Consider the following 57671-nt stretch of genomic DNA (forward strand, 5'->3'; position numbering starts at 1 on the left):
ATCGTTGAAAGTATTTCCTTTTCCGGAAAGAACAGTCCATTCTCGGAATGGTATAAGTGCCCCATTTTCATCAACTCCAGGTAGCGTATTTTTACGCCCAGTTCTGTTGCATAATCAAGCAGTGGAATAATCTGCGAATCGTTTTTTCCCCGCATGATAACAGCATTTAGTTTTACATTCAACCCTGCTTTTATGGCTGCTTCAATTCCCTGGAAAACCCGCGAAGTATCCGATCTGCGTATAATTTTGCCAAAGGTATTGTTGTCGATAGCATCCACCGAAATGTTGATTGAATTTACACCCGCATTCACCAGTTTCGCTGCATTTTCTTTTAGAAAAAATGCATTGGTGGTTAAGCGAATATCGTTGATGCCAAGGTTTTTGATGTTTTCAATAAGTGGGTAAAGATTGGAGTAAAGCAAAGGTTCGCCACCGGTTAAGCGAACGCTTTTGAGGCCTGTTAACTGGTGTACTGCCTGTATTAATTGTGTGAATTCTTCAACCGAAATTGGTTTTTCAGCACCGTTTTGATCGAGTTGAAGGTTTGAATTTTCATCAAACTCATTATCAACACAATAAATGCACGAAAAATTACACGAGTTCAGGAGACTTATCCGTAGCTTTTCAAATTTTCTGCCCAGTTTATCTTCAATTTTCAACATGTCTATTTAACTTGAAAATCGCTGATTTGTTCAGTTATTTCAGACTATTAAGTATTTTGATTGAAGCTGTTTCTGCAGAACCGGAATTTATTCGCCGTTGAATGAATTTTATTGAACAGTATTAATCATTTTTTTGTTATAGTGTTGGTTTATAAATATTTGATTTATTTATATTTAGGTGAATTAAATTTGCCGAACGAAACTAACCTTTAATATTTTAGAGATGACGCACGAACTGAAACTACTGTTTGATACGTTAAAATCATGGCAACTACTTGATAAAAAAGCCGTATTTGTGTCGGTAGTCGATTTGGAGGGATCGTCGTACCGTCGGCCCGGAGTCCGGATGCTTATTCGCGAGGATGGTGAGTATGCCGGAGCGGTTAGTGGAGGCTGTGTAGAAAGCGAGATCGAACGACAGGCACAAAGTGTTTTCCGTACCAACAAGCCAAAAGTTATTACTTACGATGGCCGCTACCGGATTGGTTGTGAGGGTGTTATTCATGTTTTGATTGAACCTGTTTTCCTTTCGGTAGCACTTCTGGAAGCTTTTGAAAATCAGCTGGAAAGTAGAAATTCTTTTCAAATGGATTCGTTCTTTTACATCGAAGCTGGTGAGTACGATGATGTAGGTTCGGTGCTTCAAATTAATGGCGCCAACTACTCGTTAAATCCGGATTTTAAGCGAAATGAAACGGATAGCCAAAAGTGTTTCTCACAAACTTTCGAACCTTTATTTCAGCTGTTTATTTTTGGTGCAGAGCACGATGCTGTTCAACTCAGTCAGGCTGGTAAATTACTGGGGTGGGAGGTAACGGTGGTGGCGTCTCCCGAAGAGTCGAAATCTTGCGATTATTTTCCTGGAGCCGCATCGTTAATCACTCCGTCGTTTGAAGATATCGATACTTCAGCCATTGACGAACAAACTGCAGTGGTTTTAATGACGCACAGCTTTAATAAGGATGTCCAATATTTAATGGCTTTAAAAGATATTAATCCGGCTTATATTGGTTTGTTGGGATCGGTAAACCGCAGAGAACGTGTTATTTCGATGTTGTTAGAACAGGTTCCTGATCTTTCGCTGGAATTTATTGAGCAAATCCATGGCCCGGCAGGAATCAATATCGGAGCTGAAAATGCTGCTGAGATTTCGATTTCTATTCTGGCAGAAATTTTAAGTGTGGTGCGTAAACAAAAGCCCGTGGCTTTACGCGAAAAAGTAGGTGCAATTCATGAATGATATTCCAATAGTATTGCTGGCAGCCGGCGCTTCCTCAAGAATGGGGGAGCCAAAACCATTATTGCCCTGGGGTGAACTAACATTGGTCGAACATCAGATAAAAACTTTGTCAGCAACCGGGAATCCGGTGGTAGTGGTTTTAGGAAATCAGGCAGAAAATATCATCCCAATTCTTCAAAACTTACTGGTAAAATTTACGATAAATGAAAGCTGGGAACAGGGCATGGGAACTTCCATTGCAGAAGGAGTTAAATTCTTAGAACAGCAGTTTCCAGCGAGTAAAGGTGTGCTCATTACTTTAATCGACCAACCGCTGATTACAACAGCACATTTAAACGATTTGACATCGAATTTCAAACCGGACAAACAACAAATCATCGTTTCGCAAGCCGATTCAGGTTGGCAGGGAGTTCCAGTATTATTCGATCGTTTTTACTTTGATGAGCTTTCAGCACTGAGTGGAAAACAAGGTGCAAAAGCAATCTTCCGGAATTACACAGAACATGTAAAAACAATACAGTGTGGTGAAATTCTGGAAGATATGGATACTCCGGAGCAATATCAAAAGCTCAAAAAAGTAATTAATCAACAAAAGAACTGTTGACTCCCAATTAACAGATTGCTATTTCACATTTATTGTTTCCTGCAAGCGAATATCGTCTGAGGCGGTACCTACCATCAGTTTAAAATCGCCCGGCTCAACAACTTGTTCGTAATTGACGTCTATTATGCTGAGCTGATCTTTCTCAACCGTAAAACTTACCTGTTTTTGTTCTCCTTTTTTCAGGAAGATCGGTTTAAAATCGATAAGCTGTTTAATCGGACGAACTGTTGATGCATATTCGTCGCGCAGATATAGCTGAACAATCTCAGTTCCATCAAAGTCCCCGGTGTTTTTCAGGTTGAACGAAACGTTGAAATCGTTCTCATCGCTTTCTTCAAGGCTCATATTTTCGTAGCTGAACGAGGTATAACTTTTCCCAAAACCAAAAGCGTAAAGAGGAGCAGAACTTCCTTCTACATAGTTATGCGCTTTCGGATTCTTTTTGTTGTAATAATTGGGCAACTGGCCAACGCTTGCAGCTACTGTTACGGGCAGTCGTCCGCTCGGATTATAGTCGCCAAACAATACATCTGCAATACCATTACCGCCTTGTTCCCCCGGATACCAGGCTGTTAACAATGCATCGGCATTTTCGGCAGCCCAGTTCATATTTAGCGGGCGTCCTTGAATATAGATGACAACCATAGGCTTGCCCGTTTTTTTGATAGCTTCCAGCAGTTTCATCTGGTCGCCCATTAAAGTAAGTGTCGAACGGTCGTTGCCTTCGCCACTTTCCATATCGCTAAGTACTTCACTGTTGGCAATGGCGGCACCTGTTTCTTTGTAATCGGTACTGAAATCGCGGGCACTGGATCCGCCAACCACAACCACAACCACATCCGAATTTTTTGCAGCAGCTACTGCGGCTGGAATATTCGATTGTGTGGTGTCGCGAATGGCACATCCTTTTTCGTACAGTACGTTTTCAGTTCCCAGTTTATTCACAATACCCTCGTAAACGGTAACCACTGATTCGGCCGGTTGAGGTGCAGTGTAGTCGCCCAGCTGATTGTACATCATATCGGCATTGGGACCAACAACGGCCACTTTTATATCGTTTTTGGCAAGAGGTAAAATCCCACCTTTATTTTCGAGTAGCACAGTCGATTGTTGTGCCATTTTTCTTGCCAATTCAATGTGTCTGGAATTATGAACTATTTCTGTAGCTTTTTGCGGATCAACAAACGGATGATCAAAAAGTCCCATTTCAAATTTTAAACGAATTACATGACACACTGCCGAGTCAACAATACTTTCATCAAGAATACCTTGCTCAACAGCGTTTTTAAGTCTTACGTAGGCTTGTCCGCCCAAATCGACATTTGTTCCGGCTTCAATGGCTTTTAATGCAGCTTCTTCGGCCGTTTTTACAATGTAATGCGAGCCGGCAATTCCTTCAATGCTAAACAGATCGGAAACCGTGTAACCTCTGAATTCCCAGTCGTTGCGCAAAATATCCGTCAGGTATTCTTTGTTCATGGTTGACGGAATGCCATCGATAGAATTGTATGATGTCATTACAGACAAAGCTCCGGCGTCGATAGCGGCTTTAAACGGTGGGAAATAGTTCTCCAGCAAATCGCGGCGGCTCACAATCGATGTATTTCCGTTAATTCCTGATTCCGGCACACCATAAGCAACAAAATGCTTTAGTGTTGAAATTACGCTGTTGTCTTGTGAGAGATTACCAGAGCCAAGGCCTTTAACCATGGCACTTCCCATTTGTGCGATCAGGATTGGATCTTCTCCAAAAGTTTCTTCAACTCGCGACCAACGCGGATCGCGAGCCAAATCGAGAATAGGACCGTAGGCGATGTGGGCGCCCTGTGCACGTATTTCAGCACCGATAGCCTGTCCCATTTCTTCCATCAATTTGGTGTTAAAAGTGGCAGCTTGTCCTAAACTGGTTGGAAAAACAGTTGTTCCGATTGCCATATGTCCGTGGGCAGCTTCTTCAGCTAAAAATACCGGGATGCCCAGTCGTGAATTGTCGATAAGGTATTGTTGCAGGGCGTTTGCCGCTTCAGCAGCCTGCACGGGAGAAAGTCCTGTTTTTAGCGTTTTCTGAGTCCATGGATCGGCACGGAAAGTGGCCCAGTACATCCCGGGTTGCTTTTCCTTTTGCATGTTTTTGAAGGTTTCGGAAACATTAACTTCGCTGCCGTTCTTTTCATACATTTCCCAACCCATCGGGCAAAGCAACTGTCCCAATTTTTCATCCAGAGTCATGCGGTTCAGCAGATCCTGTGTTCGTTCTTCAACTGAATATTGATTATTCTTATAAACGGGTTTTGCTGGTTGGGCATTTGCAATACTACCCATCAACAGCAAACAAAAAAGAATCCTGAACCCCATAGCTATCGTTTTATCGTATTAAAATTACGCTGTAAAAATACAGATTACAGTTAGATTTTGAGCGGAATTGAGCAGAACAGTTGTATGATTAAGGAAATATTGACAATTCGGATTTCCGGATCAATCGTTGGCCAGATTTACAATATGGCAGGCAACTACACCGGCTGTTTCTGTGCGTAAACGAGCATTTCCCAACGAGATAGCTTCAAACCCATTTTCCAAGGCAAGTTCCACTTCTTCGGGACTAAAATCGCCTTCAGGACCAATCAGAATAAGCACGTTGTCGCCGGAATTGACCTCGTTTTTTAGGTGCGGTTTTTCGCCCTCGTTACAATGAGCGATGAATTTTTTTGTTTCAGTGGCTTGCTCTAAAAGGTCGGAAAGTTTAGTCAGTTCATTTAATTTTGGTAAATAAGCTTTCACCGATTGTTTCATAGCCGAAACCAGGATTTTCTCCAAACGCTCTGGTTTTATCACTTTACGTTCCGAATGTTCCGAAAGGAGAGGAGTGACCTCATCTATCCCAATTTCGGTGCATTTTTCCAGAAACCACTCCGTGCGGTCGATATTTTTAGTGGGAGCAATGGCAATGTGTAAATGAAAATCTTTTTTGCCGAATTCAGTTTGCGAATCAATAATACTGAGTTGGCATTTTTTGGGATTTGCATTCTGAATTCTTGCTTTGAAGAATCCTCCTTTACCATCTACCAGCTCAATCTCGTCGCCTTCTTTTAAGCGAAGCACACGAACGGCATGTTTCGATTCGGTTTCATCTAAAATAACTTCGGCACCTGAAATAGTCGGGACATAAAATAATTGCATGGATTCAAAACTTTTTCAAGTGCCAAAGTTAGTAAAAATGTTATTCTGATTTTTTCTAATTCAGGAACAAGCATAAAGGTAAATTACGAGTCCGGTTCTTCGCTAAACTTAAACGTTTTGTACAAAAATCCCATTGCCGGGAAAATGATCAACACTCCAACTATCAACGCAATTAGTAAGAACATTTGAACTTGTTCGGGGGCCTTTGCTGCCTGTATGGTAATATCGTGGCCGCTGTTTGTTTTTACCAGTACCGGAAACTGAATGGCAAACCATCCGGTAACGATTAGCGTGGTTTGAAGCCCGGCGGTTAATCGCAGCCAGTTGCCTTTGTTCTTATTCAGAAAATACCAAAATGCCGGCAATGCCAGTGTGGCGATAACAATACAGGCAACGCTGATGGGAGAGTTGATAAAGTCTTTCAACAGCGGATGACCGGCAACTTTGGCCGTTGCAAACACAATTGCTCCCATTACAACCAATGAGATCATCAGACGTTTAGTCATTCGGGTAAAGTAGATGATGTAGTCTTTGTCCTCAATTTCGCTTACGGTAAAAATTCCCGCCAGAAAGGCAAATAACAAAACCATAAACAAACCCATGCTTACCGAAAACCAGTTTAACCACGGGTGGATGTAAACAGCATAAAATCCAAGTTGATAATCCAGTGATATTTCACCCAGAATCAGTCCTCCAACCGTAATTCCTAAAAAGAAAGTTGTGAATACGCTGGAGTAACGAAATATGGCCGAATAAATAGCTTTCGGCGTTTTTTCATCAATATCGTAATGGCGGAATGTAAATGCTGATCCGCGGGCAATAATGCCAAGCAGCACCAAAAGCACAGGAATGTGTAATGCCGTAAGAACCGTGGAATAAACCGATGGAAATCCAACAAACAGGATTACCACTACCAAAATTAGCCACACGTGGTTAGCTTCCCAAACCGGGGCAATGGCACGTGATACGATTTTTGATGCTTTACCTCTCGACAAAAGTTCGAGAATGCCACCGCCAAAATCGGCGCCGCCAAGTAAAACGTAAAGCATTAAACAAATAACCAATATTATGAGATTAGCTTCAGCCATTTTTCAGATATTTTGATTGTAAGAGTTGTATTTGGCGGCTCAACAGCCAGGTAACTACAAAAGTTAGTATGACATAAACCGCTGTAATGGTGTAAAAAGTGTACTGTATGCCCGGCATTGGTGTCAAGGAATCTTTCGTTTTCATAATGCCGTAAATGATCCATGGCTGGCGACCTACTTCTGTAACTATCCAGCCGGCTTCAACAGCGATAAACCCGAGCGGAGTGGCAATGGTGAGCAAACGCAGCCACCATTTCTTTTCAAACCAGTGTTTCCATTTGTAGGTTCCGGCGAAGAACAGGGCAGCAATCAGCATTAAAAACATCCCAATTCCAACCATTAACTGGAATGAATAGTGGGTAATCGGTACCGGTGGCCATTCTTCTTCCGGAAATTCTTCCAGCCCTTTTACTTCGGCATTAAAATCGCCGTGCGCCAGGAAACTCAGGAAGCCCGGCAGTTTGATGGCGTATTTTACTTCGCGGTTTTCAACGTCAGGAATTCCGCCGATTATTAGTGATGCTTTTTCCTCTGTTTTAAAATGCGACTCGAAAGCGGCCAGTTTTGCAGGTTGCAGTTTGGCAACGTTTTTAGCAGCCAGGTCGCCACTTATGGGTTGAATAAAAGCAGCAACTGATGCAAAAGCAAGTGCAATGGTAATAGCTTTGGCGTGAATCTCCAGTTTGTTTTTCATGTATAAAACGGCATGAACTCCGGCCACTGCGAATCCTGTTGCAGAAAAAGCTGCAATCGTCATGTGGTGCGCTTGCGAGAACCATGCTTTGTTGAACATGGCCTTCACCGGATCGATATTAAAAGCTTGTCCGTCAATCCAGTCGAAACCTGCCGGAGCATTCATCCATGCATTGGCCGAAACCACAAAAATTCCTGATAACACACCGGAAATCCCAACTACCATTCCGGTGTAGAGGTGAACCCATTTGTTCAGGCGTTTCCAGCCGTACAGGAACAAGCCGAGCGCGATGGCTTCCACAAAGAAAGCTGTTCCCTCCCACGAAAAGGGCATCCCGAAAATTGGCCCGGCGTGTTTCATAAACGTGGGCCATAACATACCTAACTCAAATGATAATACGGTACCGGAAACGGCACCAACGGCAAAAAATATTGCCACACCTTTTGCCCAGGCTTTTGCCAAATCGAGATAAACCTGATTTTTTGTTCGCAGCCATTTCCACTCGGCAACAAACATAAACCACGGCATTACCATTCCTATGCAGGCAAATACGATGTGAAATCCTAACGAAACGGCCATTTGCATTCTAGCGGCCATAAATTCATCCATGTTTTATTCTATTTTCTGTTTACATTGTATGCCATTCTTAACAACAATTTCCTCTTGTAGTTTGAGTTTTTTTGTCGATTTCTCCATTCTACATAAGCAATTCGATCCAATATGTTGATTGATTGGTATATAGAATCGAGAAACTACGAAACTTTAATGCTAATTTAGAAAATATAAATGAGCAATAACAGGATGTTTCGTTGTTTTTAATAAACTAAAGTTTAAAACTAAAGATTTAGAAGCACCTATTTAAACATTCGTGGAACAAGATGAAATGCCAGTTTCCCGCTTCGTGCTTCCACTTCTTCCCAGCTCTCAACATCGAAATTTATTCCAACGGTTGATGTGGTTGGCATGTCGCTGTAAAACTCTTCGAGTAGATTGCACACGTAGTAGTAAAAGCCCGGATTATGCCCAAAAAAGAATACCGTGTTTGAACTCGGTGGCAGTTTGTGTATTAGGTCCAGAAATTCGTCGGTGCTAAGTCCGTCGTAAATATCTTCAACAGTAATAATGTCCTGGCGTTTGAAGTCGAGGTTTTCGGCAAATATCATTGCCGTTTTAAACGCACGTTTGGCAGGGCTGGAAATAATGGTATCCGGAACAACCCCTTGTTTTTTCAGGTCCTGACTTACCAGTCTCGCGTCGTTTTTACCACGTTCACGCAGGTCGCGCGTAAAATCATCTTCGTACCCGTAAGGTACGGCTTTGCCATGTCGTACGATTACTACTTGTTTCATATATATAAATTAGAGACCGAAGCTAAAACAAAGTGGAGCAGCGGCCTGATTAGCCATTTTTAAACCGGTTCGTAAAGGTCAATGCTAACTTCTGCCAATTCTACAATTTTAGGAACAGTACTTGTAAAATGCGGAGTATTGTTGTGAAGATCGATTGCAGCCTGGTCTTTCCATTTTTCAATCAGACAATACGTTAACGGATCGTCCACTTTTTTATACAAAACATATTCAATGTTTCCATCCTCGGCGCGCGATGCTTCTCCCAATTCTTCAACGAGTTTTAAAAATGCTGATTCCTGTCCTTTGTGTACTATAAATTTGGCTACAATTGTAATCATCCTGTTCGTTTTATTTATATGGATCTTCCCGCTCAAAACGGAATTATGAAAAGGTAAATTCGGTTTTTATTAAGCTGTAGAAGTTGTCTAAAACAAATTTAACTTAATTTGTAGCAATAAGACAAATTTTAATGAGACGAATTGGACTGTTATCCGACACACACGGATTTATTCACGAGCGTATTTATACTTTTTTCGACAAGGTGGATGAGATTTGGCATGCAGGCGATTTTGGAAATATAGAAACTGCAGATCGTTTAGCAGAATTTAAACCTTTGCGTGGTGTTTACGGAAATATTGACGGGCAGGATGTTCGTGTTGTTCATCCGATGCATCAGCGTTTTAAATGCGAGGAGGTGGATGTTTGGATAACGCATATTGGTGGTTACCCGGGGCGTTACGAGCGCTACGTAAAACCGGATATTTATACCAATTCGCCGGATCTTTTTATTAGCGGGCACTCGCATATTTTAAAAGTGATCTTTGATAAAAAACTCAATTTTTTGCACATGAATCCGGGAGCTGCGGGTTACAAAGGTTTTCATAAAGTGTGCACTGCCCTGCGTTTTGTGATTGACGGAAAAGAAATTCGTGATCTTGAAATTTGGGAGTTACCGCGGCATGAAGCGGTACCGAAATTATGATACCTTGAAATCGTATAGCTCTTTCCAGAGGCGGTTAAATTCTTCGTAGTATTGTTCTACAATCTCATACTTTGTAGTAGCCACCAGGTTTTCCTGATTGTGTTTGGTGGCGGTGTAAGTCCAGTTAAAACTGCCAGTAATTGCAATTTTATTATCGATAATGCCAAATTTATTGTGCATGTGATAATGCGAATGATCGATTTTTACAGGAATTCCGGCCTCGGCAAGTTTGGCAATTTCAGAGCCATTATCTTCCATTTTTTCGTCGTCGGTAATTATCCGCACTTTTACACCGCGTTTATGGCACGAAATTATTCTACGTGCCAGGTCGTTATCGGTAATGGTAAAAATGCACAAATCAACGGTGTGAGAAGCATGATCGAGCAGCATTTTAATCTCATTTTTAATATCGTTCCCCGGACTAAAAAATACACGGTTAAAGTGAAACGCATGCTCGTTTATCAGGGTGATGCAGGTTTCTAACCACGAAATAACATGATTATGACCAGATGCCTCCAACTCTTTGCCCTTTTCAATCAGCATCTTTTTAAGTGCTTCTCTGTCTTTACGATTGAGTCTTTTCAGTCTGCCGATGATCGAATTCGGCACTTCGTTTTCAACTAACGAATCACAGCGCTTAACAAAGTAATTAAAAAGGTCTTGCATATATTTTAGTTAAAAGTAGAAAGTAAAAAGGCAAAAGCTGAATTATACAATTTTACAGTTTTGCAATTTCTCAATTTTATTATTCAGGTTTAATAAAAGAATGTGCTACCCAGTTATTTTTTTCCACAAAACCGGCATCTTTCATTCCAAGGCTTTCTGCTTTTGCTTTTATATCCCGAATGTCTTCAGTGTAAAAACCACTCATAATTAACGTCCCGCCATCGTTCAGTACCGCGTTATAAGCTTCCATATCGTTTAGCAATACATTTTTATGAATGTTGGCAAAAATCAAATCGAACTTTTCATTTCCAAGCAGGCTGGCATCGCCCAGTTTGGCATCAATATTTGTGATATTATTCAAGGCGGCATTTTCCCGAGTTCCTTCGTACGACCATTTGTCAATGTCGATGGCCGTAATTTGTTTCGCACCTTTCATCGAAGCCAAAATGCTGAGAATTCCGGTTCCGCACCCCATATCCAGAATCGTTTTTCCAGTGAGATCGTTTTGCAGAATTGATTCGATAATTGTAGCCGTTGTTTCATGGTTTCCGGTGCCAAAAGCCATGTTGGGCTCAATCACAATTTCATATTTTGCTTCGGGGTATTCCGTGTGAAACGGTGCTCGAATCATACATTCGCCACCAATTACCAATGGTTTGAAGTAATTCTTTTCCCACTCTTCATTCCAGTTCTGATCGGCAATAAATTCTGATTCTACTTCAAAGGAAAAATCGCCTGAGAAACCTTCCAGAACCTCATTCAGGCTTTCTCCGAAAAAAGCAGTAGCCGGAATAAATGCTTCGAAACCTGTTTCGGTTTCCACAAAACTATCAAAGCCAATTTCGGCTAGTTGAGCATTTAAAACATCGCGCAACCACTCTTGAAAAGGGGCAATTTGTATACTTATTTTTTGGTAATCCATTTGTGTGATATTTGTGGCGAAGGTATAAAAAAACGACCACTGATGCGTGTTGTCAGAAGTCCGCTTCTACTTTAATCGATAAATTTATTGGGAAAGATATTTACGGCGATAAAACCAAATATTCCGGTAATTCCAATAATCAACAGATCAATAATTTCTGTTCTGAATTTTTTCTTGCGCTGCCGGATAATGAAGTATTGTACAACAATCAGCAACAGACTAGTAAATAGCCAACTATATGATTTGCTAATTTTTAGAAAGAAATTTACATAGCTTGAGTTATCATCCTTCATTTTTAGCTGAGCAGGGAACAGAAACTGTGCAATTTTACCCTCGGGTTGCTGTTCGAAGGTTGGGCGGGTTTCCATATATTCGTCAACCTTGTTATGATCGCGGTTTAAAGCCTGCGTTCTGACAAAATCGTTGCTAATTGTTATCACATTAAAATTAAAATAATCACCGTAGATTCTGATCTCGTATTCATCGGGATTAATATCATCCACATCAAATTTTTCCAGCATGTAATCGTATGGTGTTAACACGTATAGCTCGTTATTTTCGGTAAATAGGTAGGCGTAATAAAGTTTGTCGCTAAAATCAACACACTGGATGGTTTTGAATTTCATTCCTTCAGGAAGATCAACTTTTCGGACAAAAGGCACGCCTTTGGTCATTTTTATATGGAAGAGCTGGTCGGCCGAATCGATTACCAAATATCCTTCGTCGCACGATTTCCGGGTGGTTGGAATGCCGTTGATCGATTTTGCGGGGAACTTAAATCCTCGTTTGTAGAGTACCGCCGAGAACATCCGGCTTTTTTCTTCCAAAATATTGTTGGTTTTGGCATCGATAAATTCCATGCGCCAGGTGATGCGGAAAAAATTGCCGGGCATCTCAAGGTTTGCACGGCCCGATTGCGATTCAAATAAAGGATAAAGCATGGGTTTCGGAGCATGAAGCTCGTCAGGTTTTATCCTGAAGGTTGACCGAAAAGTGCTGGTGTGCTGAACATTAATTTTCTGTCCGTTAATTGAATCGGGCATCGTTTCATTCATAACCAATTGCCGCGTATACATTAGGGGCAGTTTCTTCTCATATACTTCGCGCGTTAGTTTTGTCCCTTTCGAATTCGTCCATTTAACATCGGCATCCGATCGAAATATCATAAAATCATGATCGATACAGCTGTATTGAATAAATGGTGCTCTTGTGGATTTTTCGAACGCCACCCGGTAGAATTGTGGCAACAAAATCGATAAACCAATAATGGCTACAAAAATTAAAATATATCTGCTGAATTTTACCATATTACATTTCTCCTTTTCTAAATCGGTATCCCGAAAACAACAAGGCAACAGATAACAGAACCCCAAACACGATTAACAGCGGAAGAGCAGGAGAGTAGGCTCCGGCGGCAGCTGTTTGAAGGTAAATGGGCACAAAAGTAGCAGCTACTAAAAGGTATAAAAAACGATATTTCCATACCGGTTCCAACACGATTAATGCGGTTAAAAAATAAACTACAAATCCGCACAAAAACCAGGGAACGACTGAAATTAATGCCGATTGAATGATCTCGGCAGGAAAATAAGCCAAACTCAATAAAGTAAAAAGCAGCATGATAACCGCGGCGATCGCTAATAAGCAAAAAGCCCCGAAAAACATCATTACCAACAATGCCTTGTTTTCGTTTAAAGGCAGATGGAAAGTAAGTTTAATTCGTTTGTTTACGGTTTCGGGGAAATACTGTGCCATAGCAATAACCAAGGCTCCAACAAGAGGCAAAAACTTGAATAAACTGTATTCGTAAAACCGATTTCCCTGGAAAAGGATGCTATACCAATAGTTTGCCGCTTGGCTGAATTCAAAATCGTGCTGTACTTTTAGAAAAATATTCCCAACAACTAGAACCCCAAGTGCTGCGTAAATAATTGCAAACCACCTGATTTTTAGCCATTCTTTGTATAGTATCGATTTCCACATTTTGCTAGTATTTCCCGGTTAGTCCAATAAATGCATCCTCCAATCCCATCTCTACTTGTCGAAAGTTTTTATGTGCAATTCCGTTGTTTTTCAAAAAGTTAAGGATTGTATCTTCCGATTCGTAAGTGTAGAGTTCCAGCTTGTTGCTTACCTTCTCGCTATTTACCACAAAATCTTCGTTTGAAATATCGATGGTCGGATTTTCAAGTTCCAGGTAAAACTGTTTAAATTCCTGCATAAACGATTTCACATCGCGTTGCGCCAACACACGGTTAAAATCCATAATCAGCAAATCGTCGATCAAACGTTCCATATCCTGAATAATGTGCGAAGTGGTGAAAATGGTTTTGTTCTTTTCTTTGGCATATTCGCGCAGGTAATCGATAAACAAACGTCGATAGCCGGGATCGAGGCCCATTGAAAAATCGTCGAGAATAAGTAAGTCCGGATCTTGCGCGAGAATCAGACCGAGTGCCACCTGCGAACGTTGTCCACACGACATTGTTGAGATCTTTTGTTTAGGTGAAACCTGCAGTTTTGACAAAAGTTCCCAATAGGGCTCATTATCCCATTTTGGGTAAAATTTTGAATAGAATTTCTCGATTTGATGAATGTTCATAAACGCATACTGAACATGCCCTTCGATAAGAAAACCAATTCGTGCCTTGTTTTGCGGGGATAGTTTTTGAGTATTCTCTCCATAAATCAGGCACTCGCCGTTTTGCGGTTGCAGAAAACCATTTAAAATATTAATGGTAGTGGTTTTGCCAGTACCATTTTTGCCTAAAAGCCCCAGAATACTTCCTTCCTTTACGCTAAAATTCAGGTTTTCGTAAACCAGCTTTTTGTCGTAATAATGGGTGAGGTTTTTACATTCAATTGCATTCATCTGTTTACGTTTATTTCTATTAGAACATAAAGCCCAATTTTGCAGTTAAGATTCCTACGTTTTCATTTGAATCGTTTACTTCCCGGAATTCGTATCTGATTTTTAGAAATAGTTCGTCAATACTTTCCGATTTTGGCAATTTGTATCCACAATAAAATTGCGGAGAAACATTGAAACAATCGGCTGTTTCGTATTCAAAATCATGGATATAAAGTTGTTTGTTTTGCCGGCGGGTAATTGTTTCGTCGCTTGAAAGATTTAGTTCCTGATCTAAGTTGTAACGATAATCAAGTTCGATTCCCGGAGCCAAAAGGAATTTCCCAAAGTAAAAGTCTTTTTCAAAATTTACACCCAGTTCAAGGTTTGAATAGTCGGCATTAAAAATCTCAGGGATGTAATAATACTTTTCCTTTTTTAATTTGTAATGAGCGTAAACTCGGCTTTCCCAGTTTATTTGTTCGTGGTTGTACAACTTTAAATACTTATATTCTAAAGCGGCATCAAACTCTTTCCTATTCAGTTTTAGGTTTTTTGATAATGTAATGTATTCCGTTTGTTTGTCATCATTTAGAATAGCATCCTGTATGTATTCTATCCCATCTCCATCGAAATACGAGGAGCGAAAGGTAATTTTCTGAATGGCCGATTGAGTATGTCTAGTAAACTGCTGATTGAGCGCAATTGTAAAAGTTTTCCAGTCGCCGGCATCAGCTTTTTTTATTGTGGTCGTTCCGTCTTCTGTAATTTCTTTGCTGTATGTTGCTCTGATTTCTGTTAACGAGCTAAATCCATTAAGTTTTGTGTCAAGCTGTGTTCCGGCTGATATGTTATTCTGATTGTAAAATCGCGATTTTGTTTGTCCCGTTTCCGACGAGTAAAAGCCCATTCCTTTAAACATAAAATAAGTAGGATCGGGATCGTCTGTCACCACCTGTAGGTAGTCAATATCTTCTTTTCTGTTACGGTAGGCCAGGTCAAAACCCAAACTTTTGTTTGGAAAATGGATGATAATTGATGGTCGAAGTGAAAAGTCAGTAATCACGGTTCGTGGTCGCGGATCTTTTTGTTTTGCACTTTTACCAATGTGGTAATCTGCCAAGAGTCCAAACGACAGTATATTAGTTAGTTTTTTTGCGACACCCCCTGAAAGGTTAAAAGCTTCTTTATGAATATTGGCTCCGGGAATGGAATCTCCAATAACGTATGGATTTCCTCTGTATGGATTAAAAAGCCCGGTATACAAATTCCCCGTTTCATCGCTATTTTGATAGGCTAAATTCCCATAGAAATAGGTATCATTTAGAACCAGGTAACTTTCCGAAGAAAGTGAGTAGTTTTCAATATGAGAAGCCTCCCGTACTCTTTTGTAATCTCCATCTGCCAAATTGTATTCTCCAAAAACTTCCCCAATGTTTTCGTTAGCGTTAAAAGTTAATCCGGCAATATTACCACTGTTAAGCCATTGGTTTTTTAGCTGAAACAGTTTTAATGTATTGAAAGAAAATGTACTATCCTTTGTCGCATTATTTGCAAAAATCCTTTCTGCTGTAAAGAAGGATAAAATCATAATAAGTACGATTTGAAGTTTAGTCATCTCAAACGAAACATTAAAAGTTTCAACTGTTTGTTAGTGCAAATGGTTCCACGTTTTTCTGGTTTATTCTTCTACGCTTGTTGGATTTACACCAGGTGTTGGAGTTAAATCGTGCAGAAAATCTTCCGATGAGTTATTGGTGTCTTTATAAATTACACGGTTACCGATAATCATTTTTGCTTTACGTCGAACAGATAATGAGGATTTATTACCAGCTTCAATATAAGTATAGCCGGCATCTAATTCGGCAGGCAGACGTTTGTAGACCTCTTCTGCATCAAATTTAGCACATTCTACTGCGTCAACAACAAATGATCTGTCAATCATCATGTATTCTGTTGATCTTGAACTTCCTGGTTTTGTCATGAAATTGCTAGCATCAGAAACATAATCCATCCAGTCATTATCGGGGAGTCGGAAAAGTACTAATGCAGGACCTAAACTGGAAGCAGTCCAGTCATATATAGTTGTAATTGTAGTGTATACCAATGTTAGATTTGGTACTGCAGAAGCATCCAGGTCTTTACCAGAAGATTCGACGTAAGTTTCCCAGTCTGCGTTGCTCAGGTTGACAGGAGAATTGGGATTACCAATTTCATCGGTTTGATGATCAATCCCATCCTGAGCAATAATAAAACTTTCTCCAGGCAGAATTGGATGTTCCATTCCATCTCCCGGTACAATCCATGTTTGAAAAGTTAAGGGAATTCTTTCAAGCAATTCTCCATTATCGTCAACCCAGGCGGTTAGTGATGAAGTTGAGGTTGATTCATGAAGAGCAATACACAATCCATCAGCGAATAATGTATCTCCCGAATTGTTGTAAATTTCAAAAAACTGGTCGGAATAATAACCTTTATCTTCATCAGTTACCGAACCAGCATAATAGATTTCTTTGAATATAAAACCTCCGGTATTATCTACTAAAATAAGATCCATTGTAACCTCCGATTCGGAGATTAAAGAGTAGTTGGATATGATACCGTTAAAAATGTATTCCTCTCCATCGTTGTCGTTAGCAACAAAACTTGTTGTAAAAGTGTAATTTCCTTCTACCAATTCAAAAATGGCATAACCATCAGAAGTGACCGATAAGGTAGTCGTTCTTGTGTTATTTGTATTAGTAGCTGTAACGACAGCATCTACAGGGAAATCAGTTACGGAAAATCCATCAGGATAATTGACTTTTACCGTAATTAAATAGCTGGGGGTGACATCATCTTTACAGTTTATTAGAAATAAACCCATTAGTAAGCATAAGGATATAAGTGCAAATTTTCTCATGGTATGATCTATAAATCGGTTTTTAATATTTACAAATTAAATGTTAGGTCTGCTCCGAAGTAGGCAATTTGATTTAACCTGGTGTAATTCCCACTTCGTTTACTTTTATATAGTGGCCGGTGATTAAACACATTGTACGCAAAAAACGACAACTTCGCAAATTTTCCAAATTCCTTGGTCAATTTTAAATTCAGTTGCCAGTTTATTGGATACGATTCCTGGTCGTAAAAATCATCTTCTTGTCTTTCTACCATCGTTGAGTAGGGAGCTTCAAACGAGTAATTGTCCTGCCATTCGTGGTATTGCATATCCATATCGTAAAAACCTACAGGATCTACATAAATAATTTCTCCGGCAGGAAACTGCCCGTATAATTTGTCGTTATTTTCTCCTCTCGTATAAGCAACAGGTGATCCTGAACTGTTTTCCCAGAAGCTTTCAGACTTATTCATCCAAATCGTTTGTAGGTTGAGCGAAAAGATCATTTTTAATTCAGGAATATGAGTGATTGTTCTGAAATTCGAATTTAAACGTTGTGAAATGGTCCCGGAGTTGCCCGGTAATACCGATAGGTACGGGAAATAATCTCCCTGGTAAGAAGAAGTAATTCTTTCCACTACTGGAACTGCATGCCTCGATCTTTTTATGTGATAATACGCACCGTCAACCATGAGTTCTGTTTTTATCGGATTTATACGACCAAAGTTAACAACATATTCAACTCCTTTCTTGTCGACGCTATAGTTATTTTTTGGAGACATGTATCTCTCGAATTCCGTTTCCTGATCCCAACCTAAAGTCATCATTTCACCATTTGCCTCATAGGTAATTTCACCATTTTCAAAAGCGGGCAAAAATCCATTACCCAATTGATCCCATTTGCGGTAATTCATTACAAAGTATTGGTTTTCCCAACCAAATCCATTTCTGATTTTTTCTTGAAATCCGGTGAGGATAAAGTTTATGCCATAAATATTGAAATCAGCACCCAATTCATATTTATTATTTGTCATCGGTTTTAAATCAGGATTACCGGTGTCTTCAATAATTTCGGTTGTAGCTACTATTAAATCGGGTGAATCAGGTGGATAATAATTAAAGCTTATTTTATCAATGTAAGCGGCATCCGGATACATGTGCAACATGGTTGGGGTTTTTGATGTTTTTCCGAAGCCACCTCTAAGAGTTAGGTTTTGAGAGATATGGTAAGCGAAATTAATTCGTGGTTCAAACGATGTAAATCCATTGGTCGAGAAAATTCCTTGAGGAAGGAAATTGTTGTAACGCATTCCTATTTGAGTTTCCAAGGTGTTATTGCCAAGAGGTAAACTAATTCTGTCTTCTGCAAAAAGAGCCAGCTTTTTACTTGCCGGAATATCTTTAAATGCCCGCGGGCGTGTTGTGATTGCATTTCGTGGAGGCTGATTTAAATCGTACTGCCTGCCTGCTCCATTGTTTCCGGATTCCCGCCAATCAAAACCATATATAACAGAGTTGCTCATACTTCCAAGCTTAAATCTTGAGTCGAGTTTTACTGTTGCAAAATAATTGTAAGGTCTGCCATCTATAGTAAGTTCAGAGTAATACTCTGAAGGCAAAATATTGACTTCATATTCGCCTGCAGTGTATGTTGTTGGAATAGGAGTTGCCTGAGATGAATTTAGAGCATAGCTGTAAAAATTCTGTTGTATAAAGCTACCCGAAAAGTTATAAGTAATGTTGCCAATCCACCATTTTTGAAGCGACCATTTTCCATATAATTTCAAATCTAAACCTGATTCTTTTTCCCGCTGGCGTTCCAACAGACGTTGATCAGGATCTTTCTTTTCATTGTCAATTGTCTGAAAATAGTTTCCTTTAAAATTTATACTGAGTGGCCTGTGTTTCTTAAACAAGGTATTTGAGTAGCCAAACTGTCCGTTTAGTCGTTTATAACTTCTTGCAGGTCGCCGTAAATCGTCATATGCGTGAGTATAATCAAATTCAACATTTATAGCACCTTTATTTTCACCTTTTAGCAAAATTCCTTTTGAAATTGCTGCTTGTTTAATTTTAGGATCTGCTTTTAATTTTCCTTTAAAAGGCGTTTTGCCTGATTTGGTTTTTATCAGCACTGCGCCACTTGTTAAATCTCCATATTGAACCGATGGAATTCCGCGGATGACCTCAACCGATTCAATATAATCGGTAGATATTTGACGAAGATCGACACCACCTCCTGCTGTTGAAAAATCAACGGATTGGCCCTGTTGTGTTGTATTTAACGACTGCATATTCGCATCGTTGTCCATTGGTGTGCCATCTACAATTATTGCGGTTCCGAGGGCGTCGTTGGCATTCGCCTGCCTGGTTTTGTCCTCACCTGAATAGGTATTTATATCCCTGATTGTTATTTGGTTGGCCTTTGATAAGTCGGGATTTAACGAGATCTGTCCGGGCACCAATTGCATAACATCGGTAAGACTAGTGGGTTGCGAATGTTCGATAGCTGCATTTTCAATGATTGAAGATGAACTTAAATTGGTATTTTCGCGGGCAACAACGGTAATTTCATCCAGGCCAAGAGAACTTGCCTGCATGGATAGTTTATAGTTTTCTATATCTTGTCTGATTTCAACAATACTTTTATAGCTTTCAAAACCTAAGCATGAGGCTTGTATTGTATATTTCCCTTCAGGAATATTATCAAAATTGAATTTACCGTTTAAATCAGATGTTGTCCATCGATTGAGTTCAGTTAGCTGAATTGCAACCAGTCCTATGTGTTCTTTGGTTTCTGTGTTCTCAACAACTCCGGAAAAATTATAGGTATTTTGGGCTAGCAGATATAAAGGTAGCATGGTAATTATGAGGGTAATTATATGCTTTAAAATCCGGTTCATAGTTGTTATTCGATAACGACTTCTCTATCCTCTGCTTCTAACTTTTCTTAGTTATCATATTATTTGTCGAATGTACAGCTTTTGTACGCATTTCGATGGCGATTTTAACCTTTCAATATAAAATTTTAAATATAATCAATATTCAGCTTATCGATTTTACTTTAATCGCATTAAGAAATTACGTGCATTAATGGGATAGTAGAAAAATGATTACGAAATTGGTGGGGCTGGATTGTAAACAATGAATGATAAGGGAATGAGCAGTTATTCCACCCCATAAATCCCCATCTGCTCCAGCACCTCAACCGCGTCATCAAAAGTTAGGTAAAGGTCGCCTTCTTTTTCGTCCCAAACCTGACCTTTGTTTATTCCTTTCAGGTTGCGATCTGGTCCTTCGTAAAGAATTACCGTTTCAAGGGCTTTCATTTTTACCGAGTTTTCATCGATTTGAACTACTTTGGCCTTTACAGGTTTTCCGGTTACCGGTTTTCTTTCTTTTGTTACCTGAATTACCAGCCCGTAGCAGATTTTTCCTTCTTTTACCCAACCCGGGATTTTTACCCGTAAGGCATCGCTCATTTCAACTTTTTTCTCTTCGTAAGTGTATGAGGCTATTTCGTCCGAATTTTTGGACGAATTACAACTGATAATGCATAGTGGGGTGAGCAATATGACTAATAATATCAGTTTTTTCATGCAATAAAAAAGTTTGACCAAAACGAATAATACGATATTGCTATAAATAACAATCGCCGCTTAAACTATGTTTCCTAAAAGCGGGGGTAAATGTAATAAATCTCAAATTAAAATGGCTCGCTAACAGCTTATTGTTAATGAAAAAGCCATTTCCTGATAATGCAGAAAATGGCTTTTATATATTTTGTAATTTGATTGCTTCCTAGAAACCGTTGATGATTCCGATAAAGTCTTCAGCTTTTAATGCAGCACCACCAATCAAACCACCGTCAACGTCTTTGTTGGCGAACAGTTCTTTTGCGTTACTTGGTTTACAGCTACCACCGTAAAGAATTGAAGTTCCTTCAGCAACTTCTTCACCAAATTTAGCAGTAATTGCAGCGCGGATGTTAGCGTGCATATCTTGTGCTTGCTCAGAGCTGGCAGTTACACCAGTACCGATTGCCCAGATTGGTTCGTAAGCAATAACGATTTTTTTGAAATCGTCGGCTGACAGTTGGAAAACTGTTTCTTCCAATTGGTTTACAACATATTCGTTGTGTGTACCGGCTTCGCGAATGTCTAAAGCTTCACCACAGCAGTAAATCGGAGTTAATCCGTTTTCTAATGCAAGAGCAACTTTTTTGTTCAGGATCTCGCTTGTTTCACCGTAGTATTCACGACGCTCAGAGTGACCTAAAATTACGTACTCAGCACCTGTTGATTTTACCATCTCAGCAGAAACCTCACCAGTGAAAGCTCCTTTAGCTTCGGCAGCACAGTTTTGTGCAGCAACACCAATTCTATCGGTATTTACTGTGTCAACTACTTTTGTAATGTGTGTAAATGGTGCTCCCAATACAACAACCACATCGTCAGCGCCTTCGCTTGCTACAACTGTGTCAACAGCTTTTGCCAACTCAACACCTTCTTGCAAGTTGGTGTTACATTTCCAGTTTCCTGCAACTATCTTTTGTCTCATATTATTGAATTTTAGTTTATTAGATTTTCAAAAATCGATCACAAATTTAACCGAAATAATTGATTCGGGGGGCATTGCAAATAATGCTTAAATATTATTAACTATTTGTTTATTTAACATTGGAAGAATGAGAGGCTGGATGCCGGTTACTGGATATTGGTTACAGGATTCTTGATGCTTGCACCTCAGCATTGATAAATTGTATAACTGATAAATTGTAAAACTGCTAACTGTGACTGCCAACTGCGACTGCAAACTAATAACTCGCGGCTTGCAGCTAGTAAATGGATACTAGAACCTCAGCATTGTTAAATTGTAAAACTGATAAATTGTAATTCTCACCAGTCTGCTGTTATTTTCTCTGCGAAACTCCGTGATTTCTCCGCGTAACTCTGTGGTAAAATTAACTGCCAACTGCGACTGAAAACTAATAACTCGCAGCTTCTTATTCAATTTCAAATTCGGCTGCAACTTCTTCCGGCGTAGGAATGTCGTTGTAATGCCATTTCTCCAGAATAGTGCCGTCTTTCATTACAATCAATCCCGGGTTCGAACGGATCATAGTTTTTAAGGTAATTTCGTCGCAATTAAAGAACTCGTACGGAGCATCGTTCTCATCGGCAAATTGCATGGCTTCGTCCTGCAGGGTAGAGGTGAGGCAAATAAACGATAATCCTTTGTCCATTGCCCAATGTGCGAGGGTATTTATTTCTTCCTGCGACTTGGTGCTGGTTTTATGCAAGTCGTAAGCAACCAGCATAAACACATAATTCTCGTCGTAAATAAAGAAGTCTATTATATCATCTCCTTCGGGCGATTCAATTCTGAAATCATGGATCGGTGGTTCGTAACCTTCTTGCACCAAATTCGATTCCATATCGAAGTATTCCCAGTTTGTGGTGTCTTGCCACGGGTAATTTTCTTCGGTGAATTCTTTTACCTCTTCCGTATTTTTGTTCTTGTAATAAAATATATTCTCGTAGATTTCCTGTGGAGCATCGTCGGGAATGCTCATTGCTTCCGGGATATTGGTGCCCACTTTGTAAGGTCTGAAATCGAAAATTGGCAAGTGGCTGTACGAATAGTAAACAATGCCAAAATAAACGATAAAAACACCGATACTAAGTATCGCCGGAACTATACTTTTTACTTTATCAGCAAACCAGTTTCGGTTAACTACTACAATAATTGCCAACGTAATAAATACAAGATTTTTATAGAATGTTTCCCAGTTCGAAATCACCAGTGCATCGCCAAAACAACCACAGTCGGTAACCGGATTCTTTATTGCTATCCATAGTGTTAACGGCGTAAAAAAGGCCATAAATAATAAACCCAGCCACGAAAACAAACGCATGCGCCAGTTAAACAAAAAGGCTACACCAATTGCAAACTCGGCAAAGGCAAGCAAAACTCCCAGCGGAAAGGCTGCCCAAAGCATCCAATCGAGCCCCATGGCATTAAAGTAGTCGGTAAATTTGTAGGCCGATCCCCACGGATCGATTCCTTTTACAAATCCTGAAAAAATAAAAACAATACCAAAAAGAATTCGTGAGAGTTGTTTAACAATATTCATACGGTGAGTTTATACTTTGTTTTCAAATTCAATTTTAATCATGGCAAACACAGAATAATTGATCATATCCATGTAGTTGGCATCAATTCCTTCCGAAATAAGTGTTTTCCCTTGATTGTCTTCTATTTGTTTTGTGCGTTGTATTTTCATTAAAATCAGATCGGTGTACGAACTGATGCGCATATTTCGCCAGGCCTCGCCATAATCGTGGTTTTTATCCATCATCAGCGTTTTGGCCTCGTTAAAATATTTGTCGTAAAGCTCCTGAATTTTTTCGTTGGGTACTTCCTGATCTGATGGGCCCAGTTCCAGCTGGATAAGCCCCATAATGCAGTAGTTAATTATACCAATGAATTCGGGTTTTACGCCTTCGTCAACTTTGGTAACACCTTTTTCTTCAATGCTTCGTATGCGCTGTGCCTTAATATAAATTTGGTCGGTGAGTGAGGTAGGACGCAATATTCGCCATGCTGTTCCGTAATCGGTCATTTTCTTCGAAAATATATTACGGCATATTGAAATTACCTGGTCGTATTGCTGGTTTGTTTTGTCCATTATTCTGTGTCTTTTTTCTTCTTGTTGAGCCAATTGTGCTCAATTCGCTAAGTTCTGTATATTTTTGTATGCTAAAATTGCCCGATAAAAGTATTAAAAAATGGCAAATTTGGCCTGTTTTATTCTACATTTGTAGTTAACGACAATTAATAGATAGTTAATGATTTGTTAAACATAAAAGCCCAGTTCTTATGTTGATTACGCAGTCTGCGGGTAAGTTCCTTAAACGAAACAGTATACTACATCTCGGCGAAAAAGAAGTTGATTTATCCATTCCGGTAGTTGCCGGAATTGTGAATATTACACCCGATTCGTTTTTCGATGGTGGAAAAATGGAAGAAGAAGCTACCATGCTAAAAGCCGTTGAGAAAATGGTTGCCGATGGTGCCGGAATTATCGATGTGGGAGCGGTTTCCACTCGTCCCGGATCGAAAACTGTTTCAACGAAAGAAGAACTGGCGCGTCTTTTACCGGCTGTACAGGCCATTCATAAAGCTTTCCCCGAGGTAGCACTTTCGGTCGATACTTTTCGTTCGTGGGTGGCAGTGCGTGTGATCGATGAGGTGGGGCCAATAATCATTAACGATATTTCGGGAGGTTCGCTTGATAGTAATATGTTTGAAACTGTTGCAAAATTGCAGGTTCCATACATTTTGTCGCACATAAAAGGAACGCCGCTGAATATGCAGGAAGATCCGCAATACGACGACCTGATTCGTGAAGTGGCGCAGTATTTTGCCGAGCGTGTAAAAAAGCTCAATAAACTGGGCGTAAAAGAAGTGATTCTCGATCCCGGTTTTGGATTCGGGAAAACACTCGACCATAATTATGAGTTATTAAATAAACTTGATGCGTTTAAAGTGTATCAACTTCCGGTAATGGTGGGATTAAGCCGTAAATCGATGATTTGGAAAGCACTTGACGCCAAACCCGAAACGGCACTAAATGGCACAACTGTGGCCAACACCCTGGCATTAATGGGCGGGGCCGACATTTTGCGCGTACACGACGTAAAAGAAGCTGTTGAGGCCGTAAAAATATTTTGTGAAATTAAAGCTACAATCATTTAATGCTGGCATTTATAACCATACGATTTCTTGATATTCTCGATATTTTGCTGGTGGCATTTTTGCTCTACCAACTTTACCGTCTCATAAAAGGAACGGTAGCTTTTAATATTGTTATCGGGCTGTTTTCGTTGTACCTGGTTTGGTTAACGGTGAAAGCGCTCAACATGGAGCTGCTTGGCTCGATAATGGGATATTTTATTGGTGTTGGTGCCATTGCGCTTATAATTGTTTTTCACCCCGAAATACGAAAGTTCCTGCTGTTTATTGGAACCAATTATAACGTTAATAAAATCCTGATGCTCGATAAATTGTTTACGCAGGGGAGACCGAAGAGCATTAATCAGCAACAGATTGATAATATTGTTGATGCCTGCCAGTCGATGGGAAAGACAAAAACAGGGGCGCTGATTGTTGTGGCAAAGGAATCGGAATTAAACGACCAGATCAATACCGGCGAAAAGATCAATGCAAAAATCTCGTCGGCACTTATTCGCACTATATTTTTCAAAAACTCGCCTCTGCACGACGGTGCCATAATTATTAAAGGAAACCGTATTGTAGCTGCCGGTTGTATTCTTCCGTTAACGCAAAAAGAGCTGGACAAAGCTCTTGGGCTTCGCCACCGCGCGGCGGTTGGTATGACCGAAAATACCGATGCTTTGTGTATCGTTGTGTCGGAAGAAAGAGGATCGGTTTCGGTAGCACAAAAAGGTGAAATTAAACGGCGTTTATCAAAAGAAACGCTCGTGCAAATTCTGGAAGAAAACATCATTGAAGATGACGAGACTGCCGGTCATAAAAAGTAGTTTCAGGGAATAAGCGAATCACTCCTATATTTTTTAGCACTATTCTTTTGAACCTCTGCGACTGTAAAATCGTTGAGCAAGGTGTTTAATTGTAGTTTCAGTATTTTAATTATTTCGAAAAGAAAATATGAATCGAATTTGTAATTTATTCAATATAAAATACCCCGTAATTCAAGGGGGAATGGTTTGGTGTTCGGGTTGGAAACTGGCTTCGGCGGTAAGTAACAGCGGAGGACTGGGACTGATTGGTGCCGGATCGATGCACCCCGAAACGCTGGAGGAGCACATCATAAAGATGAAGGCGGCAACCGATAAATCTTTTGGTGTTAACGTACCTTTAATGTATCCCGAAACCGAACGCATAATGGACATAATTGCGGCTCACGAAGTACCTGTGGTTTTTACATCGGCCGGTAGTCCTAAAAAATGGACGGGCTGGTTAAAAGACAAAGGAATTACGGTGGCGCACGTAGTGTCGAGCTCTTTTTTTGCAGGAAAGTGCGAGGCCGCCGGTGTTGATGCGATTGTTGCCGAAGGTTTTGAAGCCGGTGGCCACAATGGCCGCGAAGAAACTACTACGATGACATTAATTCCATCGGTGCGAAAAGCTACCAATTTGCCTTTGCTGGCAGCCGGAGGAATAGGATCCGGCGAGGCCATGTTGGCCGCAATGGTGTTAGGTGCAGATGGTGTTCAAATCGGATCTGCATTTGCCGTTTCGGAAGAATCGTCGGCACACCCAGATTTTAAGAAGTTGATTACTGAACTGGGCGAAGGAGGAACAAAACTGGCCTTAAAAAAACTGGCACCGGTACGATTAATCAAGAATAGCTTTTTTAACCAGGTTGACGAAGCCGAAAAAGCAGGGCAAACACCGGAAGCAATGGCCGAATTACTTGGTCGTGGCCGCGCAAAGAAAGGAATCTTTGAAGGCGACCTAGATGAGGGCGAACTGGAAATTGGGCAGGTTTCGGCACAGTTAAATCAAATCAGGCCGGTTGCAGAAATCATGAATGAAATTATTGCTGCCTATGAAGCTGCCCAAAAAGCTTCGGGGCAGGGACGGTTTGAGTTTTAATGGTGATGATTGTTAAATTGTAAAACTGTTAAATTGCAATTTGCGCCTGAAAACTGTGACTGAGACTTTTTGTCTCGGCGAAATTCTGTGACTTTTCTGCGCAACTCTGTGGTAGAAATAAAATGATAACCAGTTTGCTGTTGTAAACCTGCGGAACCTTCCTGGTGGTGACTAAAGCCCCTCTGTCCCGATTCGAAAGGTGTTTTGTCGCCACAAAAGCGCCGTTGTAACACTACGAAAGTAGTTTTGTAGTGACAAAAGTGCCGTTGTAGCACTACGAAAGTAGTTTTGTGAAGACGGAGGAGCTTTCAAACAACAACGAAAGCAGTTTAGTGATTCTTTTGATGGTAGCAAACTGCTACGAAACAACTAAATTGATGCCTTTGACGGTTTTGTACATCTACGAAAACTCCAAATTAGTGACCAAAATGTTATTGTATATCTTCAATACATTTAGTTCAACCCTTGTTTCAGGCTCCCCTTAAATGCCGAATGTCAGATTCACAAAGTGTTGCAAAAACAATTTCGGGAATTATGACGATTGTTCTTTAAATTTTAAAGGCATTCTGCGCCGAAACCCTTTCACTTCTCGCATAATTCGTATATTTGGTCTGCTTAAAAGAATTTAATGAAACGGATAGCAATTCAAGGAATAGCCGGCTCTTTTCACGAGGATGCGGCCCGACGATATTTTGACGAAGACATAGAGGTGGTTGAGTGTAAGACATTTACTACCGTATGCGATATGATTGATAACGACCAGGTGGATTTTGCCGTTATGGCCATTGAAAACTCCATTGCCGGTAGTTTATTGAATAATTACCAGCTGATACGCGATTATCATTTGCGCATTATTGGCGAGATTTACATTCATATTCAAATGAATTTACTGGTGAACGAGGGTGTGAAATCGGAGGATATCAAGGATATTCACTCGCACCCCATTGCCTTGCGCCAGTGTATGGAATACATCGAGCACAATTATCCGAATGCACAATTGCACGAAAAACTGGATACGGCAGCGTCGTCGAAACTGGTGTCGGATAATAACCTTAAAGATGCTGCATCGATTGCAAACTTGCGCTCGGCAGAATTATATGGATTGAATGTTCTGGACACAGGAATTGAAACCAATAAGAAAAATTACACCCGCTTTTGGATTTTGTCGAAACACGGCAACCCAACCGAGGGAAGCAATAAAGCATCGGTATGTTTTGAGGTTGGACACTTTTACGGATCGTTGGCAGCCGTGTTAAATACTTTTGCCAAAAATGAGATTAACCTGACCAAGATTCAATCGGTGCCAAAAATTGGTAAACCCAACGAATATACGTTCCATGTTGATATTGAATGGGAAAAACCCGAAAACTACGATAAGGCAATTCATCAGGTGCTGAAATGTGCATCGAGCCTGTCGATTTTGGGCGAATATCAAAAAGGAAACCTACATAATGAATAAAACTAAAACTACAAGATATGAGTAAAATAGCAATTTTTTACGGTCCTGAAGGTGGATCAGTAAACCGCGTGGCAGACAAAATAAAAGAGCTAATTGGCGAAGATAAAGTGGAGATGGTAGCAGTTAAAAATGCTTCGGCTGCCGATCTGGAAAAATACGATAAAATAATTTTTGGTCTTTCAACTGTTGGAAAAGACACCTGGGATTCGGAATATTCAACCAACGACTGGGGAAAATTCTTACCCGAAATTTCGAAGGTGGATTACAGCAATAAAACAGTAGCTGTTTTTGGTTTGGGCGATCACGTTACTTACGCGCATGCTTTTGTTGATCACATTGGTTTGCTGGGTAAAGAGCTCATGAAAAACGATGCTGTTTTGGTTGGTCCGGTTGAAACTGAAGGTTACGAGTTCGAAGAATCTGACGCTGTTGTTGATGGTAAATTTATTGGTTTGCCGCTTGACGAAGATTTTGAGCCGGAAATGACCGACGAACGTGTAACAGCGTGGGTTGAGCAAATTAAACCCGACTTCGGATTTTAAAGACCTTGCAGAGACTGGAGCACAATGAGATAGTGATACTGAAAACTGCGACTGAGACTTTTATTCTTTGTGTAACTCAGTGACTTCTCCGTGTAACTCTGTGTTAAAAAAATGTGAGTGTAGAGCTCAGAAAAAATGAAATAGCCCACGAAGATTGTGGCTGACAACTCTGAACTCAAAACGTTGAACTTATTAGTATGAACAATTCACCTCTCGACAAAAAACTTGTTGAAGAAAAGATAGCGCAATTGCGCATCCCCGATATTGGCAAAGCATCCATTCGCGAAGTTGTGGCCTTGGTAAACCTTGTTGAAGAAGCCAGCGATTTTAAATACGTTCGCATGGAAATGGGTGTTCCCGGTTTACCGCCGGCAAAAGTTGGTGTTGAAGCCGAAAAAGATGCGCTCGATCGTGGTGTGTCGGCCATTTACCCGATGGTTGACGGAATAAAACCAGTGAAGGAAGAATCATCAAAATTCATTAAAAACTTTTTGAATGTTGATGTGGCGCCTGCTGGATGTATTCCAACTACCGGATCGATGCAGGGAACTTACGCTGCTTTTATGGCGGCCGGTAACTGCGATAAAAAGAAAGACACCGTTTTGTTTATCGATCCCGGATTTCCGGTGCAGAAACAGCAAATGATGGTGCTCGGCCAGAAGTTTGAAACCTTTGATGTATTTAATTACCGAGGTGAAAAACTGAAGGAAAAACTGGAATCGTACCTTGAAAAAGGAAACATCAATTCCATTGTTTATTCGAACCCGAACAACCCGGCGTGGATCTGTTTCAACGAGGAGGAACTGAAGATTATTGGCGAATTAGCTAATAAATACGATGTTATCGTTATGGAAGATCTGGCTTATTTCGGTATGGATTTCCGCACCGATTTCTCGAAACCGGGCGAAGCGCCTTATCCTCCGTCTGTAGCTCATTACACCGATAATTACATACTGTTTATCAGCAGTTCGAAGATATTTTCTTATGCCGGACAGCGAATTGGCATAATGGCAATTTCTGATAAATTGTTTAGCCGCGATTATCCCGATTTGCAGGAGCGTTTTAAAGGAACAACCTTTGGAGCTACCATTACTTTGCGCTTATTGTATTCGCTTTCGTCGGGTACCAGCCATTCGGCACAATGGGCACTAGCTGCCATGTTTAAAGCAGCCAACGATGGCGAATTTAATTTCGTTGAGGGCGTAAAAGCCTATGGTGAACGTGCCAAAGAAATGAAACGCCTTTTTCTTGAAAATGGTTTTAAGGTGGTGTACGAGAACGATTTGGGCGTACCGATTGCCGACGGTTTTTATTTCACGATCGGTTATCCGGGAATGACAGGAAATGAGTTGGTCGCCAACTTGCTTTTCTACGGAATTAGTGCCATCGCACTCGATAATACCGGTAGCGACGAAGAAGGTATTCGCGCTTGTGTTTCGTTTGTGTTGCCGCATCAGTTTGGCGACCTCGAAGAGCGCCTGAAATTGTTTAACGAGAATTTTTCAAAATAAACTTTTTGTCATTTTGAAAGCGGGCAGCGAGAGAGAAATCTGTTTGAAATAGATTTCTCTCCGTTTCTCCTCGAAATGATAGAAGAAGATTAGAAAGGAATGGATAGACAAAAGATAATTTCCCGATTCGAGCATACCCTGAGCCTGATTGATACGTTCAATTTGAAGAATGAACCGGTGGTGCTAAAAAAGGGCGAATTATTTATTGATTACGGCGAGAAGAACAAAAAGCTGGGTATTTTGCTTGATGGTCTGCTTTACGCCTCGTATCTATCCGACAGTGGTACTGAGTGGGTATCACGTTTTTTCTTTCCTCCCAACAACTTTATTGTAAGCAATCATCGAGGATTTGTACTAGGTAAAGATTCTACCGAGGCCATTCGTGCTTACGAAGATTCGCGCTTGATCTTTATTGAAAAGGATGAGTTCAAAACTTTACTCGATGAGAATCATAAGTTTGAACGCACGGTGCGTATTCTTGCCGAAGAAAGTTACATCCAGGCAATGGATCGTATTCACTCGTTTCAATCGCTGAATGCAGAGCAACGAATCCGTAAATTCTTTGTGGAATATCCTGAGCTGGCACAGAAATTACAACGCCAGCACATTGCTTCTTATCTCGGTATTCACCGAAACATTTTAACCCGGATTTTATATAAACTGTAGGTTTATTTTTTGCCTGTTGTGTTCATTACCGGGAAAGGCTTTGTGGCTTCGCCGGTATATAATGTAACATGCGGGAACGGAATTTCAATTCCTTCAGCATCAAAACGGGCTTTTATTTCCTGGAAAATTGAGTTTTTCACTTTTAGGTAATTCTGTTTTTCGAACCAAACTCCCAGCAGAATATCAATACCACTGGCACCAAAATCTTTAAAAACGATGAGTGGTTCAGGCTCGTCTAAACTCAAAGGATTTGCTTTTGCCACCTCTTCCAGCAGCGTTTTAACTTTTGCCAGATCTTCTTTATAGGCCACGCTAACGTTAAAATCGAGGCGACGGATAGGGAAGCGCGTCACATTTATCAGCTCAGTGGAAATAATGGTCTGATTTGGAATTCGCAATAGTTGGTTGTCAAATGTTCGTATTTTAATGGATAGTAGATCGATGCTAAATACAACACCGGCTTTATCGCCAACTTTTATCACATCGCCAATCTCGAACGACTTTTCTCCGACAAGGAAAAAACCGCTTACAATATTGCCAATACTGGTTTGCGAGGCCACACCAACTACCAGTCCGATAACACCCGCCGCGCCAAAGAATGGAGCCAGACTGATATTTAACTGGGCAAGAATAATGAATGTCAGTAACAGGAAGCCCGAATAATAAATAAGGCGCTGAATGATCATTTTTCGTTGCTGCGAAAGCGACTTAGGAAGCACTTTTTTTACAACGGATGCCAAAAAGTAGATCAATGCAGTTCCTACTACCAGGATTAGCACGGCCCACATTAACTTTTCAAAGTTTGCTGCATTAAAATATTTCGAGAAGTCAAATTTCATTATTCAGAACGATAAATGTTTTTAATAAAATGGAAATTAATTTTTAACAGGCTTTTACCTTCCGGATTTCGTGGCTTGGCAACGATATCATGGTTTTCGCCGTGAAAAGCTTTTGCGAAACCATAATTTACCGAACTCAAATGATCCTTGCCTCTGTATTCCAGTTTCACCTGGCTGGTTACGAGATGATTGCTAAATTTAACCAAATTCATCTGATCAACACGAATAATCAATCGTTCGATCTCAAGAGCCGCATTGTCGTTATTAAAAATGGTGATGGGGCAAATGGCAAATCGCTCATCATCTTCAATTGTTTTAAAATCGAGAAAGTGATCAGATTCCAGCGCAAAAGCAACTTCGCCGTTTACCGGTTCGCCAAACCAGGTGTTCGAAATCTGTTGCAATGGAAATTCTGCAAGCAGATTTTCGTCTTGCTTTTTACTGGAGTATACCTGAAGTATCAGCGGAATCTTTACAAAAAAAGTTAATCGCTGTTTGGGCGAAATTACTATCTGGCTGCTTTTAAAAACCATTGGTTTTGCAGGCAAAGCAGGAGCCAAAATCAGTTTATTCGATTTTCCGGAGTGGTAATAAGTCCCGTCAACAATTTCGTTCGAATCGATTTCCTCTCCGTCTATATTATCAAACGATTTTAGGTACCATCCTTCGTCGTTGCGCTTAATTCCCAGCGTAAAGAAGCTGTAGTCGATTAAGTCGCTTTCGCCCGGGGTGAGTTGTTTTTTACCGTATATAGATACTTTCTCCATAGTCAGATTTTGATAAATAAAATTACCAATTTTTTGGTCTGAAAAATCATATGTTGAAAAAAATCCGGCATTGCCGGACTGATTTCTATAGATTTTATTTTGTTTTAATATAACCTGAAAAACTATCGATTGTTTGAGATTGCTGAGCAAATTAACCGATATGATCCGGTTTATACAATTCTTCTGCCAAAAGGAGTTAATGCCAGCGACGCCATTTTAAAGTGTTGTTTTGCCCATGGAATTCCAATAATAGTAATACCCAATAGAAGGCCAAAAAGTACGTGGGTTAGCATGATCCATATTCCACCAATAAATAACCAAATAATATTCATGATGGTTGACAAACAGCCCGGAGCATAATCCATGTATTCAATTTTTTGCCCGAAAGGCCAAAGTGCGAGTATGCCCAGTTTAAACGATTGAATACCAAAGGGGATTCCGACGATTGTGATGCAAAGTGCGATACCAGCCAACATGTATTCCAAAAAGATGGCAAAACCACCAAATATTAACCAAATTAAGTTTCCTAAAATTTTCATTTGTTATAATTGTTAATTCATTTTCGTGAAAAAAAGCAAGCCCAGCAACAGAAATAAGAATAGCGCAAGTAAAAGCACTATAATTTTTGGCATTGCAGTTTGCTCTGATATTGTTTGTCTCTTGATTTTCTGATTTGTTTTGGCCAATTCTTTCTTTTTAAAACTCTCGCCAAGTGCCACTCCAATCGATATTCCAATTCCGGCTCCCAGCGCAATTCCAAGTCCGATATTATCGAGCGCAACGCCCAGCGCAATTCCCGGGCCCATTCCAATGGCATAACCAATGGCAATTCCCCGTGCCATCGCCTTCGAAGCCAGTTGATTATTTGCGCTATACATTCCTGCTTTATTTTGTTTGATAAGGATAATTACCAACACAGATAAAAGTAAAATACCAACGGCCAGTCCTGCAAAGAGTAATGTTGAGTTCATCGTTTTCTTTTATTTGTGTATCAAATCAGAACTAAATTACTTATTTCATCGGTTTTTCTGCCTTGCGAAAAAGGTAAAACGCCGATAATTACAGACGAGCGTTAAATATTAGGGATTGAACAGGAATAATTGTTTCTGCAGTTGGTAAATACTTTTTACTTTTAAGCTTTTGAATTGAAAGCAGAATTATGATTGAACAGAAAGAAATAACACTTCCCGCATTTAGGCGCGGATACCATTTAATTACCCGTTTAATTGAAGAGCAGTTGCCCAATTTACCCGAGAAAGGTTTGTTGCATATTTTGGTAAAACACACATCGGCCGGAATTACTTTGAATGAAAATGCCGACCCGACCGTGCGTACCGATTTCGAGAATTTTATCAATAAAATGATCCCGGAGAATGATCCGGTTTATGTGCACACTTACGAAGGAGCCGATGATATGCCGGCACATTTAAAATCGTCGGTAATTGGTGCCGAAGTTACGATTCCGATTACCCGACATCGTTTAAATTTAGGTACCTGGCAGGGAATTTATTTTGGCGAATTTCGCGATTATGGCGGCGCCCGAAGGGTGGTTCTTACTGTTTATAGTTAATGTTATTTTCAAATATAAAAGATGGTGTTTTATTTACACTTTTATTTTAAATTTACTTTAGAATAAAATTTATGATACATGAAAATTTCTGTTGACAACTATTCTGAAGAAGAATTGCAGGAAGAGGGAGTATTTGATTGGCCTGTTCGTAAACTCGGTGAAGAAAAAATCGACTGGTATTACGAGGAAACAGAGTTGTGTTATATTGTCGAGGGGGAGGCAGATATAACAACCGAGTTTGAGGCGATAACCGTGCGTGCAGGGGATTTTGTTACCTTACCAAAAGGGTTGGAGTGTGTTTGGGACGTTGAGGACGAAATAGAAATGCACTATTCCTGTGAATAATCATATTTGCTTTTTAAATATTTTACAAAGTTTGCATCCGGACTAACTATTGATTTAAATCCTATGCGAAAGATCTTATTATTAGTGGTGGCAATCATCGCGTCACTTGGTGCAAACTCCCAGAAAATTAGTAAAGAAACTCAGAAACGGATGCAGTGGTTTGGCGATGCTAAACTGGGCATTTTTATCCACTGGGGAATTTATTCGGTAAACGGAATTGATGAGAGCTGGTCGTTTTTTAACGACTACATTTCGTACGACGATTACATGAATCAATTGGCCGGATTTACTGCTGATAAATATGATCCGGAACAATGGGCTGAACTGATTGCCGAAAGTGGTGCCAAATATGCTGTTCTTACCACAAAACATCATGATGGAGTGGCACTTTGGGATACCAAGTGCGGTGATTTAAATGTGGTGGACAAAACACCTGCCGGAAAAGATTTGGTGGCGCCTTTTGTAAAAGCACTTCGCAAAAACGATTTAAAAGTTGGTTTATACTATTCGTTGCTCGACTGGTCGCACCCTGATTATCCGAACAAAACACGGAAAATTAAACGTTACGAAAATGACTCGCTTCGCTGGGCAAAATTTGTCGACTTTAACTTTTGTCAGTTAGAAGAGTTGTCGAAACAGTTTAAACCCGATTTGTATTGGTTTGATGGCGATTGGGAGCAATCGGCAGAAAAATGGAAAGCAAAAGAGTTGAGCGAGTCACTGCGAAAATGGAATAAAGATGTGATTCTGAACAGCCGGATTCAAGGCTATGGTGATTATGCAACACCCGAACAGGGATTGCCGATAACACGCCCCAATGCTCCTTATTGGGAGTTGTGCATGACCATGAACGACAGTTGGGGATATCAGCACAACGACCACAATTACAAAACGCCGAACCAGGTTATTCGTATTTTGGTTGATTGCATAAACAAAGGTGGAAACCTTCTACTGGATATCGGTCCAAAACCAGATGGTTCGATTCCGGAAGAGCAGGTTGAGATATTAAAAGAACTGGGCCGCTGGACTAACAAACATGCAGAAGCCATTTATGGAACACAGGCCGGAATCCCTTACGAACATTATTACGGGCCAACTGCGCTGAATAAAACCGGAGATATTCTTTATCTATTTGTTCCACATAAACCAAACGGTTCGCTGGTGTTGAAAGGAATTAAAAATAAGATCAACCGGATATGGGTAGTTGGTAACGGTACCAAGTTAAACTGGGATGTAAAAATGAAACAATACTGGAGTGCTGTTCCTGGTATTGTTTATATTGACGTACCGGAAAAAGTATTGGACGAGCAGGTTACAGTAATTGCAGTTCTTCTCGACGGAAAAGTGGACCTTTACCGTGAGCAGGGACAAGTGATTGAGAGTAACTAAAACACTTTAACTAATCGTAAGTATATCGCCGTCTTTCTGCACGTTATATTTTTTCAGGCTGGTGGGTGCCGGTCCGTTTATTACGGCACCACTGGTTGTAAAACGCGAGGAATGACATGGGCAGAGAATATTGCCGTTGTCATGATTGTAAGCCACTGTGCAACCTTCGTGCGTGCATACTTTCGATAGTGCCAGATAGGTGTTTTCACCCGTTCGGAAGATCATAATATTTCCTGAGTACGCATAGCCACCAATTGTACCCAAATCCTCATAAGTAGAGCTTGTAAGATCTATAGTTACGTCGGTATTCGGCTCATCTGGATCGTTCGGCACAAAATCGTCATCGCTACTGGAACAGGCACTTAAAATTGCAGGAGCAGTCAATAGAATACTGCCGCCATAAGCAAACTTTTTGATGAATTCTTTTCTTTCCATAATCGTTTTACCGGTTGTTTGAACTTATAAACACCAAAATGTATTTTATTGTTCGAAAATGAAGGATGCAGAATTAGATGTTAATTTAAAATCGTGAATTTCAGATACGTCATTCCGAACTTGATTCGGAATCTCTATTATTTAAAAGATGCTGAACTAAATTCAGCATGACGAAACGAAGTTACCTACTTGACTTAATTACTAGTTGAGGTCACATACTTTTTCCAGCTCGCCGGTGTGCAAATACCACAAAAAACCAGTCACCTTCTTAAAGCCGGTGTTTTGCAAAACTTTGGCATACTCTTTTACCTGGTACAAATACTTGTCTTGTCTTTCACCGGTTTTGTAGTCAACAACTATTGCTTCGTCGCCCGAAAACATAATCCGGTCGGGGCGAAGTAGTTTGTCCGAAGTCAGCAGGTCGCGTTCATTCAGTACTTCGTAACTGCCATCAAACCACTTTTTAACTTCCGGAAGTTGCAGGTTGTTTCGCAGGCTTTCTTGAATTTCATCAAACTCCGCTTTTGATACTTTGCCGTCGTGCAGTGCCTGTAAACAAGCGGCGTTGGCATCGTCGGCCAAAACAATTTCGGATAAAATGTCGTGAATGATCTTACCCGTATTTTTTACTGAATGCTGCTGCTCGTTCTCAATTAAAAAGTCATCGCCATTTAATCGCAAACTTATCTTATCTGAGATATCGTTAAAGTTGTATTGTTTGATCAGAATGGCTTTCTGATCGTCGTCATCTTTTTGCTGCAGGTCAATTTTGCCAAATTCAAAACAATCCTGTTCTTCGTTAAAACAATCGGCAAATTCCTCTTGTTTGCTCTGGTTGGTCAGTGCTTTATGCAATAAATAATGTATTGGCTTGCCCGAACCTGAATTATTCTTGCTCTCTTTTGGCATGGGGCAGTTGGCAATCAACACCGAGGCGGCACGTGTAAAAGCTACATAAACCAGGTTTAGCGTGTCGATGTAATAATTCATCTTTTCCTCGAAATACATGGGCGCAAATTCCGATGTTTCCATGTGTTTACCCACCTGAATCGGTAGCAACGGGAATTTATTAAACGGCTCAGATTGTGGCTTGCACCAAAGTAAAGGTGCCGTTGTGCCACTCCAGCTGGTTTTCCAGTCGAGGTAGGGGAGCAGAACAGCTTTAAACTCCAGTCCTTTTGATTTGTGAACGGTCATCAGGCGGATTGAACTTACTTCTTCGTTTACATTTACCGATGTATTGCTGCCTTTTTCATTCCACCAGTACAACAGGTTCGACAAATCGTTCGACAACGATATTTTTAATTCGCCCGCTTTGTCTATCAGTGTTTGCAGAAATGGCAATTCCGATTCAAAATTAAACAAACCAAAAAGCGAACAAATATGTGTGATCGTTTCATCGAGCGAGGTAAGCATTACCTTTCGTTTTACCTGTTCGAGTTTACCTGTTAATTCCGATGCAAACTCTTCGTCAAAACCGGGTTGCAGATGCCAGTCGCTGTAATCATTAAAATCAAGCAGACTCTGTCCGTTGTTTGAATGAACTGGTATGCCCATGGTTTTTAATCCGGGTTTTAACCAGCTTTGCCACAGGTGTAGCAAAGTAGCTTGCGTGATTTTATTCTCCGGATCGATGAGTAGCTCGATGGTGTTTATCACAAACAAAACCGCTTTTGAGGCATGCAAAAACAACGATTCGTTAGACAGTACTGAAAGGTTGTACTTTTTATTTTCGTCGATTTTGGCAGCCGCTAAAAAGGCTTCTATAATCGGGCCTCCCTCTTTGTTCTTCCGGATTAAAATGGCAATGTCTTTGGCTTTAATTCCTTGATCTTGCAAGTATTTTACCTGCTCAACCAACTGCTCGGTGGCGTTTTCTTCAAAATCATCTTTGGGTAGGAAATTGATTTGTGTTAAACCGGTTGCTTCGCCTTTTGTTTTTCCGGCTTCCTGTTGGTAAGACGAATAAATATGATCGAACTTTTGAATGTAAGCCTCCCGGTTTTCAAGCGATCCGATCAGGTAATCTTCAAAAGCTGTTTTTAACTCACCAAAAATGGCATTGTTAAAAGTGATGATATTTTTATCGCTTCGCCAGTTTTTTTCAAGGGTAAAATCCTGTTTTTGTTCCGGTGAAAACTGGGCATCCAGTTGTTCAGCCAAAATGCTCCAGTCGCTGTTACGCCAGCGGTAAATCGATTGTTTAACGTCGCCCACAATAAGGTTGGCATTTCCTTCTGCCAGCGAGTTTTCAAGCAGCGGCCGGAAGTTTTTCCATTGTAAACCCGAGGTGTCCTGAAACTCATCGAGCATAAAATGTTTGTAGTAGTTGCCTATTTTTTCGTACACAAAAGGCGAATCGCTTTGCCCGATAATTTTGCTTAGCAAAAGGTTGGAATCGGAAAGTTGCAAGGCTCCTTTTTCCTGTTGAATTTTCTGTATTTCAACTTTTAGATCGGTTAAAATACCGAGCATGCGAAGCTGACTAAGAGCGGCAAGAGCTGTGTTGTATCTTGCCCAGTTTGTATCGAAATATTGTACGATATCAGTTAACATTGGCTGGAGCCTGGTTTCTGCAGCAGCTAGTATTTCATCGCGACGTTTACTGCTTTTCGAACTCCATTTCTCAATATCTTCAGCACAATTGCGCACTGTTTGTGTGAAGTTGGGAAGAAGGCCATTGGCGAGCTTAACAAAAAAGCTACCAATACTTCTGCTTGCACCGCCTGAAAAGTCTGCAGGTCCAAGGTTTAATCCTTCCATGGCGGCCACTGCATTTTCACCTTTTGACTTTAGCGTGCTCTCAAAATGTCTTTTTATCTGGCGCAACTCTTTACCAAATTCATTCAGGTTTTCGCGGTTATAAACCGATTCACCTTCATCGGGGAAAAACACCTGGAATGATTCTTTAAAAAGTTCTTTTCCCAGGTTTTTTATATCGTCGTCGATGCGCTGACTACGGTTGGCTTCAATCTTTTCTTTACTAAAATCGCGCAACCATTTTAGCAGATCTTTGTCATCGTTAATTCGCGCCAGCAACCGATCGGCAGCCTCCTGTAAAAGAATATCGTTATCAAGTTCAACCGTAAAATTAGGCGAAATACCAAGCTCACGGTTAAAGGCTTTTATCACTTTTTGCGTAAACGAATCGATGGTGTTTATGGAGAAACGATTGTAGTCGTGCAGAATATTTTTCAGCACTTCTTTGGCCCGTTGCCGGATAAATTGCTCGGTATAATTATTGTCTTTTTGTAGTGGTTCAATATAAGGCGAATCTTTCTCGATGGCCAGCAAATGCAGTTGCTCGAGAATCCTGCTTTTCATTTCGTTGGTGGCCTTGTTGGTAAAAGTTACTGCCAAAATGTGCTTGTAATTATACGGATTGCTGAGGATGATTTTCAGGTATTCAACAACCAGTTGAAAGGTTTTTCCCGATCCGGCAGAAGCTTTGTAAACTGTAAGCATGAAAGTGATCTGAGTTTAAAGTTCAGTTTTTAAAGATAAGATTTTGCGTGGAGGAAGCAAGACTAAAATCCCGGTGGTCCCTGTCGGTTTTGTTGGATGCTGATGCTGGTTTCGATTTTGAATTTCTTTGAAACTTTGTATTGCATAAACATAGTGGAGCCGTAGGCATCGAAATACCCCATATTCTGATTCGGTAGGGGTGCCGTATTAATTAGGTTAGCCCCGTAGCTGTATCCGCCAATCACAAATTTATCTCCCAATTCGAAGGCGGCCGAACTCAACATTTCGGCATTGTAATAATAAGGCGAAACAATATCCGATCCATGAAATGATATGCTGGAATAATCAAATTGTGGGAATAACGCCAGCGCTAAAGTATAGCGACTTTGGTAGAATTGGTTCATGTTGAATTCAGGTAGCTGCAATTCATCCAACAGGTAATTGTCATTCATTCCACCATTGATCAGGTTATAATATTCAATTTGGCGATGCATTAGCACTTCGCTCGAATCAACTTCGCCAAAGTCCATTTGTAAACCTTGCTGGGCAAATGCCTGCAGGCCAAAAAACAGTAGGAATATTATTAAAACTGATCGCATAGCTTTCATTTCATAGTGCTATACAAAAGTACCATTTATTACCAGGGGATTCAAAAATGTGGGCTTAAAAACTGTTAACTCATTAACAGTTCGTGGCGCTCTTTAATCTCGTTGTAAAGTCCGTCGCTGATTTTGTACAACGGTAAACGAAGGTTATTTTCGATAATTCCCTGAATATTCATCAATGCTTTAATTCCGCCGGGATTACCTTCGCGGAACAGCAATTGGAACATCTCGATCAACTCGAAATGAATTTTGCGAGCTCCATCAAAATCGTTCGCTAAAGTGCGGTGAATCAATTGACTCACTTTATCAGGGTAGGCGTTTGCAATAACTGAAATTACACCTTGTCCGCCAATGGCAGCAATGGTAATCGCCAGCAGGTCGTCGCCCGAAATAACCGTGAAATCATCGGGTGTATATTTACCGATTTTTGTCATTTGCGAGTGTTCGCCCGACGCTTCTTTAATGGCCACAATTTTATCCGATGCTTCAGCCAAACGGCCAACTGTAGTTGCATCAAGGTTTACACCTGTACGCGAAGGTACATTGTAAAGAATGATCGGAACCGGACTGGCTTTGGCAACTTCAAGATAATGGTGGTACATTCCTTCCTGCGAAGGTTTGTTGTAGAAAGGAGTAACAACTAAAATTCCGTCGATACCTTCAAAGTTAAAATTGTCGATTTGGTTGCACATGGTACGGGTATCGTTACCGCCCATTCCAACAACAACCGGCAAACCATTGGCTTTTTCTTTAACCAGTTCAACTACGTGCGCTTTTTCATCGGGCGTTAAAGTGGCTGTTTCGGCAGTTGTGCCAAGCGCCACCAAATAGTCCATATCGCCTTTTACCTGGTTTTCGATTATGGTTTCAAGTGCTTTGTAATCAACCTGATCGTTGTTTGTGAACGGAGTAATTAGCGCTACCCCTGCGCCTTTGAAATATCGACTCATGAATCTGTACTGTTGTTTAGCTGCGCAAGATAGAAAATTTGTTGCTCGGCTAAAAACATTGTATCCTTATTTTGGTCAATCTTAATATTCAGATCGAAGTAGGAATTATCGGACTCAGAACTGCCTATTTTGAATTTGGCACGTGATAAAGCCGTGATGTAATCGACCGCGTAATTTTTTTCTTCAGCCAGACAAAGAAGCAGGTCAAGTTCCATTTCGATGAAGTCGCTCACTTTTTCGGGTTTCGGAATTCCCCACCAGTTGAGGTCGTTTACGATTAACGAGTTGGCTTCGGCTGCCGGATTTGAGTCGCTGTCGAAAACGCAGTAATCGCGGAAAATTGCCCCGTGATGGTTAAAATAATCGCGGAGATACTGCACGGCAGGTTTTTCCGATGGTTGCCAGATAACGCCAACTTTCGAGTGTAAAGCAAGATTTGGAATTACCGGTGTGCGTTGCTGCGCAGCCACCAGTTTCTGAAGTTTTCGATAGGCATATTTTTCTTTAAATCCCATGCTGCAGTGTCTTATTTTCTTTTCTTCTTTTTTGGATTACAGGTTTTACAAAAATCGCCCAGATTTTCCAGTTCTTCCAGCGACCATTTCATCCACTTCTCAATTTCCGAATCAAGAGTGCCGTTAAACGTATCACTTTCCACCTGCGAAAGTAGTTTTGCATGTTCCGCATAGACTTCCTGGTGTAATTCCGAAGGACCTTTTGTTAGCATCGTTTTGCGCTCTTCGAAAAACTTTTTGCGCAGATTGCGGGCCTGAATTTCGTAGAGGTTAAAAATCAGTTGCTGATAACGCAATAAACGCGCTGTTGCTTCTTCTGTTCCGTCGTCGATGTACGAAGCATCTTTTTGAAATCGGCACGATACATTTTCATTCAGGTTACGGTTCATCACCAGGTTTAAACCGCCCGTTTCGTATTCCACGGAAAAACTTCCCGAGGCCGTTTGCATTTGTCCGCTGTTGGGCGCCTCTGCCTGAAAATCGTCTTTGGTAAGTTGATAGTCGGCCGACCACTCAATAACATTTTGGGCACTGGCGGCAATTGATAAAAGGAATGATATCGATAAAAGAAAAATTGTTTTTGTCATATTAAAACCGGCGTATTTAGCTTCAAATGTAATTTTTTGCGTCATTATTCTCTACAAACTATTCAATCATTTTTAGGAAATCTTCCTCGCTGATCATGGGAATTCCGAGCTTTTCAACTTTTTGCAGTTTACTTGGCCCAACATTACTTCCAGCGAGCATGTAACTTGTTTTTTTCGAAATGGAGCCTACATTTTTACCTCCGTTCTGCTCGATCAGTTTTTTCAACTCATCGCGCGAATGTTGCTCGAAAGTACCCGAAATAACAATGCTCAAACCTTCCAGTTTGTTGGTTTGCCCTTCCAGCTGATCTTCGCTGATTGCAAACTGAAGTCCGTATTCTTGCAGGTGTTGAATAAACTGCAGGTGTTCTTCGTTCGAAAACCACTCCACAACACTTTCGGCAATGCGGTCGCCAATTTCATCAATTTCTACCAGTTGCTCTTTCGTTTGTACCTGAATATTTTCAATGGTGTGTAACTTTTTTACCAGTGTTTTTGCTACTGTTTCACCAACAAAACGAATTCCCAACGCAAAAAGTACACGTTCGAACGGAACTTGTTTTGATGCTTGCAAACCATCAAGAATTCGCTGTGCCGATTTATCCGCCATACGTTCCAGGTTTAGTAGCTGCTCTTTTGTAAGTTGGTAAAGTTGGGTAATGTTTTTTGCCAGACCTTCGTTATAAAGCAAATCAACCGTTTCCTGACCGATGCCATCAATATCCATTGCTTTCCGGCTAACGAAATGCTCCATTTTGCCTTTTATTTGCGGCGGACAAGCATCCTCGTTCGGACAATAATGAGCGGCTTCACCTTCTTTTCTTATCAGCTTCGTTCCGCACTCAGGGCACGATTCAATAAACTCAACCCGCTGAAACATCGGATGTCGTTTGGCCGGGTCAACACCGGTAATTTTCGGGATGATCTCACCACCTTTTTCTACAAAAACAGTATCATCGATATGCAAATCAAGGTTGTTGATGATATCGGCATTATGCAGCGACGCTCGTTTTACAATGGTTCCGGCAATAAGCACCGGCTCAAGATTGGCCACCGGCGTAACTGTACCGGTTCGGCCTACCTGGTACGAAACCGACTTTAAAATAGTAGCAACACTTTCTGCTTTAAATTTATAAGCAATAGCCCAGCGCGGCGACTTGGCGGTAAAACCAAGGTTTTTCTGCAATCTTCGTGAGTTTACTTTTATCACAATTCCGTCGGTGGCAACCGGCAGCGAAAAACGCTCAGTATCCCATTTCTCGATAAAAGCGAATACTTCATCAATGTTTTTGCATAACTGTGTGTGCTCCGAAATTTTAAAACCCCATGCACGTGCTTTTTGCAAACTTTCATAATGACCGTCTTCCGGTAAATTTTCGCCAAGCACATAATACAGGTAAGCATCCAGTTTTCGTGAGGCTACAATCGAAGAGTTTTTCATTTTCAGCGTTCCTGCAGCTGTATTTCGTGGATTGGCCAATAATGGTTCGCCGGCTTTTTCTAATTCAGCATTCAGATTATTGAATACCTCGAACGGCATTAAAATCTCGCCACGAATCTCAAAACTCTCAGGATAATCGTTCCCACGCAATTTTAAAGGTACCGATTGGATGGTTCGTACGTTGTTGGTTACATCGTCGCCTTTTACGCCGTCGCCACGGGTGACAGCTCGCACCAGCTCGCCATTTTCGTAAGTCAGACTAATTGATGAGCCATCAAATTTCAACTCACACACATACTCAAAATCATCAGTGCCAATAATTTTCTGAATGCGGCTGTCGAAATCTTTCAACTCGTCCTGCGAGTATGCATTCGATAACGAAAGCATGTTGTACTTATGCGTAACCTGTTGGAAATCCGAGCTCAAATCGCTACCCACGCGCTGTGTTGGCGAGTTCGGGTCGTTAATATCGTATTGTTTTTCAAGGCGCTCCAGCTCCTTTAATTTCATGTCGAAATCAAAATCGCTGATTGACGGTTGCGCCAAAACGTAGTATTTATAGTTGTGTTCGGCCAGTTCGGCCTGCAAATCTTTAATTCGTTGTAAATCCTGTTCGCTGCTCATTCGTGCACTAATTGTAAATGTTTCAAGATGATTTTTCAAAGATAATTTGTTGGACGAAACAAGCATAAATTTTCAGCTACCAAATTTCAATTAACCCCTAAATCCCCTAAAGGGGACCTAGTCGTAATGCTTTTTAGAGGGTGGGGTAAAACACCCCATCGATTAAACAATTTCCATTCGAAATACTTTTAGTAATAAAAGGAAATAGTATTATGGCATTTACACTTGAAATAGGAAAAAAGGCAATTTACTTTGATCTTCCGGCTACCGATGGGAAACTATATACGCTCGAAAGTTTTAAGGACTCGAAATACCTGGTGGTGTTTTTCACTTGTAATCACTGTCCTTATGTGATAAACAGCGACGAAGTGACCCGAAAAACAGCTGAACGGTTCAATCCGCTTGGTGTAGAGTTTGTCGGAATTAACTCGAACAGTAAAAATACTTACGAAGAGGATGATTTCGATCACATGGTGGAGCGCATGAAGGAACACCAGTTTCCGTGGACGTATTTGTACGACGAATCACAGGAAATTGCATTGGCATACGGAGCATTAAGAACGCCACATTTTTTTGTGTTTAACGAAAACCGCGAACTCGTATACACCGGAAGAGGAGTAGACAGTCCGCGCGATCCCTCAAAAATAACGGTGAATGATTTGGCCAATGCGCTTGAAGAGTTGACGCATGGCAAAGACATTTCTGTACCGGTAACCAACCCGATTGGCTGTAATGTAAAATGGGAAGGCAAACACAAACACTGGATGCCTGCTGATGCCTGTGATTTGGTTTGGTGAGGAAATTCAAGGCAAAAGAATAAAGTAAAAAGTTGAGCGTAGCGAAATACCGACCGAAGCGTCGGGAACAAAAGTAACTGTCATCTCGACGAGGAACGAGGAGGGATCTGTAGCAGGTTACTAGTTGCAAGTTACAAGTGGTCTAACGTTAATTTATCAATATCACAATTGTTTTTACCACAGAGTTACACTGAGAAGTCACGGAGTTTCACAGAGGGGAAAAGTCTCAGTCGCAGTCTCAGTCGCATTTCACAGTGCAATTTTGCAATTTATCAGTTTTACAATCTCCATCATTCTCACCATCTCAAAGTCACAGTGCTCTTTTCATTCAATCTCAAAATCAATCTCCATCAATCTTGTAATCAATCTTTCTCAAAAACTTGTTAATAACTCCCTTTTTCATCGCTCGTCATTCCTTGTATATTTGCAGCACTTATGATTGTTTGTATTGCAGAGAAACCAAGTGTTGCCAAAGAAATCGCCAATGTTATTGGGGCAGGTTCGCGAAGAGATGGTTATTACGAAGGAAACGGTTACCAGGTAACCTGGACCTTTGGCCATTTTTGTACGCTGTGGCCCCCCGAGGATTACGACGCCAAATGGAAACGCTGGGATCTGCAAACACTACCCATGTTGCCCAAACGTTTCGAAACCAAAGTAATGACGGGCGATGGTGGTGTTACTAAACAATTCAATACTATCAAAAGCTTATTAGACAAAGCCGAACAGGTAATTAACTGCGGTGATGCCGGCCAGGAAGGGGAGCTGATTCAGCGCTGGGTAATGAAAGAAGCGGGCTACAAGGGCGAGGTGAAACGTTTGTGGATTTCGTCGCTAACGAACGAAGCCATAAAAACCGGATTTCAGAAGCTGGTACCAGCCGAAAAATTTGATAACCTGTATTACGCCGGCAGCTCGCGTGCGATTGGCGACTGGCTGCTGGGAATGAACGCCACTCGTTTGTACACGCTTAAATATGGCGGTTACAAACAGGTGTTATCCATTGGGCGGGTGCAAACGCCAACGCTGGCGATGCTGGTAACGCGCCATTACGAAATCGAGAATTTTAAACCACAACCATACTGGGAGTTACAAACCACTTATCGCGAAACCGTTTTTAGCAATACTGAAGGAAAGTTTTTCAAAAAGGAAGACGGCGAAAAATTGCTGAACCAGGTTTTGGATAAAGACTTGTACATTACTGAAGTTGAAAAGAAAGACGGAAAAGAATATGCGCCGAAACTTTTCGACCTCACCAGTTTGCAGGTGCATTGTAACACCCGTTTTGGACTAACGGCAGATGAAACGCTGAAAACCGTACAGCGCCTGTACGAAATGAAAGTGGTTACCTATCCGCGTGTTGATACCACTTTTTTGCCTAACGATCAGTATTCAAAAATTCCCGGAATTTTAAAGGGACTAAAAAGTTATAGCGAGTTGGCGCAGCCTTTGCTGGCAAAGAAAATCCGTAAATCGACTAAAGTTTTTAACGATAAAAAAGTTACCGATCACCATGCTATCATTCCTACGGGAGAGGAGAAGTTGCTCGGCGGAAACGAAAAAAAGGTTTACGATGCTATTGCACGACGTTTTCTGGCCGCGTTTTACCCCGATTGTAAAGTGGCCAAAACGCAGGTGAAGGCAGAAGTTGATACCGTGCAATTTGTAGCGACCGGAAAACTAATTCTGCAACCGGGGTGGCGTGTTGTTTTTCAGGATGAGAATAGCAAAAGTGGCGATGGCGACACAATTCTTCCGGCATTTGAAAAAGGAGAACACGGTCCGCACGAGCCATCGTTTACGGAGAAGGAAACCAAACCGCCACGTTATTACACTGAAGCATCGTTGCTACGTGCAATGGAGACGGCCGGTAAAAATGTTGACGACGATGAGTTACGTGACCTCATGAAAGCCAATGGAATCGGGCGTCCGTCGACACGTGCAGCAATTATTGAAACATTATTTCGGCGCAAATATATTGAGCGGCAGAAAAAACAGATCCACCCAACCAAAATGGGAATTCAGCTGATTGATACCATCCAAAACGAATTACTGAAATCGGCAGAATTAACCGGGCAATGGGAAAAACAGTTGCGGGACATTGAGCAGGGAGAATACAGCGCTTCAAAATTTATTTACGAGATGAAGCGTATGGTTTACGATCTGGTTGTTGAAGTGATGCGCGATCGTAGCTCGGTAAAACTGGCCGCGCCGGAACCGGAAAACAAGTCAAAAGGTAAAAGGCAAAAGGCAAAAGGGCAAAAGACTGCTGATACCGGTAGTACAGAAATGACCTGCCCGAAGTGTTCGGAAGGAAAAGTGCTGAAAGGTAAAAATGCTTATGGTTGCAACCGTTGGAAAGAAGGTTGCGATTTCAGGCTGCCATTTATTTTTATGGAGAAAAAGCTCTCCGACAAACAGGTTGAGCGCTTGTTAAAAAAGGGAGCTACCACAAAATTGAAAGGATTTAAAATGGGCGATAAAAAAGTGGAAGGTATTCTGCAACTCACTTCGGATTGTAATGTGGAGTTTGTGGATAAATCTCCGGCTGAAAAGAAAACTGCCGACTCAACGCCAAAATGCCCGAAATGTGGCGGAAAAATTATAAAAGGCAAAACAGCTTACGGTTGCAGCAACTGGAAAGAGGGTTGCGATTTTAAATTCACTTTCGATGCCATACGCGAAAAAGCTGCCGGCCGGGAATTAACAAAAGAGCTGGTGCTGGAAATCATTAAGGAAGGCAAATAAATCAATTTAAACTTTTTGATTGTCAGTCTGAGCGAAGTCGAAGACTGTATCCGTTACACTTCGACTTAGCTCAGTGTGACAGCTGATAATTTGAAATAAAGTTACAAGGTAAACTCAAATTAAATGTCCTCTTCTTTCAACAGCTGTTCAAAGTAGGCAATTGTTTTTGTCAAACCTTCGCGAAGCGGAATAGTAGGTTCCCAACCATCCAGTTTTTCTTTAGCCAACGAAATATCCGGTTGGCGTTGTGTCGGGTCATCCTGAGGCAATGGTAAGTGAACGATTTTTGATTTCGATCCGGTAATATCAATAATTTCATTGGCCAGTTCCAGCATCGTAAATTCGCCCGGATTTCCAATGTTTACCGGCCCGATAAAATCGTCGTCGGTTTTCATCATCCGTATCATTCCTTCAATCAGGTCGCTTACATACTGAAAACTCCGGGTTTGCTGTCCGTCGCCAAAAATAGTAATGTCTTTTCCTTGCAGAGCCTGCACAATAAAATTCGAAACAACGCGCCCGTCGTCCGGCTCCATTTTAGGGCCGTAGGTATTAAAAATGCGAATGATCTTTATTAAAACGTCGTTCTGCACATGGTAATTCACGAACAGTGATTCGGCACAACGTTTTCCTTCATCGTAACACGAGCGGACTCCAATAGGATTTACGTGTCCCCAGTATTCTTCGTTTTGTGGGTGAATATCGGGTACACCATAAACTTCGCTGGTTGACGCCTGCAGGATTTTGGCCTTAATACGTTTGGCTAAACCAAGCATATTAACTGCGCCCATCACCGAAGTTTTGATGGTTTTTATGGGATTGTATTGATATTGAATTGGTGACGCCGGACAAGCCAGGTTGTAGATTTCGTCCACTTCGATGTAAAAAGGCTGCGTAATATCGTGCCTTACCAGCTCAAAGTATGGATTTTCAAGCAAGTGAATAATCTTCTGCTTTTTGCCGGTAAAATAGTTGTCGAGGCAAATTACTTCGTTGCCATCGTTCAACAGCCTTTCACAAAGGTGAGATCCAACAAATCCTGCTCCTCCGGTTACCAAAATTCGCTTCATACCATTTATTTTGTTTTTCTACCGATGGCAAAATATTCAAACCCAAGCTCTGCCAGTTCTTCCGGATCGTAAATGTTTCGTCCGTCGAAAATGATTTTGCTTTTCAACAGTTTCTCCATAACGCGGAAATTCGGCAGCCTGAATTCTGACCACTCGGTAACTAAAATCAGTGCATCGGCATCTATTAACGCGTCGTATTCATCTTTAGCATACGAGATTTTATCACCCAGAATTCGTTCGGCTTCGTGCATTGCAACCGGATCGTATCCAACAACAGTAGCACCGGCTTCCAGTAATTTTTCAATGATAACCAAAGCCGGAGCTTCGCGCATATCGTCGGTTTTTGGTTTGAAAGCCAGTCCCCACATGGCAAATTTTTTGCCTTTCAGGTCGCCATCAAACCGTTTGTAAAGCTTGTTGAATAGAACCTCTTTTTGGCGATAATTTACTTTCTCAACGGCTTTTAATACGTCAAGCGAATAATTAAATTCATCGGCTGTGCGAATTAAAGCCTGCACGTCTTTTGGAAAACACGAGCCACCGTAACCGGTTCCCGGGTAAATAAATTTGTTTCCGATACGCGGATCAGAACCAATTCCGCGACGAACATTGTCAACATCGGCACCAACAATTTCGCAAAGGTTGGCAATGTCGTTTATAAAACTAATTTTTGTGGCCAGCATCGAGTTGGCGGCATATTTGGTCATTTCCGACGAAGTGATATCCATAAATAAAATCGGATGTCCGTTCAGTACGAAAGGTTTGTACAAACGCTGCATCACTTTTTGTGCGCGTTTCGATTCGGTGCCGATTACAATACGGTCGGGTTTCAGGAAATCGTTTACGGCACTTCCTTCTTTCAGGAATTCAGGGTTTGAAGCCACATCAAAAGGAATATCCTCACCTCGTTTTTCCAGCTCCTCTAGAATAGCCTGTTTCACTTTTACAGAGGTGCCAACGGGAACTGTACTTTTTGTTACCACAACCAGGTAGTGATCCATGTTTTTTCCAATTTCGCGGGCCACGCCTAAAACGTATTTCAGGTCGGCACTACCATCTTCATCGGGTGGTGTTCCAACGGCAATAAATACTGCATCGGCATCTTTAATGCTGTTACCCAAATCGGTGGTAAATTCCAGGCGCCCTTTTTCAACATTCTTTTTATAAATGTCTTCCAAACCCGGCTCGTAAATGGGGATTATACCGTTATTTAGTTTCTCAATTTTTTTCTCGTCGATGTCTACACAGGCAACATTTACACCGGTTTCTGCAATACATGTTCCTGAAACCAATCCTACATAACCTGTTCCTACTACCGAAATCTTCATAGCTGATTTATAATTTTTGAAGTTGATTTATTTATGCGTGTCGATAAAAATAATGAGTTCATCATTATTGGGCATATTTTTATGCGTTAAAACTGTTTTTCTTAAAACGGGAATAAAGATAATTGAATTCCGCAGAAAGAATCAATGATAATAATTAGAATCCACTTCTTCATAGGTTTTTGCTTCATCAAAATTTTGTGGAATGACGAAAAGTAGTGGGAGTGAATTACTTGAAAAGAAGGGGAGAGGATAGCGAACTTTTGACAATAATTGATGTTTATTTACTAAATTTGATAAAAATCAACTGGCTTTGTGAAATTTCTAATTTCCGCAATATTAGTCTGTTCTATCTTTTCCTTTCAGTTTTCGGAACTGTTGGTTTTGGCGTCGTTCAAAATCAATCAGGATTACATAGCCAAAAACCTTTGTGTTGAAAAGGATGTGGAAGGATCTACCTGCCAGGGATGTTGCCAGTTGAAAAAGAAAATGCATGAGCAGGAAGAGCAGAAAAAGGAACTGCCACCGCAACAGAATGAAAAGCAGAATATCGATTTTTGTGTTCAAACTGCGGAATCAAAATGTACATTGTATCCAAAAATTGAAAATCTGAGAATCAAAACTTCATCAAATTATTCATTTCTAAAGGCTTTGAAGGTCTTCCATCCGCCAAAATATTCCGTTTAAATACCGCCCCAAACGATATTTTAAATAGTAATAAATCATTTTGGAATGAGAAAGATCTTTTATAATTCCGGAATCAGAATGGTGTATTTGCTGGTATTTATGTCGCTGGTACATTTTTCTTATTCGCAGGAAAAAACAATACAAATTATTGATTCTAAAACGAAAACCGGAATTCCTGATGTACACTATCAATACAACGAAACAAGGGGATTTTCGGATAAGAACGGGAATATAGATTTGCAAATAACAGAGGGGGCAGAGTTGTTTCTGTCGCATTTGCAATACGGGAAAGTTGCATTTAGTTCGGAAGAAGTTGAAAAGTTAGCAAACGACGGAGTTATTGCCCTAGTACAATCATCCACCTATTTGCCCGTAGCGGTGGTTTTGGTGCATCCAATGGCCGGCGATAAACGAAAAATGGAATTCACCGTGCAGAACAAACTGGCACACGATGCCGGTGATTTGCTGGAATCGGTGGTATCAATATCTACTATTCGAAAAAGTGGTGCATATGGATTTGATCCGGTGCTTCGTGGTTTCAAATACGACCAGATTAACCTGGTATTAGATGGAAGCCAAACAGCTTCGGCGGCTTGTCCAAACCGAATGGATCCGGCAGCCAGCCAAATTCCTATTAATATGATCGCTGAAGCGGAGGTTTTAAAAGGACCACACAGTTTGCGTTATGGAAATGCATTTGGCGGAACCATAAATTTTAAAAGCACTTCGCCCGATTTTAAGGAAAAAGCAACACCTGTAGGTCGCGTAGGAACGAGCTACGAAAGCAACGGAAACATTTTTAGAACCGAAGGAGTGGCCGGAGTTTCAGGTTCGAAAGTCGATTTTCGGATGTTTGGAGCCTATTCCACAGGCGATGATTATACGGATGGTGATGGAGTGGATATTGCAGCTCGTTTTAACCGTTTGAACTGGGGCGGGAAGCTAGGCGTAAAACTCAGTCAAAGCCAAAATATTGGAGTGCTGGTTTCGAATAACATTGCGAAGGATGTTGATTTCCCGGCTTTGCCAATGGATTTGCGCGAAGACAATACCTGGCTGGTAAATGCCAGTCATTCGGCTGTTTTTTACGATAAAGCGCTTTCCTCATGGAATACCAGTGTTTATGGCACAATGGTAGATCACCTGATGGACAACTACGACAAAGTACTTGATCCGCGAATGGTGGATGCAATTACCGATGCAGAAACGCGGAATTATGGTGGCCGTACGGAATTGCGTTTCGATTTTAACAAAAGCTACCTGTATGCCGGTGCCGATTATCGTTTTGAGTCGGCCGAGGGATATCGTGAACGCACAATGCTAATGGGACCAATGGCCGGCAAAGTGCTGACTGATAATGTTTGGCAGGATGCAGAGATTAAACGTACCGGATTTTTTGGAGAGTGGCACATTGCACAACCGGGATTTCAGTTTGTTGTTTCGGGACGCCTCGATATAAATTCGTCAAAAGCCAATAATCCCGATCCGCGTTTTGAAGAAATTTACTCCGATTTGGAATCATCGCAGGTACATCCGTCGGTTAGTGTTGGCGGAACACGTTTGTTTAACGAGAATATTTCGCTGGGTTTGTGGATGGGAATGGCCACGCGAAGTCCGGGAATTGCCGAGCGCTACATCAATCAGTTTCCGATAGGATTGGATCCGTATGAAATGTTGGGAAATCCTGATCTTGATCCGGAAATTAACAATCAGCTCGATCTTGTTTTTCGTTATCAAACGGAAAAGACCAATATTAATGTAAACGTGTTTACCTCGGTTTTGCGCGATTATATTTCTTCGGAAATCCGTGAAGATTTGCAGCCAGCGATGAGCACTTCGCCGGGTGTTCGTCAGTTTATAAATATCAAAAAAGCATTGATGACCGGCTTTGAAGCCAACTGGACACAGCAATATAGTTCGTTCCTAAGTCACGATTTGGGACTGGTTTATACGCACGGCCAAAATCAGGAGCTGGATGAACCACTGCCCGAGATCCCACCGATGGAGTTTCATTATCACCTTATGGGGAATTTTGCTGATGGAAAACTAAAGCCGGAGTTGATGTTCAGGTACGCCATGAAACAAGACCGCATTGCGACATCGTACGGCGAAACAGAAACGCCGGCATTTAATGTAGTTGATGCAAAAGTTTCGTGGTTAATGAATGATGTTTTTACGGCAACCGGTGGTGTACAAAACTTGTTTGATGAAGCGTATTACGAACATTTGGCACGCTCGGTTCGCGGAGCGGATGCCCGACCAATTTATTCGCCCGGAAGGAGTTTTTATGTAACGCTTACCATTAGTTTCTTATAGCATATAGATGTGTTTTTGTTGAAAAGTGGTTGTCTTTCTTTAGGCGATCACTTTTTTATTAAATCTGCTGGTATAAATTTGGTGGAGCCGCAATTCCCAAAAACTTTAGTTACTTTTCCTGTGTTTAAATTCAAAAATTACTGTACGCATGAACCGATTCATTCTCATTCTTCTCGTTTTAGTTTTCTCAACGGACGCTTTTGCGCAAGTGAATAATCAGATTAAAGAAGAGGCTAAAAAACAAACGGCTTATGCACTCGAACTTTGCAAATATTTGCACGAAAATCCGGAGCTTTCTTTTCAGGAGTTTGAAACTGCGGCGCGAATGGCGAAGGAATTAAAAGAGCTTGGTTTTGAAGTGACGGAAAAGTTTGCCGGAAACAGTGTGGTGGGGATTTATAAAAATGGTGATGGTCCAACCGTTTTTTTGCGTACCGATATGGATGCCTTGCCAGTTGAAGAAAATACGGATTTGCCTTTTGCCAGCAAGAAAATGGGTGATTTGGATGGAAATCAGGTTGCGGTAATGCACGCTTGCGGGCATGATATACACATGTCGACCTGGACGGGAACATTGCGGACTTTGGTTGCTTTAAAAGATAAATGGCAAGGTACATTAATGGTAATTGCTCAGCAGGCCGAAGAATACAGCGGCGGGGCAGGACAGGCGATTGATGCCGGACTGTTTTCGAAATTCCCAACTCCGGATTATGCGTTGGCTTACCATATTAACCCTGAATTGGAAACCGGACAAATCGGTTTGCGTGGCGGACCTGTTTTTGCCGGAGTAAAAACCGTTGAAATCACCGTTTACGGAAAAGGAGGACACGGTGCATATCCACAAAAATGTATCGATCCAATTGTTATTTCATCGCGGATCGTTAACGATCTGCAAACCATCGTAAGTCGCGAATTAAGTCCTACAGAACCTGCTGTTGTTACCGTTGGCTCAATCCATGGAGGAACACGCCCGAATATTATTCCCGATGAAGTAAAAATGCAACTCACACTGCGATATTTCTCCGATGAAACGATTGAAAAAGTAATTGCTGCAATAAAACGAATTAGCGAAAATGCTGCGCGTGCAGCTGGCGTTCCGGAAGATAAGCTGCCGTTTGTAGATGTTTTCTCGGTTGAAACTCCTCCGGTTTTAAACGATGATGTTTTGAGTGCAAAAGTGAGCGGGTTTGCCGCAGACATTATTGGCCAGCAAAACATTATTGAAACGCAACCTGAAATGGTAGGCGAGGACTTCGGAAAATACGGCCGCACCAAAGAAGACATTCCGATTTGTTTGATCTGGTTGGGAAGTACAAGTCCTGAAGAAATGAAGCGTTTAAAATCCGAAGGAAAAGCGCCTTTCCCGTTGCATTCGCCACAACTGAATCCTGACTACGAAAATACCATAGAAACCGGAATTGCGGTAATGGCAGCAAATGTTATCGGGCTGATGAACAAATAAAAAGCCCTTCCGAAGAGAGAAGAGCTTTTCTGCAAATTAATTATTTAAAATTATTCCTCGGGGAAATAACTAACATCGTAATCAATTAATCCCGTGCGGGTTTCTATTTTTTCAATAACCTGCTTAACATCGTTCCATAATTCTTCGCCTTCCTGCCCAAAAATTTCCCAGTGTTTTTCAATGTCGCTAAAATGTTCGGCTGCATTGCTACCGGTTTCGTCAATAAAATACACCACGTTCATTTCGGGGGCAAAAGCAGGATACATTGTAAGAAAATCATCTTTAAAACCATTTGTTTCTCGCAGTTCTTTATAACGTTTTACCAGTTCTTCAAATTCTTTTTCTTTACCATATTTGATGTAAAACTTCTCGAAAAATCGAAATCTTTTACCATTGGCCGGTATGTCACGTTCTGCAGCACGGATTGATAATTCCGGCTGATATTCAAGAATAAATCCGCCAATTGTGTTAAATGCACCATCAAAGAGCTCTTGTAACTCCTTTGATTTTTCGCTATGTTCCTTCCATAACTTCTGAGAAGCAGCCTCTATTTTATCGATATCGGCATAATTTGTAAAGGGAATAGAGTACCATAAATAGCCTTCGTTGGTGTACTGTGTAATATTGGCAAAAGGATGGTTTTGCTCTTTCAGAAAGGCGTTCTGACTTTTAATGGCATTCAGCAATTTTTCTTGCTGCAGTGGATTTACCTGAACCTCCCAAACCATATATCTGATTTTTGGTGGATTTTCCTGTGCGCTCAATGAAAAATTAGTCAGTGCAAAAATTAAAAGGACTAATAGTCCGGTGTAAATTGTTTTCATGCTGTGGATGTTAATTAGTAACTGGTTAAATATCCTAACCAAGTTACCAATAAATCCGATTAAATACAAGTAGGTATTTTATTCGCAGGTGCCAAAAGTTTTTGATTTGCAGGGTAGTAAAGGCTTTGGCCCGGAAAAACAAATTATAAATAAGAAACGATTCTTTTTGTTTATTTCTCTCTTTATGGCAGAATAGTACTTAAAAGATACATTTGATTTCAGCAGCAGGATTTAATATGGACGTGTTTAAAATTACTGCATTCGCCAGCTAAGGTGTTTAATCTCTCCGTTTCTGAGAATTTTTACCGTGTAATTTTGCCCTTTTTTCATGCTGTTTAGATATTCGTAAAAACGGGTGATGTTTTCGTTGGAGTTCAACAGAATATCATCAAACTGTAAAATGACATCGCCGCCGGCAAGAATTTCTGTGTTCCCGATAGTCATTTTTACATAACCGCCTTTTAATCCCATAAAATAGGCCGGCGAATTTTCTACCACAGCCTGCACCATCAATGCACCTTCCTGCGGAATATGAAACAGGTTGCAGAATTCGGCAGACATTGGAATAACATTAGTGCCAAACCAAATGCGACCGGTTTGTTGCAAAATTTCTTTGGTAACCGACGATGTGGCTGCAAATCCCAATCCTTCGAAACCTCCCGAAAACGACAGAATAGAACTTACAATTCCAACCACTTCGCCTTGCATGTTAAACATCGGGCCGCCGCTATTGCCTTTGTTTATCGATGCATCGGTTTGAAAAAACTCTTGCGACCGATTGTGGTTGATTTCGTTTTCTTCAACGTGTTTTCCACTAATAATCCCTCTTGAAACCGAGTGTTCCAGCCCCAGTGGATTACCGATAATAAAAATGTCGTCGCCAATGCGCATGGCATCCGAATCGCCAAGTTTAGCCGGCGGAATGTGGGACGCCACTTCGTTAAGCTGAAGAAGCGCAACATCGGCCGTTTTATCGATACGACGAATGGTGGCTCCGGTAGTGGTACCATCGGCAAAAACAACCTGTATTTTCGAGGCGTCGGCAACAACGTGTGCGGCAGTGAGTATATAAATCTTCTTTTCGCCAACCAACACTCCCGATCCCATTCCCTGGGCATCGGTATAACCATTCGGATTTCCTAACCCGGTATTTTGTTTTTGTAAAACCTGAATGGTTACAACACTTTTGTTTACCTCGGCAACCAAATCGGCAAACGATTGTGCCATTGAAGTTAAACAACTTAAGAGTAGAAGCGTGAATGCGAAAGTTTTTATCATGATTTGCTGTTGTTAAGAATGAGTCTTCAATATACAGCATTTCTGTTTTACAATAATCAAAAAATCACCATTAAATCAGTTTTTTCTTCGTTTGTTTTCCATGCAAAAATTCAATTTCTGAACTCTTTTGACCGCCAAATGTTAACAGATGTTAAAAAATGTAGGGTGATTTTAGATTGTGTTTCGTATCACTTAACCATAAATTTTTATGCTTTACCTTTGAATTTTGAATTCCGGTGAGCGCATTCCGCGATGGCCTTGCCTCGGGGTAAGCGAACAAAACAATAAAAAAGTCCTTAACGGAATCGGATTCCTCGTCAGCTCTGCTGCGAGGAGTTTCAATTAGACTGGTTTTAAATACTGCGGTTGAGTTATTAATTTTTACTTTTAACTGACCGTAATAATACATTATGATTTTTAATTCTTCGTTTGAAAATATCTACCTGATTTTACCCTTAATTGGCTTTGTGATAGGACTTTTTGGTACTATGCTTGGTGGAGGCGGAGGCTTTTTCTTTTTACCGGTGCTTACCTTAATTATTGGTGTGCCGGCGCATACAGCCGTAGCAACTTCGCTGGCAGCAACTTTGCCAATTGGTTTGGTTGGCTCGTGGGGGCACTACCGAAAAGGAAATATTGATACCAATACCGGAACTTTATTTAGCATTGCCGGAGTTGTTGGAGCTTTACTGGGAG

At 40.9% G+C, this 57671-nt stretch carries 53 protein-coding genes (2 of these 53 running past the window's edge); 19 read left to right on the plus strand and 34 right to left on the minus strand.

Annotation, left to right across the window (positions count from 1 at the left end; genetic code table 11):
* Positions 1–662, minus strand: the 5' portion of a protein-coding gene (locus tag QZ576_RS06700; RefSeq protein WP_297095357.1) for a GTP 3',8-cyclase MoaA. The gene continues 313 nt to the left of window position 1, outside the view; 662 of the gene's 975 nt are visible here — the first part of the coding sequence; its start codon is at positions 660–662; its stop codon lies off the left edge, out of view.
* Positions 663–885: 223 nt separating this feature from the next.
* Between QZ576_RS06700 and QZ576_RS06705 the strand changes: the two genes are divergently transcribed.
* The gene (locus QZ576_RS06705) at positions 886–1902 is read left to right on the plus strand and encodes an XdhC family protein (protein WP_297095359.1); all 1017 of its coding nucleotides are present in this window, start codon (positions 886–888) and stop codon (positions 1900–1902) included.
* Positions 1895–2506: a nucleotidyltransferase family protein gene (locus QZ576_RS06710; RefSeq protein WP_297095361.1), complete on the plus strand. Its 612-nt coding sequence runs from the start codon at positions 1895–1897 to the stop codon at positions 2504–2506. Before QZ576_RS06705 ends, QZ576_RS06710 begins: the two co-directional genes overlap by 8 nt.
* Positions 2507–2524: 18 nt before the next feature.
* Here the strand turns inward: QZ576_RS06710 and QZ576_RS06715 are convergent, their stop codons facing one another.
* The 6 genes from QZ576_RS06715 to QZ576_RS06740 all read right to left on the minus strand — a co-directional run bounded on the left by QZ576_RS06715 (position 2525) and on the right by QZ576_RS06740 (position 9152).
* Positions 2525–4861, minus strand: a complete 2337-nt coding sequence (locus tag QZ576_RS06715) for a glycoside hydrolase family 3 N-terminal domain-containing protein (protein WP_297095363.1) — start codon at positions 4859–4861, stop codon at positions 2525–2527.
* Positions 4862–4981: 120 nt separating this feature from the next.
* Positions 4982–5683: a 16S rRNA (uracil(1498)-N(3))-methyltransferase gene (locus QZ576_RS06720; protein WP_297095365.1), complete on the minus strand. Its 702-nt coding sequence runs from the start codon at positions 5681–5683 to the stop codon at positions 4982–4984.
* 83 nt (positions 5684–5766) lie between these two features.
* Positions 5767–6771, minus strand: a complete 1005-nt coding sequence (locus tag QZ576_RS06725; RefSeq protein WP_297095367.1) for a cytochrome d ubiquinol oxidase subunit II — start codon at positions 6769–6771, stop codon at positions 5767–5769.
* Positions 6764–8062: a cytochrome ubiquinol oxidase subunit I gene (locus QZ576_RS06730; RefSeq protein ID WP_297095369.1), complete on the minus strand. Its 1299-nt coding sequence runs from the start codon at positions 8060–8062 to the stop codon at positions 6764–6766. Before QZ576_RS06730 ends, QZ576_RS06725 begins: the two co-directional genes overlap by 8 nt.
* Positions 8063–8319: 257 nt before the next feature.
* The gene (locus QZ576_RS06735) at positions 8320–8814 is read right to left on the minus strand and encodes a histidine phosphatase family protein (RefSeq protein WP_297095370.1); all 495 of its coding nucleotides are present in this window, start codon (positions 8812–8814) and stop codon (positions 8320–8322) included.
* 59 nt (positions 8815–8873) lie between these two features.
* Positions 8874–9152: a putative quinol monooxygenase gene (locus QZ576_RS06740; protein WP_297095372.1), complete on the minus strand. Its 279-nt coding sequence runs from the start codon at positions 9150–9152 to the stop codon at positions 8874–8876.
* A gap of 131 nt (positions 9153–9283) precedes the next feature.
* Between QZ576_RS06740 and QZ576_RS06745 the strand changes: the two genes are divergently transcribed.
* Positions 9284–9796 (plus strand): metallophosphoesterase family protein, encoded by a 513-nt coding sequence (locus QZ576_RS06745; protein WP_297095374.1) that lies wholly within the window; start codon positions 9284–9286, stop codon positions 9794–9796.
* Here QZ576_RS06745 and QZ576_RS06750 read toward each other — a convergent pair.
* The 12 genes from QZ576_RS06750 to QZ576_RS06805 form a co-directional block, all read right to left on the minus strand.
* Entirely contained in the window at positions 9791–10462 is a 672-nt protein-coding gene (locus tag QZ576_RS06750; protein WP_297095377.1) for a phospholipase D-like domain-containing protein, read from the minus strand. The two genes, QZ576_RS06745 and QZ576_RS06750, sit on opposite strands and share 6 nt — an antisense overlap.
* Before the next feature lie 79 nt (positions 10463–10541).
* Positions 10542–11384 carry a 50S ribosomal protein L11 methyltransferase gene (prmA, locus tag QZ576_RS06755; RefSeq protein WP_297095379.1) on the minus strand — a complete coding sequence of 281 codons (843 nt, stop codon included), beginning with the start codon at positions 11382–11384 and terminating at the stop codon, positions 10542–10544.
* 71 nt (positions 11385–11455) lie between these two features.
* Complete coding sequence (locus QZ576_RS06760; protein WP_297095381.1) at positions 11456–12691, minus strand: DUF4857 domain-containing protein; 1236 nt, start codon at positions 12689–12691, stop codon at positions 11456–11458.
* A gap of 1 nt (position 12692) precedes the next feature.
* Positions 12693–13367: a hypothetical protein gene (locus tag QZ576_RS06765; protein ID WP_297095382.1), complete on the minus strand. Its 675-nt coding sequence runs from the start codon at positions 13365–13367 to the stop codon at positions 12693–12695.
* 4 nt (positions 13368–13371) lie between these two features.
* Complete coding sequence (locus tag QZ576_RS06770) at positions 13372–14256, minus strand: ABC transporter ATP-binding protein (protein WP_297095383.1); 885 nt, start codon at positions 14254–14256, stop codon at positions 13372–13374.
* Positions 14257–14275: 19 nt separating this feature from the next.
* A complete protein-coding gene (locus QZ576_RS06775) occupies positions 14276–15850 on the minus strand; it encodes a DUF6850 family outer membrane beta-barrel protein (RefSeq protein ID WP_297095384.1) in 1575 nt (524 codons plus the stop codon).
* A gap of 63 nt (positions 15851–15913) precedes the next feature.
* The gene (locus QZ576_RS06780) at positions 15914–17098 is read right to left on the minus strand and encodes a DUF4876 domain-containing protein (RefSeq protein ID WP_297095385.1); all 1185 of its coding nucleotides are present in this window, start codon (positions 17096–17098) and stop codon (positions 15914–15916) included.
* 65 nt (positions 17099–17163) lie between these two features.
* Positions 17164–19974: a TonB-dependent receptor gene (locus tag QZ576_RS06785; RefSeq protein ID WP_297095386.1), complete on the minus strand. Its 2811-nt coding sequence runs from the start codon at positions 19972–19974 to the stop codon at positions 17164–17166.
* Positions 19975–20280: 306 nt separating this feature from the next.
* Positions 20281–20712 (minus strand): hypothetical protein, encoded by a 432-nt coding sequence (locus QZ576_RS06790; protein ID WP_297095387.1) that lies wholly within the window; start codon positions 20710–20712, stop codon positions 20281–20283.
* A gap of 202 nt (positions 20713–20914) precedes the next feature.
* Positions 20915–21673: a triose-phosphate isomerase gene (tpiA, locus tag QZ576_RS06795; RefSeq protein ID WP_297095388.1), complete on the minus strand. Its 759-nt coding sequence runs from the start codon at positions 21671–21673 to the stop codon at positions 20915–20917.
* Between the two features lie 445 nt (positions 21674–22118).
* On the minus strand, positions 22119–23249 hold the full coding sequence (locus QZ576_RS06800; protein WP_297095389.1) for a BT_3928 family protein: 1131 nt from the start codon (positions 23247–23249) through the stop codon (positions 22119–22121).
* 9 nt (positions 23250–23258) lie between these two features.
* Positions 23259–23804 carry a DUF1599 domain-containing protein gene (locus QZ576_RS06805; protein WP_297095390.1) on the minus strand — a complete coding sequence of 182 codons (546 nt, stop codon included), beginning with the start codon at positions 23802–23804 and terminating at the stop codon, positions 23259–23261.
* A gap of 191 nt (positions 23805–23995) precedes the next feature.
* Here QZ576_RS06805 and folP point away from each other — a divergent pair, with 191 nt between their 5' ends.
* The 7 genes from folP (at position 23996) to QZ576_RS06840 (ending at position 30936) form a co-directional block, all read left to right on the plus strand.
* Positions 23996–24874, plus strand: coding sequence for a dihydropteroate synthase (gene folP / locus QZ576_RS06810; protein WP_297095391.1), 879 nt, complete (start codon positions 23996–23998; stop codon positions 24872–24874).
* Entirely contained in the window at positions 24874–25680 is an 807-nt protein-coding gene (cdaA, locus tag QZ576_RS06815; RefSeq protein WP_297095392.1) for a diadenylate cyclase CdaA, read from the plus strand. The genes folP and cdaA overlap by 1 nt, the downstream gene beginning before the upstream one ends.
* A 127-nt stretch (positions 25681–25807) precedes the next feature.
* Complete coding sequence (locus QZ576_RS06820) at positions 25808–26758, plus strand: nitronate monooxygenase family protein (protein ID WP_297095393.1); 951 nt, start codon at positions 25808–25810, stop codon at positions 26756–26758.
* 628 nt (positions 26759–27386) lie between these two features.
* Positions 27387–28217: a prephenate dehydratase gene (locus tag QZ576_RS06825; RefSeq protein ID WP_297095394.1), complete on the plus strand. Its 831-nt coding sequence runs from the start codon at positions 27387–27389 to the stop codon at positions 28215–28217.
* A 17-nt stretch (positions 28218–28234) separates the two neighbouring features.
* Positions 28235–28759 (plus strand): flavodoxin, encoded by a 525-nt coding sequence (locus QZ576_RS06830; protein ID WP_297095395.1) that lies wholly within the window; start codon positions 28235–28237, stop codon positions 28757–28759.
* A gap of 197 nt (positions 28760–28956) precedes the next feature.
* Positions 28957–30270 carry a pyridoxal phosphate-dependent aminotransferase gene (locus QZ576_RS06835; RefSeq protein ID WP_297095396.1) on the plus strand — a complete coding sequence of 438 codons (1314 nt, stop codon included), beginning with the start codon at positions 28957–28959 and terminating at the stop codon, positions 30268–30270.
* A gap of 99 nt (positions 30271–30369) precedes the next feature.
* Positions 30370–30936, plus strand: a complete 567-nt coding sequence (locus tag QZ576_RS06840; protein WP_297095397.1) for a Crp/Fnr family transcriptional regulator — start codon at positions 30370–30372, stop codon at positions 30934–30936.
* Positions 30937–30938: 2 nt separating this feature from the next.
* Here the strand turns inward: QZ576_RS06840 and QZ576_RS06845 are convergent, their stop codons facing one another.
* The 4 genes from QZ576_RS06845 to QZ576_RS06860 form a co-directional block, all read right to left on the minus strand.
* The gene (locus tag QZ576_RS06845; protein ID WP_297095398.1) at positions 30939–31775 is read right to left on the minus strand and encodes a mechanosensitive ion channel family protein; all 837 of its coding nucleotides are present in this window, start codon (positions 31773–31775) and stop codon (positions 30939–30941) included.
* A complete protein-coding gene (locus QZ576_RS06850; RefSeq protein WP_297095399.1) occupies positions 31775–32542 on the minus strand; it encodes a DUF432 domain-containing protein in 768 nt (255 codons plus the stop codon). Before QZ576_RS06850 ends, QZ576_RS06845 begins: the two co-directional genes overlap by 1 nt.
* Before the next feature lie 170 nt (positions 32543–32712).
* The gene (locus QZ576_RS06855; RefSeq protein ID WP_297095400.1) at positions 32713–33081 is read right to left on the minus strand and encodes a YccF domain-containing protein; all 369 of its coding nucleotides are present in this window, start codon (positions 33079–33081) and stop codon (positions 32713–32715) included.
* Positions 33082–33093: 12 nt separating this feature from the next.
* The gene (locus tag QZ576_RS06860) at positions 33094–33513 is read right to left on the minus strand and encodes a hypothetical protein (RefSeq protein ID WP_297095401.1); all 420 of its coding nucleotides are present in this window, start codon (positions 33511–33513) and stop codon (positions 33094–33096) included.
* Positions 33514–33701: 188 nt separating this feature from the next.
* Here QZ576_RS06860 and QZ576_RS06865 point away from each other — a divergent pair, with 188 nt between their 5' ends.
* The 3 genes from QZ576_RS06865 (at position 33702) to QZ576_RS06875 (ending at position 35846) form a co-directional block, all read left to right on the plus strand.
* Positions 33702–34112 carry a secondary thiamine-phosphate synthase enzyme YjbQ gene (locus QZ576_RS06865; protein WP_297095402.1) on the plus strand — a complete coding sequence of 137 codons (411 nt, stop codon included), beginning with the start codon at positions 33702–33704 and terminating at the stop codon, positions 34110–34112.
* A 78-nt stretch (positions 34113–34190) separates the two neighbouring features.
* Positions 34191–34457, plus strand: a complete 267-nt coding sequence (locus tag QZ576_RS06870) for a cupin domain-containing protein (RefSeq protein ID WP_297095403.1) — start codon at positions 34191–34193, stop codon at positions 34455–34457.
* Positions 34458–34520: 63 nt separating this feature from the next.
* Positions 34521–35846: an alpha-L-fucosidase gene (locus QZ576_RS06875; RefSeq protein WP_297095419.1), complete on the plus strand. Its 1326-nt coding sequence runs from the start codon at positions 34521–34523 to the stop codon at positions 35844–35846.
* A gap of 6 nt (positions 35847–35852) precedes the next feature.
* On the opposite strand, the gene QZ576_RS06880 is transcribed toward QZ576_RS06875, so the two are convergent.
* The 7 genes from QZ576_RS06880 to ligA form a co-directional block, all read right to left on the minus strand.
* The gene (locus QZ576_RS06880; protein WP_297095421.1) at positions 35853–36281 is read right to left on the minus strand and encodes a Rieske (2Fe-2S) protein; all 429 of its coding nucleotides are present in this window, start codon (positions 36279–36281) and stop codon (positions 35853–35855) included.
* A gap of 201 nt (positions 36282–36482) precedes the next feature.
* Positions 36483–39746: an exodeoxyribonuclease V subunit beta gene (locus QZ576_RS06885; protein WP_297095422.1), complete on the minus strand. Its 3264-nt coding sequence runs from the start codon at positions 39744–39746 to the stop codon at positions 36483–36485.
* Between the two features lie 62 nt (positions 39747–39808).
* Complete coding sequence (locus tag QZ576_RS06890; RefSeq protein ID WP_297095424.1) at positions 39809–40345, minus strand: hypothetical protein; 537 nt, start codon at positions 40343–40345, stop codon at positions 39809–39811.
* Between the two features lie 74 nt (positions 40346–40419).
* Positions 40420–41301, minus strand: a complete 882-nt coding sequence (gene dapA, locus QZ576_RS06895; RefSeq protein ID WP_297095426.1) for a 4-hydroxy-tetrahydrodipicolinate synthase — start codon at positions 41299–41301, stop codon at positions 40420–40422.
* A complete protein-coding gene (locus QZ576_RS06900; protein WP_297095428.1) occupies positions 41298–41816 on the minus strand; it encodes a hypothetical protein in 519 nt (172 codons plus the stop codon). Before QZ576_RS06900 ends, dapA begins: the two co-directional genes overlap by 4 nt.
* Before the next feature lie 11 nt (positions 41817–41827).
* The gene (locus QZ576_RS06905; protein WP_297095430.1) at positions 41828–42403 is read right to left on the minus strand and encodes a hypothetical protein; all 576 of its coding nucleotides are present in this window, start codon (positions 42401–42403) and stop codon (positions 41828–41830) included.
* 58 nt (positions 42404–42461) lie between these two features.
* Positions 42462–44507: an NAD-dependent DNA ligase LigA gene (gene ligA, locus QZ576_RS06910; protein ID WP_297095432.1), complete on the minus strand. Its 2046-nt coding sequence runs from the start codon at positions 44505–44507 to the stop codon at positions 42462–42464.
* Between the two features lie 173 nt (positions 44508–44680).
* Between ligA and QZ576_RS06915 the strand changes: the two genes are divergently transcribed.
* Entirely contained in the window at positions 44681–45265 is a 585-nt protein-coding gene (locus tag QZ576_RS06915) for a thioredoxin family protein (protein WP_297095434.1), read from the plus strand.
* A gap of 435 nt (positions 45266–45700) precedes the next feature.
* Complete coding sequence (locus QZ576_RS06920; protein WP_297095437.1) at positions 45701–48013, plus strand: DNA topoisomerase 3; 2313 nt, start codon at positions 45701–45703, stop codon at positions 48011–48013.
* Between the two features lie 119 nt (positions 48014–48132).
* On the opposite strand, the gene QZ576_RS06925 is transcribed toward QZ576_RS06920, so the two are convergent.
* A complete protein-coding gene (locus QZ576_RS06925; protein ID WP_297095439.1) occupies positions 48133–49083 on the minus strand; it encodes a UDP-glucuronic acid decarboxylase family protein in 951 nt (316 codons plus the stop codon).
* A 5-nt stretch (positions 49084–49088) separates the two neighbouring features.
* Positions 49089–50411 (minus strand): UDP-glucose/GDP-mannose dehydrogenase family protein, encoded by a 1323-nt coding sequence (locus tag QZ576_RS06930; protein WP_297095441.1) that lies wholly within the window; start codon positions 50409–50411, stop codon positions 49089–49091.
* A gap of 381 nt (positions 50412–50792) precedes the next feature.
* Between QZ576_RS06930 and QZ576_RS06935 the strand changes: the two genes are divergently transcribed.
* The 3 genes from QZ576_RS06935 (at position 50793) to QZ576_RS06945 (ending at position 54873) form a co-directional block, all read left to right on the plus strand.
* The gene (locus tag QZ576_RS06935) at positions 50793–51095 is read left to right on the plus strand and encodes a hypothetical protein (protein ID WP_297095443.1); all 303 of its coding nucleotides are present in this window, start codon (positions 50793–50795) and stop codon (positions 51093–51095) included.
* Positions 51096–51140: 45 nt separating this feature from the next.
* Positions 51141–53411, plus strand: coding sequence for a TonB-dependent receptor (locus QZ576_RS06940; RefSeq protein WP_297095445.1), 2271 nt, complete (start codon positions 51141–51143; stop codon positions 53409–53411).
* Positions 53412–53559: 148 nt separating this feature from the next.
* Positions 53560–54873, plus strand: coding sequence for a M20 family metallopeptidase (locus QZ576_RS06945; protein ID WP_297095447.1), 1314 nt, complete (start codon positions 53560–53562; stop codon positions 54871–54873).
* 50 nt (positions 54874–54923) lie between these two features.
* Here the strand turns inward: QZ576_RS06945 and QZ576_RS06950 are convergent, their stop codons facing one another.
* Positions 54924–55697, minus strand: coding sequence for a hypothetical protein (locus tag QZ576_RS06950; protein ID WP_297095449.1), 774 nt, complete (start codon positions 55695–55697; stop codon positions 54924–54926).
* A 252-nt stretch (positions 55698–55949) separates the two neighbouring features.
* The gene (locus QZ576_RS06955; RefSeq protein WP_297095451.1) at positions 55950–56975 is read right to left on the minus strand and encodes a trypsin-like peptidase domain-containing protein; all 1026 of its coding nucleotides are present in this window, start codon (positions 56973–56975) and stop codon (positions 55950–55952) included.
* A gap of 410 nt (positions 56976–57385) precedes the next feature.
* On the opposite strand from QZ576_RS06955, the gene QZ576_RS06960 reads away from it, so the two are divergent.
* Positions 57386–57671, plus strand: partial view of a sulfite exporter TauE/SafE family protein gene (locus QZ576_RS06960; protein WP_297095453.1) — the beginning only. 512 nt of this gene lie beyond the right edge of the window; only the first 286 of its 798 coding nucleotides appear in the window; it begins with the start codon at positions 57386–57388; the stop codon falls past the right edge of the window.

The organism is uncultured Draconibacterium sp. (genome assembly GCF_913060805.1).
Taxonomy (GTDB): Bacteria; Bacteroidota; Bacteroidia; order Bacteroidales; family Prolixibacteraceae; genus Draconibacterium.

Excerpts from the sequence above, each read along its gene's own strand:
- QZ576_RS06905 (WP_297095430.1), bottom strand. The coding sequence starts at position 42,403 with ATGACAAAAACAATTTTTCTTTTATCGATATCATTCCTTTTATCAATT.
- QZ576_RS06940 (WP_297095445.1), top strand. The coding sequence starts at position 51,141 with ATGAGAAAGATCTTTTATAATTCCGGAATCAGAATGGTGTATTTGCTG.
- folP (WP_297095391.1), top strand. The coding sequence starts at position 23,996 with ATGTTGATTACGCAGTCTGCGGGTAAGTTCCTTAAACGAAACAGTATA.
- QZ576_RS06720 (WP_297095365.1), bottom strand. The coding sequence starts at position 5,683 with ATGCAATTATTTTATGTCCCGACTATTTCAGGTGCCGAAGTTATTTTA.
- QZ576_RS06785 (WP_297095386.1), bottom strand. The coding sequence starts at position 19,974 with ATGCTACCTTTATATCTGCTAGCCCAAAATACCTATAATTTTTCCGGA.
- QZ576_RS06710 (WP_297095361.1), top strand. The coding sequence starts at position 1,895 with ATGAATGATATTCCAATAGTATTGCTGGCAGCCGGCGCTTCCTCAAGA.
- prmA (WP_297095379.1), bottom strand. The coding sequence starts at position 11,384 with ATGGATTACCAAAAAATAAGTATACAAATTGCCCCTTTTCAAGAGTGG.
- QZ576_RS06735 (WP_297095370.1), bottom strand. The coding sequence starts at position 8,814 with ATGAAACAAGTAGTAATCGTACGACATGGCAAAGCCGTACCTTACGGG.
- QZ576_RS06835 (WP_297095396.1), top strand. The coding sequence starts at position 28,957 with ATGAACAATTCACCTCTCGACAAAAAACTTGTTGAAGAAAAGATAGCG.
- QZ576_RS06830 (WP_297095395.1), top strand. The coding sequence starts at position 28,235 with ATGAGTAAAATAGCAATTTTTTACGGTCCTGAAGGTGGATCAGTAAAC.
- QZ576_RS06950 (WP_297095449.1), bottom strand. The coding sequence starts at position 55,697 with ATGAAAACAATTTACACCGGACTATTAGTCCTTTTAATTTTTGCACTG.
- QZ576_RS06800 (WP_297095389.1), bottom strand. The coding sequence starts at position 23,249 with ATGAATATTGTTAAACAACTCTCACGAATTCTTTTTGGTATTGTTTTT.
- dapA (WP_297095426.1), bottom strand. The coding sequence starts at position 41,301 with ATGAGTCGATATTTCAAAGGCGCAGGGGTAGCGCTAATTACTCCGTTC.
- QZ576_RS06840 (WP_297095397.1), top strand. The coding sequence starts at position 30,370 with ATGGATAGACAAAAGATAATTTCCCGATTCGAGCATACCCTGAGCCTG.
- QZ576_RS06875 (WP_297095419.1), top strand. The coding sequence starts at position 34,521 with ATGCGAAAGATCTTATTATTAGTGGTGGCAATCATCGCGTCACTTGGT.
- QZ576_RS06805 (WP_297095390.1), bottom strand. The coding sequence starts at position 23,804 with ATGGACAAAACAAACCAGCAATACGACCAGGTAATTTCAATATGCCGT.
- QZ576_RS06945 (WP_297095447.1), top strand. The coding sequence starts at position 53,560 with ATGAACCGATTCATTCTCATTCTTCTCGTTTTAGTTTTCTCAACGGAC.
- QZ576_RS06860 (WP_297095401.1), bottom strand. The coding sequence starts at position 33,513 with ATGAACTCAACATTACTCTTTGCAGGACTGGCCGTTGGTATTTTACTT.
- QZ576_RS06705 (WP_297095359.1), top strand. The coding sequence starts at position 886 with ATGACGCACGAACTGAAACTACTGTTTGATACGTTAAAATCATGGCAA.
- QZ576_RS06715 (WP_297095363.1), bottom strand. The coding sequence starts at position 4,861 with ATGGGGTTCAGGATTCTTTTTTGTTTGCTGTTGATGGGTAGTATTGCA.
- QZ576_RS06865 (WP_297095402.1), top strand. The coding sequence starts at position 33,702 with ATGATTGAACAGAAAGAAATAACACTTCCCGCATTTAGGCGCGGATAC.
- QZ576_RS06740 (WP_297095372.1), bottom strand. The coding sequence starts at position 9,152 with ATGATTACAATTGTAGCCAAATTTATAGTACACAAAGGACAGGAATCA.
- QZ576_RS06745 (WP_297095374.1), top strand. The coding sequence starts at position 9,284 with ATGAGACGAATTGGACTGTTATCCGACACACACGGATTTATTCACGAG.
- QZ576_RS06880 (WP_297095421.1), bottom strand. The coding sequence starts at position 36,281 with ATGGAAAGAAAAGAATTCATCAAAAAGTTTGCTTATGGCGGCAGTATT.
- QZ576_RS06820 (WP_297095393.1), top strand. The coding sequence starts at position 25,808 with ATGAATCGAATTTGTAATTTATTCAATATAAAATACCCCGTAATTCAA.
- QZ576_RS06730 (WP_297095369.1), bottom strand. The coding sequence starts at position 8,062 with ATGGCCGCTAGAATGCAAATGGCCGTTTCGTTAGGATTTCACATCGTA.
- QZ576_RS06780 (WP_297095385.1), bottom strand. The coding sequence starts at position 17,098 with ATGGGTTTATTTCTAATAAACTGTAAAGATGATGTCACCCCCAGCTAT.
- QZ576_RS06930 (WP_297095441.1), bottom strand. The coding sequence starts at position 50,411 with ATGAAGATTTCGGTAGTAGGAACAGGTTATGTAGGATTGGTTTCAGGA.
- QZ576_RS06790 (WP_297095387.1), bottom strand. The coding sequence starts at position 20,712 with ATGAAAAAACTGATATTATTAGTCATATTGCTCACCCCACTATGCATT.
- QZ576_RS06955 (WP_297095451.1), bottom strand. The coding sequence starts at position 56,975 with ATGATAAAAACTTTCGCATTCACGCTTCTACTCTTAAGTTGTTTAACT.
- QZ576_RS06760 (WP_297095381.1), bottom strand. The coding sequence starts at position 12,691 with ATGGTAAAATTCAGCAGATATATTTTAATTTTTGTAGCCATTATTGGT.
- QZ576_RS06870 (WP_297095403.1), top strand. The coding sequence starts at position 34,191 with ATGAAAATTTCTGTTGACAACTATTCTGAAGAAGAATTGCAGGAAGAG.
- QZ576_RS06900 (WP_297095428.1), bottom strand. The coding sequence starts at position 41,816 with ATGGGATTTAAAGAAAAATATGCCTATCGAAAACTTCAGAAACTGGTG.
- QZ576_RS06890 (WP_297095424.1), bottom strand. The coding sequence starts at position 40,345 with ATGCGATCAGTTTTAATAATATTCCTACTGTTTTTTGGCCTGCAGGCA.
- tpiA (WP_297095388.1), bottom strand. The coding sequence starts at position 21,673 with ATGAGACAAAAGATAGTTGCAGGAAACTGGAAATGTAACACCAACTTG.
- QZ576_RS06920 (WP_297095437.1), top strand. The coding sequence starts at position 45,701 with ATGATTGTTTGTATTGCAGAGAAACCAAGTGTTGCCAAAGAAATCGCC.
- QZ576_RS06750 (WP_297095377.1), bottom strand. The coding sequence starts at position 10,462 with ATGCAAGACCTTTTTAATTACTTTGTTAAGCGCTGTGATTCGTTAGTT.
- QZ576_RS06845 (WP_297095398.1), bottom strand. The coding sequence starts at position 31,775 with ATGAAATTTGACTTCTCGAAATATTTTAATGCAGCAAACTTTGAAAAG.
- QZ576_RS06915 (WP_297095434.1), top strand. The coding sequence starts at position 44,681 with ATGGCATTTACACTTGAAATAGGAAAAAAGGCAATTTACTTTGATCTT.
- QZ576_RS06855 (WP_297095400.1), bottom strand. The coding sequence starts at position 33,081 with ATGAAAATTTTAGGAAACTTAATTTGGTTAATATTTGGTGGTTTTGCC.
- cdaA (WP_297095392.1), top strand. The coding sequence starts at position 24,874 with ATGCTGGCATTTATAACCATACGATTTCTTGATATTCTCGATATTTTG.
- QZ576_RS06825 (WP_297095394.1), top strand. The coding sequence starts at position 27,387 with ATGAAACGGATAGCAATTCAAGGAATAGCCGGCTCTTTTCACGAGGAT.
- QZ576_RS06850 (WP_297095399.1), bottom strand. The coding sequence starts at position 32,542 with ATGGAGAAAGTATCTATATACGGTAAAAAACAACTCACCCCGGGCGAA.
- QZ576_RS06770 (WP_297095383.1), bottom strand. The coding sequence starts at position 14,256 with ATGAATGCAATTGAATGTAAAAACCTCACCCATTATTACGACAAAAAG.
- QZ576_RS06775 (WP_297095384.1), bottom strand. The coding sequence starts at position 15,850 with ATGACTAAACTTCAAATCGTACTTATTATGATTTTATCCTTCTTTACA.
- QZ576_RS06885 (WP_297095422.1), bottom strand. The coding sequence starts at position 39,746 with ATGCTTACAGTTTACAAAGCTTCTGCCGGATCGGGAAAAACCTTTCAA.
- QZ576_RS06925 (WP_297095439.1), bottom strand. The coding sequence starts at position 49,083 with ATGAAGCGAATTTTGGTAACCGGAGGAGCAGGATTTGTTGGATCTCAC.
- QZ576_RS06765 (WP_297095382.1), bottom strand. The coding sequence starts at position 13,367 with ATGTGGAAATCGATACTATACAAAGAATGGCTAAAAATCAGGTGGTTT.
- QZ576_RS06725 (WP_297095367.1), bottom strand. The coding sequence starts at position 6,771 with ATGGCTGAAGCTAATCTCATAATATTGGTTATTTGTTTAATGCTTTAC.